The sequence below is a fragment of the Gammaproteobacteria bacterium genome, assembly GCA_016705365.1.
Classification (GTDB): domain Bacteria; phylum Pseudomonadota; class Gammaproteobacteria; order Pseudomonadales; family UBA5518; genus UBA5518.
The window spans coordinates 56,071-113,741 of the sequence record JADIYI010000008.1 but is presented as its reverse complement, the minus strand read 5'-3'; the positions used below and the strand labels follow the sequence as shown (position 1 = coordinate 113,741).

The window sequence follows — 57,671 nt, the reverse complement described above, 5'->3', positions numbered from 1 at the left end:
TTCTGCGGTTGCCTGCGGGTGATGAGTCGCTGCTGGAGTTCCCATATCTCACGCATCGGGGTGGCGAAGCGCCGTGGAATCGTGATGCTGCGAACCTGGCGCGAGATGACCTCGGGTATCGCCTCGTGCAGTGCCGCGAGAATCGGCAGCTGTTCGCGTTCGAGCAGCGCTTGCAGACGGTGACGCAGCGCGGGCCACAGCATCGCCGCGTACAGGAACGCCGGGGTGACCGGTTTGCCGACGGCGATGCGCTCATCGCTGTTGCGCAAGGCGTGCAGGAGCAGGCTGCGATCCTCGGGAACGCGCTCGAGCGCGGCGGCGGTATCCGGAAACAGCGGGGCAAACAAACCGTAGCGGTCGAGCAGCACGAAGGTCTCCTCGCCGCGTCCGCCCAGCAACAGTTTCAGTACTTCGTCAAACATGCGCGCGGCCGGGATCTGCACCAGCAGATTGCGGCACTTCAGGATCGCAGCGAGTGCGGTTTCCTCGATCGAGAAGCCGAGCTTGGCTGCGAAACGCACCGCGCGCAGCATGCGCACCGGATCTTCCTGGTAGCGCTTTTCCGGATCGCCGATCACGCGCAGCACGCGCGCCTGAAGGTCTTCCACGCCGGTGCAGAAATCCAGCACACAGTGGGTGTCCGGATCATAGTACAACCCGTTTACGCTGAAGTCGCGGCGCAATGCATCTTCTTCCACGGTGCCGAAAACGTTGTCGCGCAACAGCATGCCCGATTCGGCGCGCACTGCGCTGCCGGCATCGGTGTGCTCGTCGCCGTCGCCATCCTCGTCGAAATCGGGGCTGTGGTGGCCCCGGAAGGTGGACACTTCGATCACGTCGCGACCACTGCGCACATGCACGATCTGAAAGCGCCGTCCGACGATGCGCGAACGCCGGAATAGCGCATGCACCTGTGCCGGCAACGCATTGGTGGAAACGTCGAAGTCCTTGGGTTCGTGACCGAGCAGCAGGTCGCGGACGCAACCCCCTACCAGGTAGGCCTCGTAGCCGGCCTCGCGCAAGCTGCGCACTACCTGCAGGGCTTCGTTGCTTATGGCGCCTGGGGCAATGTTATGCGCGTCCGCGGCATAGCTGCGGCACCCGGAGAGGGTGCAGTCTCGGTCAGGATCGGTAAGCCGGGAGTTCAATGAAAATGCTTCCCTGCCAGGTTCAAATGGGGCGCGAGTGTAACATAGCGTGCAGCCGACTGGCGGGATGGGCAAGTATCGAGGTTGGGGGGGAAACAGTAGGGGGAAGTGCTAGGCCTTCCCCATACAGATCTCAATCCAGGTTAGTGTTATTGTTCAGTCGTTATTCTTATGCCATTAGAAAGGCATTTGCCGTGCCATAAAATTAAGTTCAATTAAATCAAAGAGTTGTATAATGTTGAGTTTGATTGATTTAGAGTTCTTGGTAACAGTCGTTACCGATTGACCCGCATGGAGTTACCCGGTACTGGTAGCGTAACAAAGTGTCAGGCGGAGTGCCGCCCGGCCGGGTTGTCGTCGGGCGCGGCCTTTTTGCGGGGAATCCCGAAGCGCTGGCGCCGCTCCCACAGGCATTTGCGGCTGACGCCCAGTTTGCGCGCGAGTTCGGTCTCGCTCATGTGATCCTGGTTCTGCAGTACGAATCGCTGGAAGTAATCCTCCAGCGACAGGTCTTCCGCGGGGTCGTCGGCGCAATGCTGGTTTTCGCGTCCGCGCGGTTCGCTTTCGTTGCTTCTCGGCTCCGGTGGCTCCAGTTCGATCGCCAGCGCCGCATGGGAGATTTCGTCACCATCGCTCAGGATCACGGCCCGTTCCACGGCATTTTCCAGTTCACGCACATTGCCTGGCCAGTGGTAACAGGTAATTGCCTGGATGGCCTCGGGTGAAAAATGTTTGGACTTCCTTTCATGACGTCGGCAGGCGTCCTCGAGCAGTGCCTCTGCGATTCCTAGCACGTCGCGCCCCCGTTCCCGCAATGGTGGCAGGAACAGTTCGACCACGTTGATACGGTAATAAAGATCCTGGCGAAATTTGCGTTCATCGCAAAGGGCCTTCAGGTCGCGGTGGGTTGCAGTGATCAATCTGACGTCGACGCGCCGCGACTGCACCGCGCCGATCGCGCGTATCTCTCCCTCCTGGATGAACCGCAACAGGCGCGCTTGCGCCTCGCAGGGCAGTTCGCCGATCTCGTCAAGGAAAAGCGTGCCGCCATCCGCGGCTTCTATCAGGCCGACGCGGTTGCTTGCGGCACCGGTAAATGCACCCTTTTCATAACCGAACAATTCCGATTCGATCAGCGTTTCCGGGATTGCGGCGCAGTTGACGCACACCAGCGGCTGCTGCGCGCGCTGGCTGGCGCGGTGCAGTGCGCGTGCAACGAGTTCCTTGCCAGTGCCGGTTTCGCCGCGTATCAGGACCGTGGCCGGCGTGGGCGCGACCTTGCGGATGCGCTCGTAGATGCCCTGCATCAACTGGCAGTCGCCGATCATGCCCTCGACGCTGTCGGCCAACTGGCGTTCGGGATCGCGGCCACGATTCAGGCGCGCTGTACTGTGCTCGCGCACGATGCGCTTGATCGCAACCAGCAGGTCTGCGTAATCAAAAGGTTTGGCGATATAGTCCACCGCACCCATGCGCATCGCGTCGACCGCCGAGCGCAGGCTGGCAAAACTGGTCATGATGAGTACGGGAACTTCTCCGGCGCGCGGGATCAGATCGGTGCCGGGCGCCCCGGGAAGACGCAGGTCACTGATGATCAGGCTGAATCGCTCGAGTTTGAAGCTGGTCTCGGCTTCGGCGACCGAAGCGGCTTCGAATACCCGATATTTGTGTCGCTCCAGAAACCGCTTCAGCGCGGAGCGTATTACCGATTCGTCTTCTACAACGAGAATATCCACCACTGATACTGCCTCGTGGTATAGATCGTGCCCAAGGTCAAACATAGCGCCAATTCCGGACTAATTCTAGGCCCATAGTAGCGCTCTGCCGCTGCCTCGCCCGGATCAACGGGAGGGAAGGCTGATACTTACACGAACGCCCCGCCCGGTCGAGATCTCCAGCGGGCTTTCGATTTCCATGCTTCCGTCCATGTCACGCACGATCGAATAAACCAGGGCCAGGCCGAGCCCAGTGCCCTCACCCGGCGCTTTGGTGGTGAAAAATGGCTCCAGCACCTGATCGAGGTGGGCGCGCGGGATGCCGCAGCCATTATCGGTGACGGTGATCACGGTGCGGTTGAGCTCGCGATGGTTTTCCACCGCGATCTCGCCACCGCTCTCCACCGCATCGCGGGCATTGCTCAGCAGATTGAGCAATACCTGCAGCAGGCGTTGTCCATCGGCCACTGCGGTGATTTCGCGCGCGCAAAGATTGCGGAAGTTGACCAGGCGTGCGTTGCGATCGAGACCGAGCAGGTAGATCGCTTCCTCCGCGCACTGGAATACGTCGAGCGGTTCCAGGGCGCCATGACTGTTTACGCCCGCGTGCGCGAAGTTCACCAGCGTCTGCACGATATTGCTGATGCGCAGGGTCTGGTTGAGAATCTGTTTTGCGCTCTCCCGGGTTGTCGCTTCATCGCCTTCTGCAAGCAGGTTCTGCGCCAGGCAGTCGATACCCGTAAGCGGATTGCCTATTTCATGTGCGACGCCGGCGGCGAGCCGACCGATAGATGCCAGGCGTTCGCTGTGCACCAGTTCTTCCTGCAGCAGTTGCATGTCGGTCACGTCCTCGAGCAACACGAAGCGGGCATCGGGACCGGGGCTGTTGGCGGTCTCCGACAGGCTCTTGTGCAGGTAAATGCTGCGCTCCTTTGTGCCGGCAGGGATGTGCCTGTTGTGCAGATGCGCACTGCCTGAATCGGCAAACTCCGCGATCATCTGTCCCCAGGGCTGTTTCAGCTCGGCCAGCGTCAACCCGAGCACCGCGGCGGATTCGATGCCGGTAATGCCTTCGAGTGCATGGTTCCACATCACGATTTCGTTGCTGTTGTTCATGCCGCACACGCCGATCGGAAGCTCCTGCAGGGTGTCACGGTAGAAACGGCGGAGTCCATCCAACTGGGCGGTGAACCCGGTGAGATGGCGCTGGTAACCCTCGAGGCGCGACTCGACAAAATAGATATCCTCGGTGGCGTCTGGATCCGCTTCGGGTACATAGGGCAGGCTTTTCCTTACCAGTTCCATCGCCACCGACGCGCCCATCAGGCGCGATAGATTGGCCTCGATGCGATCACGCAGGCGGCGAATGGCGTAGGGCCGCGCTTCGGTGCTCTGATAGCCGAGATCGCGCAGCGCACGCTCGACTTCGCGTTGCGCGCTGTCCTTGCCAAGCGCCCGCGCCAGGCCGTTGACGAATTCCCCGGTTGACCGGAATTGCATCTGGTGGCGGGTGCGCCCGCTCAGATTGTCGAGACTGCAGGCTGCGGCGGTTTCGCGCTCTTCGGTGCGCTGTTTGCTGAGCAGGGACAGCACGATCAGCACCAGCGCGTTGAGGCCGATACTGTTGATCGCGGTCGTCGCCCAGTGGTTTCCTTCAATCGTTATGGGCAGCCACTGCGCAACGCGGCCCAGCAACGAGCCCTCGGCAGGCGCGACGATCATCAGCAACCAGACCCCGAACCCTGCTGCGAGACCGCCGAGGAAGCCGGCGCGATTGGCCGCGGGCCAGTAGAGCAGCGCCAGTATTCCGGGAAAGAATTGTGCGGCAGCGATGTAGCCGGCGAAGCCGAGTTTCTCGAGTGACCCGCCAAGCGGGAGCGCCATCGAGAAAATCTGCGCGGCAAGGATGATGATTGCCGTAAGTATCGATCGGATCACGATCAGCCCGCGGTACAGGTCGGCCTCTGCGCCGAGTCGGTAGAACGGCAGGATCAGATTGTTCATGGTCATGGAGGCCAGCGCCAGCGTCATTACCACGATCGTGGAACTCGCTGCCGACAGCCCGCCTATGAAGACCAGCAACGCGACGGCGGGCGAGCCCATGCTCAACCCCACGCCGGCGGCGAAATATTCCACCGGCAAGCCCAGTTCGAGGCGCATTCCGGCCCACAGCACCGGCAGAATCGGCAGACAGAGCAGCAGCAGCAACAACGGAAAGCCCCAGGTGGCGCGAAACACCGCGCGCATGCGCGGGTTCTCGTAAAGGGCAATGTGAAACAGGTGCGGCAGTCCGATCGCCGCGGCAAGGAAGGTGATCGTCAGCATATGCGATGAACTCGAACGGGCGCTCGCGGCGAGCGGTTCCAGCAATTGCGGTTGGTCGCCGAGCCACCGTGACAATCCGTCCATGCCTCCGAATACCTGCTTCACGGCGAACACGCCGACGAACAGGAATGCCGCAAGTTTGACCAGTGACTCGAATGCCATCGCCACCACCAGCCCGTTGTGGCGCTCGCGATCGGAAATCGGACGTGCGCCGAAGAGTATCGCGAACACCGCAATTGCCATCGCGAATATCAGCCCGAGATGTCCATGCGCCTGCTGGTTCGTACCGTTCAGGATGGCGGCAAGATCCGAGACGATCTTGATTTCGGCCGCCACCAGTGGCAGCGCCGCTGCCAGCATGCCCATGGTACAAGCGGCACCGACCACCCTGCCCCGGTAACGGAACGCGAGCAGATCGGCGAGCGATGTCAATTGATGGCGCCTACAGATACGCAGCAAGGGCAACAACACCAGGGGCGCAAACAGGAACAGCGCGCCTATGCCCATGAAATATCCCATGTAGCCGTAGCCGTAATTGGCAGCTACCCCGCTTATGCCGAAAAAGGACCAGCCACCCGCAGTGACACCGAGTGACAGGGCGTAGGTGAGCGGGTGTGACACGACCGATTCCGCCACCAGTCCCTTGTCCGAGGCATAGGCGATCAGGAACAGCAGCGATAGATAGCCGACTCCGAGCAGGAACAGCGTGCCGAGATCAAGACTCATCGCGCGGGTACCGGTACATGGCTATCGATACCGATACGATCACCAGCAACCAGAGCAGGTGCGGGCGGTACCATTGCGCTGCGCCGTTCCCGATCCAATCTACCATCACGGGTGCGAACGCGTAGAGGATCACGAGCACCAGCAGCAGGATTCTGTTCAGGTACATAGGCTTCGGCAGGGTTGGGCGAGACTTGATGTTACTCAGCGCGAAGGCAATTTGCCAATGGGGCGGCGTGCGTGCCCGGTCCGTCATTCCTCGTGCTGCACGCTGTCCTGCGCCGGTATGCGTGCGCGGTCCCAATGCAGGGTGGCCCAATTCAGAATTGCCCCGCAATCTGTGCGGATCGTTGCCGGCGGCAACGGCTGTCCCAGCGCGGCCAGACAGCGCATCAGGTTGGCCGGAGCACGGGTATCGTCGAGCGGGCGCGCAAGATTCTGTTTGCTGAGCTTTTGGCCTTGCTCGTTCAGCAGTAGCGGCAGGTGTCCGTAGCGCGGCACGGGCAAGCCGAGCAACCGTTGAAGACGGATTTGACAGGGCGTGGACTCCAGCAGGTCACGCCCGCGGATCACATCACTTATCCGCTGGTAATCATCGTCGATGACAACAGCGAGTTGATAGGAGTACAGGCCGTCCTTGCGCAACAGCACGACATCGGCAGCGTCAGCATCGCTCGCGAGAGTTATGGGGCCGAGCATGCTGTCGTGAAAGCACGAGTGCTCCGACGCAATTCGCAGACGAATGGCGGCCGACTCATAGGGGCGCTGCTGCGATTGCGGGCAGTCGGCGGCATGGATACTTTTGCCTGCATCGAGCTGTTGGCGGCTGCAGATGCAATAGTAGGCGTGCCCGTGGCTCAGCAGGCAAGCCAAGGCCTGATCGTAGGCTGAACTGCGGTTGTGCTGGTACAGCGGCTCTTCATCCCAGCGCAAGCCGTGGGCGAGCAGGCTCTTGCATATCAGAATATCCGCACCTGGCCGTTCGCGCGGCGGATCGATATCTTCAATCCTGAGCAGCCACTCGCCGCCGTGGGCGCGGGCATCGAGGTAACTGCCGAGCGCGCTCAGCAGCGACCCCATGTGCAGCGGTCCGCTTGGCGAGGGCGCGAACCTGCCCCTGTATGGGCTGCTGCTTGGCACCAGCTGCATGCACCAGTGGAAGAGTCAATGCACGCCAGGCATATGGCTGACTGTTCAGCCGCGCTCCTGGCGTTCCTTGATTTCCTCGAGGGTTTTGCAGTCGATACACAGAGTTGCGGTTGGCCGCGCCTCGAGACGCTTGATGCCAATGTCCACCCCGCAGGCATCGCAATACCCGTAATCGTTTTGATCAATCAGATCAAGCGTACTCTCGATTTTCTTGATCAGCTTGCGTTCCCGGTCACGTGTTCGCAGTTCCAGGCTGAACTCCTCTTCCTGCGTGGCGCGGTCCGCGGGGTCCGGGAAATTCGCTGCTTCGTCTTTCATATGGCTTACGGTACGGTCCACTTCCGTCATCAGCTCGGAACGCCAGTTTCTGAGAATTACGCGGAAATGCTCTTTTTGGGCTTCGTTCATGTAGTCCTCGCCCTTTTTCAGCGTGTAAGGCGAGAAGTTCTTGAATTCGGACGTGGTTTTCGGGGGCATCTTGGGCTGAGTTGTCGAGAGGGTCGCGGTGGCGGCCGTTGTGGATCTTGCAGTCCTGACAGGTTTTACTGCCTTGACGGGCCTCGCAGCCTTGGCGGGTTTCGCGACCTTGACCGGCTTGGCGGTCCTGGCGGATTTTGCAGCTTTGACGGACTTCGCCGTCCCGGCAGGCTTCGTGGCCGGGATAGGTCTAGCCGCTTTGGCCGGTTTCGCGGTCCTTGCAGCTTTCGGTGCAGTGGCGGTTTTTGCTGGTTTGACGGGTTTGACTGTCTTGATTGGTTTTGCCGGTTTTTTCACGGGGTGGGCCTCGTCATGTCTTGCGACCCGGCGACTACGCCAGTTTGCCGCGTGAACAATGGTGTGCGTTTGCGAAGGCCGCGCATTCTACCGGATTTTTTCGCAGAAGTAAGGCATCGGCAGGTGCTGATCGATTACGTCCATATGGACATGCGTCAAGCTTCGTCGGTCGGGGATCCTGCCGGCTGCTTTGCGCTGTCCAGGCAACCCAGGGAGGCATGGGCAATCACTGCTACGGGGCTCAGTGATTGCCCTCGGAAAGGGCCGGCGATACAGACGCCGTCGTGGCACAGGCTTTCGCCTGTCGGCGAGTCCGCCAAGTCAAAAAGTGGCGCAAGAGCGGCGCTCACGTCGCACTGTGGCTGCTAGTTTGGTTGAAAGTTGGCACAGATCAATGACCCTCGATTGAACGGGTTTGGGGGGGATGGCTATACTCGCACCCCTTCTCGTATATAACTTTCTTGAGATCATCCATGCAAGAGTCGTGACCCGTCAGCAGCGGCGCTCCTGGTGCCGGGTCGTCGGGCGCGTCATGCACCTCATTTCTGAGTCCGGAGAGCGAACCGATGGCGAATCAGCAGCCGACCAAGCGAGCACGCAAAAAGGCCGTCGCTCCGAGCCGAAAGAAGTTGGCGGTGCAGTCTGTCGCATCGACGCGGCGCAAATCAACAGCAAAGGCATCCAAACCTGTTGCGTCGGTACGCGAACCTGGCGTGCCGTTGCAAAAAAAGGCGGCGCGTGACACGCGCAAGCCGGTTGCCGGCAAGCGCCGCAAGTCCGCGACGATTGCGGCAAGGCCGCCCTCGTTGCACCGTCCGGTGCTTGCTTCCGGACGCAGTGGCGCACCGGAGATCATGGTCACTCTCGACAATGAACATCGCTATATTGCCTCGTTGCTCGAAGCGCTGGCGGAGCAGGCGGACAATTTGTTGCCCGGGCGCTCGCCCGATTACGGGATGATCCATGACATCGTGCATTACATGGCGAGTTACCCGGATCAATACCACCATCCTCGCGAAGACCTGGTGTTCGACCGGCTACTCGAACGTGACGCCGAATCGAGGGATGTCGTCGAACAACTGCTGGAGGGGCACCGCGAGGTCAGCCGACTCAGCCGCGAGCTGCTGGACGAATTGAGCCGCGTGACGAGTGGCGATCATCCGGCGGACAAGCAGAAGATCAAGTTCCTGTGTGACCGGTATATCGGCTACAACTGGGATCATATGAACATGGAGGAGGGCAAGTTGTTCCCGCGCGCAACCGCCAAGTTGCGCCAGGACGACTGGTTTGCGGTCAACGCCGAGGCGCGTTATGTGGACGACCCGCTGTTCGGGACACGGGTGCGCAAGGAATATCAACGCCTGTCCGGGTATCTCTCGCAACGCGCGGAGCGTATCGCCGAGGATGTGGCGATCGCGGAGTTGTTTGGCATCGAAGCGCTGATCGAGACGGTAGCGGTGCTCAGTTCCGCCGTCGGTGAAATCCAGGATGTCGTGGACGCTCGCCTGAGGCAGTCGTTCAGTGCGCTCAGGCGCCGGGTGAGTGCCGAAGAACGTGGTAATTTGCTGGGGCGTCCGCGCGCCATCGGAGCCACGATCGTCGAGCAGGCACGTTCGGGGGCTGCGGATATCGGCGAAATAGCCAAGCGCACCCGCCGCGAGCTCTCCGAGCCGTTTGCGACACGTCTGAAATACCTGCGCAAGATGTTTCGCGAGGCCTAGCGGGACTCCGGCTCCGGGACCTCGTCTGCGAAGGACGCGCTGCCGGGAGTGCCCAGGCCGAGAGCATAGCGAATCTGCGGCGCGCAACGGCGCGCTGCTGCGCACCCCTCGTTGATGGCTTCGGCAGCGGTGTCGAAATCCAGCAGTCCGATATGGGCCAGGCGGGGTGTGATCATCACGTCTGCGGGCTCTCCGGCAAGACGGCTGCGCGTAATTCGATCCTGCATGATGTTGATCGCGTTGGTTACCACGCTGAATATGCCTGGCGTGTCGTCATCGGGGTGGCTTTTCTGATCGGCTTCGAGCCACTGCGTGAGGAGCGTAGGGCTTATTTCGCGGATGCCGGAGGCGAGCCGGTCGAACAGTCCGGGTTCCGGTCTTTGATCTCCCGGGGGATGCGTGATTTTTTGTGCGAGCCGCGCCTGTTGTCTGCCGTTCAGCTCATCATTCAGATTGACCGCAATGATCAGATTTGCCCCGAGCGCGCGGCATACGGATACCGGAACCGGGTTGACCAACCCCCCGTCTACCACCCACCGTTTGTTGATGCGCACCGGTGAGAGCAAGCCGGGGATGGCGATCGATCCGCGTACCGCATCCCACAGGTCGCCCTGCTGGATCCAAATTTCGCGCCCGGTGGCCAGGTCGGTGGCCACTGCCGCATAAGCATAGGGCAGGTCTTCAATGCGTGGACTGCCGAATAGTTCGCGCAGGTGGGAGATGAGCCGATCCGCGCGCCCGACTCCGCCGCGCGTGATCGGACGGATATCCATGTAACGGAAAACGTCACGGGTGCTCATGGCGGCAAACCAGCGGCCGAACTCGTCGAGGTTTCCCGAGCAGAATGCAGCGCCTACCAGCGAACCGATCGATGTGCCGCAGACGACGGCCGGTTGGATGCCAACCTCCAGCAACCCCTGCAGCACGCCGATATGCGATAGCCCGCGGGCGGATCCGCTGCCCAGAGCAAGCCCCACTTTGAGTGTTCCGGTTGCTTCTGCTACGTTCATGCGCGAGACCGATTGCCTATATCATGCAGTGTAGCGGTCGATCCTTGAAAATTGAAATCAGGAACAGAGTGTGCATTTTCGGCAGCAATCGACAGTCCCGTGCGGTTCGCAGCTGTTTGGCGTTGGCGAGACGCATGTGGTTCAGATGGACCCTGGCTGGAGTCTTGGTCCGGTGCTGCTTCATGCGTCTACGATAGCAGCCTTCGGCGCACTGCGCAGCGATGCGCTATGCGAGGGGTTCGATCTTCGCGTGGTCAGCGGTTTTCGCAGCTTCCAGCGACAACTGGCGATCTGGAATGCCAAGGCGCTGGGCCAGAGGCCGGTGTTCGATGAGCACGAGCAGCCACTCGATATCGGCTCACTTTGCAACCGCGAGCGGATTTTCGCCATCCTGCGCTGGACTGCGCTGCCAGGCACTTCGCGTCATCATTGGGGAAGTGATATCGATGTCATCGATGCCGCTTCAATGCCGGCAGACTACAAGGTGCGTCTTAGTGTCCAGGAGACCCGGGCCGGCGGACTCTTTGCTGCATTACATTCATGGCTGGATGAGCGCATTGCACGGGACCTCGCGCACGGTTTCTTCAGGCCGTATACCGGCGCCGGCTGCGCGGTTGCCGCCGAGCCATGGCATCTGAGTTTTGCGCCCCTGGCGTGGCAGTGTCAAACTGCTTTTGACGCGGACGCACTGGCCCGATTGCAGTACGAGGAGGGAATGGAACTGCAGTCCGAGGTGGCTCGATGCCGTGAAGAGATTCTGCGCCGCTTCTTCGAGGTGCCACTACAGATGTACCCGTCGCGGAGGCTGCCGTAGTGCTAGTAGAGGTGTTGCGCCGATGACGGAATCTGGTGCCCGGCTCTGGGCCATCGTTTGCGAAGAGGCATTGCTGCGCAGCCAGTCCGAGCCCGTGCTGGCCAGCTTTTATCATGCGAGCGTGCTGAATCACGCGTCGCTCGAGGAGGCGCTGGCTTGTGTGCTGGCGACCAAGCTCGAAGCCGGAATGGTTCCTGCCATGGTGCTGCGGGACGTACTCGGCGATGCGCTGTGCAGCGATCCGGAAATTGGCGAGGCGGTCTGTGCGGATCTGCATGCCTACCGTACCCGGGATCCGGCCTGCGACTCGTTTGTGACACCGTTTCTGAATTACAAGGGATTTCATGCCCTGCAGACCTACCGTGTGGCCCATTGGCTGTGGCAGGGCGGGCGTATGTGGCTCGCGCATTTGCTGCAGAGTCGCTGCTCGGTGCGCTTCGCGGTCGATATTCATCCCGGCGCGGTGCTTGGCCACGGCATCATGATCGATCATGGCACCGGCATAGTAATCGGCGAAACTGCCCACGTGGGGGACAATGTGTCGATGCTGCACGGCGTCTCGCTGGGTGGTTCAGGGTGTGTGCGGGGTGATCGTCACCCGAAGATCGGCCCCGGCGTTCTGCTCAGCGCGGGTGCAAAAATTCTCGGACCGGTACGGGTTGGCGAGGGTGCGAAAGTGGGCGCGGGAAGCCTCGTTCTGGGCGATGTGCCGGCACATGTGACAGTAGCGGGTGTCCCTGCGCGCGTGATTGGACGTCCTCTGAAGACCCAGCCGGCGCTGGATATGGACCAGAATTTCAGCGAAGCGTCTGAACCGTGATCCGGACCCGCTCAGCCGGCGCCATCCTCGCGCTGGAAGTTGGCAACCGCTTTGCGGATCTCGTCTCGGGCATCCTCTGCGGAGCCCCACCCTTCGACCTTGACCCATTTGCCTTCTTCAAGATCCTTGTAATGTTCGAAGAAATGACAGATCTGCAGCAGCAGCAAGCGGGGCAGGTCGGTGGATTCCCTGACATCGTTATACAGCGGCGTGAGCTTGCTGACCGGCACTGCGATCAGCTTGGCGTCGGCCCCGGCTTCGTCATGCATTTTCAGGATTCCGATCGGACGGCAACGGATGACGGTTCCGCTGATCACGGTGTGCGGTGTATGCACCAGAACATCCAGAGGATCGCCGTCTTCCGACAGCGTGTTCGGGATATAGCCGTAATTGCAGGGGTAGAACATCGTGGTTGACATGAAGCGGTCAACGCAAACCGCGCCGCTTTCCTTGTCCACTTCATATTTGACCGGGTCGCTGTGAGCGGGGATCTCGATGATTACGTTGATATCGTCGGGCACGTTGTGTCCGGTGGGAACTTTGTTCAAACTCATGGAAGCGGCTTCTCCGGATTGGCTAACTTGGGCGCGACAGTCAGGTCCGACGCAGGTTCAGCGCACAAGAAGGTGGCAAAGTGTAGCAGCGTTGTCCGTGGTGCTTAAGTGAACGAATACCGTTGACGATCCGGGGCCACTTGAGCATTGCTGCCCTGCTCGTCTACCATTCGGACGGGAATACCCGGTTTCCGCGTAATGCAGACGGTGCGCGGCAGGTATCTGCCCTGAAGGCGGCATGGTTCGCGTAGAACAAGAACAGCGCGAACCGTGATTCATTTTCCACGAATGCCAGGGGGTTTCATGTTTGATCTGCATTTGCTGCCACCGATGCTGGGAGTTTTCGGCCTGTTGTGCGCACTATTCGTGTTCTTGTTGCTGCTCCGCTATCCCGCTGGTGACGCCAAGGTCAAGAAGATCGGCGATGCCATACACCTCGGTGCGATGGTGTTCATGCAGCGCGAGTACAAGATGCTGGCCCTGTTCGCGTTGGTACTGATAGGGATTCTCTATTGGGCGCTCGGGCGCAATACCGCCATGGCGTTCCTGATGGGTGCAGTCTGTTCTGCCGCTGCGGGGTGGCTCGGCATGTTTGCCGCGACCAAGGCCAATGTGCGGACCACGACCGCGGCGCATACCAACGGCGCTGCCAGTGCTCTGACCGTGGCTTTCTTCGGCGGATCGATCATGGGGTTGTGCGTTGCATCGCTGGGCCTGGTCGGACTGGGATCGCTGTACCTGATCTTTGGCGGTGATCCCCAGACGGCGCACGCCATTCACGGATTTGGTATGGGTGCCTCGACCGTGGCATTGTTCTCCCGGGTTGGCGGCGGCATCTACACCAAGAGTGCCGATGTAGGTGCCGATCTGGTGGGAAAAGTCGAAGCTGGAATCCCGGAAGACGACCCGCGCAATCCCGGCGTGATTGCCGACAATGTCGGAGATAACGTTGGTGATGTCGCGGGCATGGGATCGGACATCTTCGAGTCCTATTGCGGTGCAATGATCGCGACCATTGCGATCGCCTCGACCCTTGGTTTGTCGCATCTGTCCGGTCTTGCTCCGGGTCTCGACGAGGGAGCCGCGCGGGCTGCGCTCATGTTTCTGCCGCTGGGTCTGGCAGCGACCGGCCTGGTTGCGTCGCTGATCGGTATTTGTGTCGTGCGCGCGATGTCAGGCAAACAGGCAGCGGTGGCGCTGCGTGGTGGCACCATTGCCGCACCGGTGTTGTTCATCGGGGCGGCGTATTTCGTCATCGAATCGGCGGGCGTGTCCGCGAACGTCTGGTGGTCGGTGGTGTGCGGCGCACTCGGCGGGATAGTCATTGGTCTGGTGACCGAGTATTACACCTCATCTAAACCCGTGGTGCGCATTGCCGAGGCAGGACAGACCGGACCGGCGACGGTGATGATCACGGGATTGGCGGTTGGCATGCAATCCGTAGTGGTGCCGGTGATGGCGATCTGCGCAATCATTTATATATCCACTTCGATAGCTGATCTGTACGGTGTTGGAATTGCGGCTGTCGGCATGCTCGCGACGGTGGGTATCACGATGGCAATCGATGCCTACGGTCCGGTCGCGGACAATGCCGGCGGCATTGCCGAAATGGCGGGCCTGGGCGAGGAAACCCGCAAGATTACCGACTCGCTCGATGAGCTTGGCAATACGACCGCCGCTATTGGCAAGGGGTTCGCGATCGGGGCAGCGGCGCTGGCGGCGCTCGCCATCATCGCGGCGTACGCCGAAACCGTGGGCTTGCACTGGGCGGCCCTCGGACGCGGTAGTTTCAACCTCTCGCTGAACAATCCTCACGTGCTGGTGGGCCTGTTCATCGGCGGCATGATCCCGTTCCTGATCGCCGCGATCACGATGACGGCCGTAGGCGACGCCGCGATGGAAATGATCGTGGAAATCCGCCGCCAATTCCGGGAAATCCCCGGGTTGATGGAAGGAACCGCGGAGCCCGATACGGCGAAATGCGTCGATATCGCAACCACCGCGGCGCTGCGTCGCATGCTGTTACCGGGCGTGATTGCCATTGGCGCCCCCCCGCTCGTTGGTTTTGGAATCGGTGCGGAAGCTCTGGGCGGAATGCTGGGAGGTGGCCTGCTCTCGTGCGTGCTGCTGGCTCTGATGATGTCAAATGCCGGTGGTGCGTGGGACAACGCCAAGAAATATGTCGAGAAAGGCAATCTTGGCGGCAAGCGCTCGCCGGTGCACGCGGCGGCGGTTGTCGGCGATACGGTCGGCGATCCTTTCAAGGACACTTCCGGACCCTCGATGAACATTCTTATCAACGTGATGGCTATTGTCAGCCTGGTCATTGCTCCCCTGCTGTGAAGGGGAGCCGTGCATCCGGAAATACGGCCAGGCAGATGAGTGAGCAGCGGCGATATCTGCGCACACGCTTTGACTCGAGGGTGCTGGTACAGCACCCGACAGCGGGTTCGGCCGTGTTTCGCACCGGTGATGTGTCGGACGGTGGAGTCTATCTGCAGAAAGGCGAGTTCAGCCTGGCTATCGGTGACCTCGTCATCGTGCAGATTCAGGATGTTCCGGTCGAGGCGCCGCGGATGCGGATGCAAGTGATGCGCGAAGACGCCGGCGGTTACGGACTGCAGTTCGCGGAATGAATCCCGCGATCCCGGTTCACCCGAGTTTCATACCTTGAAGCGGGTTTTCAGCTTCCGTTTGACAGACCGGAGCTCGAGCTTTGCGAACAACGGAATACCGTTGCGATACGGCGGGTAGTCTTCTCCCTCGATCAGCGGGGACAGGTAGACTCTCGCTTCGTCCGTGATTCCAAAGCCATCGCGGGTGATGAACGAGCGAGGAAGTTTTCTCTCCTTGTTGGCGACCTTGTCGAGCGGCGCCTCACCGATTGACCACGAATAGCGTTTGCCTGTTCCGCGCTCGATCGTGACCATGATCGCGTTCTTGCCGGCCAGCGCATATTCAACTGCCGCCTTGCCTGCGGCGTAGGCTTGCTCCACGTCCGTGCGCGAAGCAATGTGCCGCGCGGCGCGCTGCAGATAGTCCGCAAGCGCCCAGTGATACTTGTATCCGAGATCCTGCTTTACCATCGCCGCGAGCGTGGGAGCGGCACCGCCGAGTTGTTTGTGTCCAAATGCGTCGGTGGAGCCGCCATCGGCAAGAAAACTGCCGTCAGGATACTGTACGCCCTCGGAGGCCACGACGACACAGTAGCCTTGCCGCTTCACGGTCTGTTTCACGCGGCGTATGAATCGCTGGCGATTGAACGCGACCTCCGGGAACAGGATGATATGCGGCGGCTCGCCTGCATCTCTTGCAGCCAGCCCGCCGGCGGCAGCGATCCAGCCCGCGTGCCGCCCCATCACCTCCAGGATGAACACCTTGGTCGAGGTCTCGCACATCGACGCCACGTCGTGGCTCGCTTCGAGAGTGGAAACGGCAACGTACTTGGCGACTGAACCAAAGCCTGGACAGGTGTCCGTAAGCGGCAGGTCGTTGTCCACCGTTTTCGGAATGTGAATGGCCTGGATCGGATAGCCCATGCTTTCCGCGAGCTGTGAAATCTTCAGGCAGGTATCGGCCGAGTCGCCGCCGCCGTTGTAGAAGAAATAGCCGATATCGTGGGCGCGAAACACCTCGATCAAACGCAGATATTCCGCACGATTCTGTTCGAGACTCTTCAGCTTGTAACGGCAGGAGCCAAAAGCGCCGGAGGGAGTGTGGCGCAGGGCTGCGATCGCTGCCTGGGTTTCGAGGCTGGTATCGATCAGATCTTCCCTCAATGCACCGATGATCCCGTTGCGTCCGGCGAACACCTTGCCGATCCGGTCCTTGTTCATGCGCGCGCATTCCAGCAGTCCGCAAGCACTGGCGTTGATGACGGCAGTTACTCCGCCCGATTGTGCATAAAAAGCGTTTTTTCGTGCCATTCCCGAATCCTGCATCTGGTTTGTGAGGCTTGCAGCGCCACGCTATTGCCCTGAACAGCCCGTACTTCCCGTATTTGCAAAGCGCCGTCGAGGTTGAAGGACAAATGCTAAACTGCCCATGGGTTTCAGCAAACAGTTTTTTTTCCTACTGCGAACGAATCAATGCATCTATTCATCGCCGGTATCTGTGGCACATTCATGGCAGGATTGGCATTGCTCGCCCGGGAACGCGGATTTCGGGTGCGCGGCTGTGACGCGAACGTGTACCCGCCAATGAGCGATCAGTTGCGAGCGGCCGGAATCGAAGTTCTGCAGTCATATTCCCCAGTACATCTCGATGAGCGACCCGACGTGGTGATCATCGGCAATGCGCTGTCGCGGGGCAATCCGTTGGTGGAACATGTGCTCGATGCCGGTATTGCCTATACATCGGGTCCGCAATGGCTCTTCGAACATGTACTCGCCGACCGTCATGTGATTGCGGTTTCCGGAACACATGGCAAGACCACTACCTCCAGCATGCTGGCCTGGGCGCTTCAACATGGCGATTCCGGCGTGCCGGGTTTCCTGATCGGCGGAGTGCCCGCGGACTTCGGGGTTTCCGCGCGCCTCGGAGATTCAAGGTATTTTGTGATCGAGGCTGACGAATACGATACGGCGTTTTTTGACAAGCGCTCGAAGTTTGTTCACTACCGCCCACGAACCTTGATCATCAATAACATCGAATACGATCATGCCGATATATTTCCCGATCTCGAGTCGATTCAGCGCCAGTTTCATCATTTGGTACGCACCGTGCCTGCGAGTGGTCTGATCGTGTATCCGGCAACGGACCCGGCCGTGGCAACGGTATTGAAAATGGGTAGCTGGTCGCAAACCCGTTCGCTCGGTGTCTATCCGGACGCAGGCGACTGGCATGCGCGAGCGACACAACCTGATGGTTCCGAATTCGAGATCGGCGGCCGCAGTTGGGGTTTCACATTGCCTGTCAGCTGGCAGCATACCGGGCGTCACAATCTCGGCAATGCGCTGGCGGCAACGGCGGCTGCCAGCGCGCTGGGTGTGAAGCCTGAAGGTATCGTGGAAGCGCTGTCTACCTTTCGAGGTGTGAAGCGGCGACTCGAGCGTCTGGCGGAAATGCACGGCGTCACCGTTTATGATGATTTTGCCCATCACCCCACTGCGATCGAGACTACCTTGGCTGGGCTGCGCGCGGGGAGCAGGCCGGGGCGCATCATTGCCGTGATCGAGCCACGCTCCAACACCATGCGTCTCGGCTCGCACCTTGAGCGGCTCTCACAGTGTACCCGCGACGCCGATTTCGTATATTGGTATCAGCCGGCCGCGGTAAGCTGGAACATGCAAGCGGTGGCCGCGGAAAGCTCTGTCGCCTCGGTAGTGTGTGATTCCATCGAGGCGATCATCGAGGCGCTGCTTGCCGGGCGGCGCGAAGGTGATCGGATTGTGATCATGAGCAATGGTGGCTTTGAGGGAATACATCAACGTCTTCTCGCCGCCCTCCAGTCGCTCTGATGGAAATTACAGGCTGCGGAATACTTTGGTCGCTATGGCAATGGTCGAATCGATGACTTCATCCGTGTGAGCGGCGGACATGAAGCCCGCTTCATAGGCGGACGGTGCGATATACACACCGGCGTCCAGCATTCCGTGAAAGAAGCGCCGGAACCGTGCGATATTGCATGCAGTAGCCTGCGCGTAGGTGTGCACTGCCGTGGCGTCGGTAAAGAACAGGCCAAACATGCTTCCCGCCTGCGAAGTGGTAAAGGGAATGTCTGCGGCTGCGGCGGCTTTCCGCAAGCGGTCCAGCAGTGCTGCGGTTCTTGCGGTCAGGGCATCGTAGAATCCGGGCCGCGAAATCTGCTTCAAGGTTTCGATTCCGGCAGCCATCGCCAGCGGATTTCCCGACAGGGTGCCAGCCTGGTAGACGGGACCGCTCGGAGATAGACGTTCCATGATGTCGCGTCTGCCGCCGAACGCACCCACCGGCATGCCGCCACCAATGACCTTGCCCAGCGTCGTCAGATCGGGAGCGATCCCGAAGTGCCCCTGTGCGCCGCCGAGTCCGACACGAAAGCCGGTCATGACCTCGTCGAAGATCAGGACTGCACCGCTCGCGCTGCAAACTTCGCGCAGCGTCTGGAGAAAGCCGGTTGACGGGAGAATGCAATTCATGTTGCCTGCGACGGGTTCGACAATCACACAGGCTATCCGGGCTCCTTCGCGGGCGAATGCGTTACGTACGGCATCGCTGTCGTTGTAATCGAGAACTAGGGTCTGCTCCGTTACCTGTCTGGGGATGCCGGGAGAGTCGGGTTCTCCGAACGTCAGGGCGCCAGACCCTGCCTTGACCAGCAACGAGTCGACATGGCCGTGGTAGCAGCCTTCGAATTTGACGATCTTGTCGCGGCCGGTGTATCCGCGGGCCAGCCGTATGGCGCTCATGGTCGCCTCGGTGCCCGAGTTCACCATGCGTACCATGTCGAGCGAAGGTATCAGGCGACACAGCAACTCGCCCATTTCCACCTCGAGTTCGGTAGGCGCGCCATAACTCAGTCCGTGGCGCATCTGGGATTCGAGCGCGGCCAGTACGGCAGGGTGTGCATGACCGAGGATCAACGGTCCCCACGAACCTACGTAATCGATATATCGATTATCGTCCGCATCTACAAGGTATGGGCCCGCACCGTGCTTGAAAAACACAGGAATTCCGCCTACTCCGCGAAACGCCCGGACCGGTGAGTTGACCCCACCCGGTATCACCTTCAGGGCCCGCTCGAATAGGGTCTCTGAACGAGTCATATGCAACTACCTTCAGAAGGGTTTGACGACGACCAGAATTATCGAGCCAAACAGTATGAAAACCGGCAGTTCGTTGAACCACCGATAGAAAACGTGGCTGTGGGTATTGGCATTGCGTGCAAAAATCCTGACGAATCGTCCGCACTGGAGGTGATAAGCGGCCAGCAATGCAACCAGCAGCAGTTTGGCATGCATCCAGTGGGCGTGGCGATAGTATTCCCAGCCAGCGGCCAGCAACCATAGTCCCAATCCTGCAGTCAGCCACGCAAATGGCGTGATAAAGCGATACAGTTTGTGCTCCATGATGGCGAGGCGGGCCTTGACCGTATCATCTTCGGCCATTGCATGATTGACGAACAGGCGTGGGAGATAGAACACCCCTGCGAACCAGCACACCATCGCAATTATGTGGAAAGCCCGAACCCACAATAGCAAGGTGCTGTCTCTCATCTGGAGCCTCCGCAAGTATTCGCAGGTGGAGCGCAGTCGGCGGGACTCCTCCGCGAGTGCGCAATCTGGTTTGGCGGGCATTATAGAAGCGATCGATATCCCACAGCCAACGGGAAAGCGAATAGAATTCCCGATTCGTGATTTGCCGGGAACTGGATGGATGGATACTCCATTGCGGGTGGGAATCGTCGGTGCGACCGGATATACCGGTGTCGAGTTGTTGCGCTTGCTCGGAGCACATCCTCGTGCCGAGGTGTGTGCGATCACCTCGCGCGCCGAAGCGGGTACGCGAGTCGATACATTGTTTCCCAATCTGCGAGGGAAATGCGATCTCGTTTTCTGTATGCCCGAGGATGCTGGTTTGGAACGATGCGATGCGGTGTTTTTTGCAACGCCGCACGGAGTCGCACTGGAAGGTGCACCGGGATTGCTGGATGCGGGTGTAAAGGTGATCGATCTTTCCGCCGATTTCAGGATTCGTGACACCAGTGTGTGGGAGAAATGGTACGCGCTGCCTCACGGCAAACCTGAACTTGCTGCCGAGGCCGTCTACGGATTGCCCGAGGTCAATCGCAAGCAGATTGTCGGGGCTCGCCTGGTCGCGGTACCTGGTTGCTATCCGACGGCAGTCCAGCTTGGCTTGATACCGCTGGTGGAGGCCGGACTGGTGCACACGGATACCCTGGTCGCCAGCGCAGCATCCGGCGTAAGTGGTGCCGGGCGACAGGCCAAGGTGGACAATCTGCTGAGCGAGGTGCATGACAGCTTCAAGGCATATGGGGTTTCCGGGCATCGGCATCTTCCCGAGATTGAGCAAGGTCTGCAACGGCTCAGCAGGACACCTGTCCGTCTCACCTTCATTCCCCACCTGGCACCGATGATCCGCGGGATTCACGCCACTCTTGTGGCGCATTTGAGCGTTACTGCTGGCGTCGATCTACAGGCGCTGTTCGAAAAGCGCTACCAGAACGAGTCGAGCGTGGATGTCATGCCGGCCGGATCGCATCCGCAAACGCGCTCGGTACGCGCCTCCAATTTATGCCGAATTGCCGTGCACCGGCCGGCAGACCGGGATGTCGTTGTCGTTCTGAGTGTTATCGACAATCTCGTCAAGGGGGCCGCGGGTCAGGCGGTGCAGAACATGAACCTGATGTTCGGATTCCCGGAGCAGCTTGGCCTGGAAGCGACACCCTTGATGCCGTGATGTGAAGTTCACGGCAGGGTAGCTTTGCACATGATTGTTCGTAATCGCCGGGCCCAATCACTTCGCGCGAGAATATTGCGCGTGTTGTCGGTGCTCGCCATCCTGGTGTTGGCGCTTGTCGTCTCGTATCGCCTGGGTGTGAGCGCGGGTGGGAATCAGGAACGAATCGCGACGATGGAGTGCGAAGACGCACAGGCGTTGCTGGCAAAGCATCGCGACGAGTTGAACTCCCTGCACCAGCAGGTGATCACCTTGCGCAAGGGGGCCGAGATCGATGGTGCCGCAGCATCGGAAGTACGTTCGCAGGCGGCGATTGCTCAAGCAAAGATCGTGCGACTCGAGCAGGAGGTGGCGCTTTTCAAGAGCATTACCGATGCATCCATTCGCACCAAGGGAGTGGCGTTGCACAGTTTTGAGTTGTTCGCGGGTGCGGACGATCGTTCCTTCCGGTATCGGGCGGTCTTTCTTCAACGAGCGCAGAAGCATTCGACAATCAAAGGGCATCTGACGCTTGAAGTGTCCGGAACGGATAGTGGAGGGGCTCGGACTTTGGCGCTGAAGGCGCTCGCGCCGAATCCGGAGCCCGGGCCAACTGGCAGGCTGTCACTGGATTTTGTCTACTTTCAGATGGTCGAAGGCGATATTACACTGCCCTCCGGGTTTCTCCCCTCGCTGGTTCGCATTCGTGCGGAGGTTTCGGGCGCGAGGTCGCAACGGATTGATCGGTCATTCGAATGGCACCTATCGGAGGCTTGAGCACATGTGGAAATCGTTGATGTCATCGTCCGGGCGACAGAGCGACACTACGCTAATTTCGAATGAAACCGTCGTCGATGGCACCATAACGTTTGCAGGAATCCTGGAAGTCGAGGGCCGCGTCAATGGCAATATAGCAGCCAGGGATGATGAGCAGGCGGTGGTGCGGATACAACAGAACGGTCATGTCTTTGGGAATGTCGTGGCGCCTTTGGTGGTCGTGAACGGGACCGTCACCGGGAATGTCACTTCGAGTGACCATGTTGAACTGGCGAGTCATGCGGTCATCAACGGTGATGTCAAATACAATCTCATCGAGATGATGAAAGGCGCGCAGGTCAACGGGAGGCTGGTGTTCGCTGACCCGGCGTCAACGACTCCCATGGACGAAGATAGTAGAAGGGACCTCCGGGCTGAAGAGCTCCAGTAGTTGACTAATTTGCTTGGTTAAAAAATAATACAGTTCCGGAAACTTGGAAGCAGCCGTGAATGTCGCCCAGCAATTTATACCCTCTGCGCTCGTCCTGACTGACCGGGCGGCAGCGAAGGTCTGCGCCCTCAAGGAAGATGAAGGCAATCCCGAGTTGAAGCTTCGCGTATTTGTTACCGGTGGTGGTTGTTCCGGGTTTCAATACGGATTCAGCTTTGAAGAGACTCTTTCCGACGATGACACCCAGGTCGAGAAAAACGGGGCGACGGTCGTCGTCGACCCGTTGAGCTTTCAGTATCTCGTGGGCTCTGAAGTGGATTACACAGAGGGGCTTGAAGGCTCGAAGTTCGTTATCCGCAATCCTAACGCTGCCACGACTTGCGGTTGCGGCTCCTCGTTTTCGATTTGAAGGGGCTTGTTTCGGAGCGCCCCGGAATAGCGCACGCCTATTGATAACTGTGCTTGACGATAGCTGGAATTGGCGGATCGGATTGGAAGTTGATGCTTTTTTTCATCAAGCGAGTTCATTCGAAGACATTTGGCACAACGTCAGTTTGCACCGCTTGCCACGGCAAGTTCCCATGCCGCAGCATAACTGGCAAGTTGAGTTTGCTTGCTCGAAATGCTGCTTTTGAATTCGGGAATTTCTGCTGCGGCAAGCGTATTGGCGAGCGGCAACTTGTCCAGCACATCGCGTGGATTGCGGTGGACGCCGTCGACCAGGAATTCATAATGTAAATGGGGTCCGGTAGCAAGCCCGGTAGAACCGACGGTACCGATGGTTTGCCCCTGCTTCACGCGCTGACCCGATTGCACCGTTCGCTTGTGCAAATGCAGATAGCGGGTCATGAATCGACCGTCATGCTGTATGAAGACATAATTCCCGTTTGAGCGACTGTAGCCTGAGGCGGTCACCTTTCCATCTCCCGATGCATAGACCGGTGTTCCGGTTGATGCGGCATAATCCACGCCTCGATGCGGGCGGATTACTTTCGCAATCGGATGCAGGCGACGCATATTGAAGTTGGAGCTCACTCGCGTGAAATCCAGGGGGGCACGGAGGAAAGCCTTGCGCATGCTTACGCCGTCTTCGCTGAAATATCCCGAGTTTCCGTTAGCTGCCACATAATGGAAGGCGGAATAATGATGGCCGTCATTGACGAATTCAGCGGCAATAATGGATCCCTCTCCAATTTTTTCGCCGTTAAGATAGCGCTCTTCGAACAAGACGCTGAATGAGTCACCCGCTCGCGGGTCCAGAACAAAATCGATGACCCCGCCGAATATGTTCGCCAGTTCAAGGATCAGGCGCCCGGACAAGCCGGCGTCCTGTCCAGCGTTGAACAGTGAACTGCTGATGGTTGCATGACGGAATGCTCGATGGATCTCGGGGGTATGAACTTCCTTCGCGAATTCAAACTGCTGGTTCGCACGTGTAAACACAAAGGTTTCGAGCGGTGATTTCGCGTAGCGTAGCTCGAGCAGTTTGCCGCCCGGTTCCACTTTGAACGAAATGATCTGACCTGGGAAAATACTGCGCAAGGATCGACCGGTGTCCGGAGTATCGAGAATTGATTGCAGGTCAGTCGAGCTGGCGCCCGCTCTCGCGAAGATCAGAGACAGGTTATCTCCGCGACGTACTTCCAGGTCGAGCCAGTTCGAACCCGATTCACTCGTAACGCCCTTGGCATCGTGGAGCAATTCAGCGACAGGAGCTTCCGTGACAGCATCAACGCCGGCTATTTCGGGTTGAGTGCTGGGGAGCATTTCTATCGGGATGCTGATCCGGTTTGCTTCCACTGGATCGCTGCTTGTGAGTCCGAGCAAGACGAGGACGCCGCCGAGGAGCAGGGTGAAAATGGCAATTTGGCTATGTCCAAATGATATTCGCAAGACGGAATGCATTCTGGTCGTAGGTGGCATAGCTGATCTGCTCGGGGTTCTTCAACGTTGAAATTGTAGCGAAACAGAGCAAGGAATGTAATAAAAATTCACATAATCTAGAACCCGTGCGCAATCTGTTCGATTTTCGTACATTTGGTTTCTTTTGCGCGCCTCCAGCTTGATGTAACGTTCCTGATTCGCTGCGGGAAGATTGCAGCCTGCGGCTAACGGAACGCATTTGGGGACGAGTGAGGGAATCATGCCTGCCAAGACAGATTTATTGTTGGATTTGGACAGGCGAGGACTGATTGTGCAGTCTACGCCGCTGGACACGTTACGTACTCACCTGAACGAGCAATCGAGATCGGTTTATTGCGGGTTCGATCCCACTGCTGACAGCTTGCATATTGGCAGTTTGGTGCCGCTTCTTGCCTTGAGACGGTTCCAGCTTGCCGGTCACCGGCCAATTGCGCTCGTTGGTGGCGCTACGGGGCTGGTTGGTGACCCGAGTTTCAAGCTTGTCGAGCGAAATTTGAATGCCGCTGAGACTGTAAGCGCCTGGAGTGATTCAATAAAGGCACAAATTCTTCGGTTTTTGGACGGTTCCGGAGAGTTCGGGGCGCTGGTGGTGAACAATCTGGATTGGTTCTCGGGTATGAGCTTGCTTGATTTCCTGAGGCAGGTCGGCAAGCACTTTTCAATTAATGCCATGATCCAGAAAGATTCCGTCAAGCAAAGAATCGAGCGGGATGACGTTGGGATTTCATTTGCCGAATTTTCATATATGATTTTGCAAGCATTTGATTTTGCGGAATTAAACCGACGTTTTCAGTGCTCGCTGCAGATTGGGGGTAGCGATCAGTGGGGCAATATCACTGGCGGAATAGATTTGTGCAGGCGCCAGAACGGGATTCAGGTGCACGCCCTCACGTTTCCGTTGGTAACTCAGTCGGATGGCACCAAGTTCGGCAAAACGGAAAGTGGCACGGTCTGGCTGGATCCTGATCGGACCTCGCCTTACGCGTTCTACCAGTTCTGGATCAACTCGAGCGACGCGGACGTATATCGATTCATGAAACTGTTTACTATGCGCGGAGTGGATGAAATCGAAGAAATCGAGCGGGTGGACGCGCAGAGTGCGTCAAAGCCAGCCGCGCACGCTATCTTGGCGAGAGAAGTGACTGAGCTAGTGCACGGACGGGAAGGGTTGCTCGCCGCTGTTCGGATCAGTGATGCGCTGTTTGCGGGGGTGCATGAAGATCTGGCCGAAAATGATTTTGTGCAGCTGAGGCTTGACGGGCTCCCATCGAGCGATCTGAAGAACGCGGACTTGCAGCGACCGTTGACGTCGCTCATTACTGAATCGGGAGCGGGGTTTTCGGGCAAGCAAACGAAAGATGCCTTGGCGCGGCATGCGATTTCGATTAACGGGCGGGCCTGCGGCTTGGAGGACAACGAGTCGGCTTTAGCATTGTTCGCGCGCGACCGTGCAATGCACGGTCGGTTTTTCCTGGTGCGTCTTGGGAAAAAAAAGTATCACCTGTTCGAACTGGTCAATAAGGCATAGGAGCATGTAGGCGCGGAGTTTAATGCTGATTTTTCTTCGGCGGTGTTCCGGCGTTACTCAAACAATTTCAATGGATTGCATAATTCGGTATCGATTGGCGCCGGTGAGGCGGGAGTATGCAATCGAGTCAGCCCGAATCCTTTGCGTGGGCAGTGTGCCGAGAGTGTGACGGCTTGATCACAGACCAGGCTCAGAAAGCGGTTAGCCGTGTGAGTGTAGCGACACTGGACCTTGCAGTTGGTCTTCGTGCGCGTCACGAAGAAGAAGGCGTTGGTGGCATCGTGTTCAATGTAGAGACCAGAATTTGAGGCACAATTTCCTTGCACGATCAGATAATTACCGTTGGTCATCCGCTAAACGTTGGGACAGTAGTGATTTTTCTTTATTCCTTGCCAAGCGAAAATGCTTCTGTATAATGCGCGTTCCCTGACGACAGGTCAGGGATAAAGGTGGCTTCCGAGCGAGGCTGCGGTTGTTTAAGAAATCAACGATCAAGCAATTTGTGTGGGCGCTTGTGTTGGGGGGTTTCGGTGAAGAGACCATCGGCGCAAGTGACCTGTGTAGATTCATTTGTATACAGTTGTTCTTGTTGCTGAGCCGGGTTTTGAGTGATTGTCCGGGTTTTTGGATAAACGCTCCCTCTTGCTGAAAGGCAGAGGCTAAAGATTGAACTGAAGAGTTTGATCATGGCTCAGATTGAACGCTGGCGGCAGGCCTAACACATGCAAGTCGAACGCGAAAGTCACTTCGGTGGCGAGTAGAGTGGCGGACGGGTGAGTAACGCGTAGGAATCTGCCCTGTAGTGGGGGATAACCCGGGGAAACTCGGGCTAATACCGCATACGCCCCACGGGGGAAAGCGGGGGATCCTTCGGGACCTCGCGCTATAGGAAGAGCCTGCGTCGGATTAGCTAGTTGGTAGGGTAAAGGCCTACCAAGGCGACGATCCGTAGCTGGTCTGAGAGGATGATCAGCCACACCGGAACTGAGACACGGTCCGGACTCCTACGGGAGGCAGCAGTGGGGAATATTGCGCAATGGGCGAAAGCCTGACGCAGCCATGCCGCGTGTGTGAAGAAGGCCTTCGGGTTGTAAAGCACTTTCAGTGGGGAGGAAAGAGCCCAGGCTAATACCCTGGGTCGTTGACGCTACCCACAGAAGAAGCACCGGCTAATTCCGTGCCAGCAGCCGCGGTAATACGGAAGGTGCGAGCGTTAATCGGAATTACTGGGCGTAAAGCGCGCGTAGGCGGCTTGGTAAGTCGGATGTGAAAGCCCCGGGCTCAACCTGGGAACGGCATTCGATACTGCTGAGCTGGAGTACGAGAGAGGGGGGTGGAATTCCAGGTGTAGCGGTGAAATGCGTAGAGATCTGGAGGAACACCAGTGGCGAAGGCGGCCCCCTGGCTCGATACTGACGCTGAGGTGCGAAAGCGTGGGGAGCAAACAGGATTAGATACCCTGGTAGTCCACGCTGTAAACGATGTCTGCTAGCCGTTGGGATCCTTGAGGTCTCGGTGGCGCAGCTAACGCGATAAGCAGACCGCCTGGGGAGTACGGCCGCAAGGTTAAAACTCAAATGAATTGACGGGGGCCCGCACAAGCGGTGGAGCATGTGGTTTAATTCGATGCAACGCGAAGAACCTTACCAGGTCTTGACATCCAGAGAACTTTCCAGAGATGGATGGGTGCCTTCGGGAACTCTGAGACAGGTGCTGCATGGCTGTCGTCAGCTCGTGTCGTGAGATGTTGGGTTAAGTCCCGTAACGAGCGCAACCCTTGTCCTTAGTTGCTAGCGATTCGGTCGAGCACTCTAGGGAGACTGCCGGTGACAAACCGGAGGAAGGTGGGGACGACGTCAAGTCATCATGGCCCTTACGACCTGGGCTACACACGTGCTACAATGGCCGGTACAAAGGGCGGCGAAACCGCGAGGTGGAGCCAATCCCATAAAACCGGTCGTAGTCCGGATCGGAGTCTGCAACTCGACTCCGTGAAGTCGGAATCGCTAGTAATCGTGGATCAGCACGCCACGGTGAATACGTTCCCGGGCCTTGTACACACCGCCCGTCACACCATGGGAGTTGGCTGCACCAGAAGTAGGTAGCTTAACCGCAAGGAGAGCGCTTACCACGGTGTGGTCAATGACTGGGGTGAAGTCGTAACAAGGTAGCCGTAGGGGAACCTGCGGCTGGATCACCTCCTTAAACGCTGACCCGTGCCCGCTGGCGCAAGCGTCCACACCAATTGCTTGATCGATGAGACTACAGGGGTCTGTAGCTCAGGTGGTTAGAGCGCACCCCTGATAAGGGTGAGGTCGGTGGTTCGAGTCCACCCAGACCCACCAACTAGGGGCAAGAGGCAAGAGGCAAGAGGTTCTCTTCTTGATGCTTGCTCTTGATTCTGGCTTCTTGACGGGCTGTAGCTCAGCTGGGAGAGCGCCTGCCTTGCACGCAGGAGGTCAGCGGTTCGATCCCGCTTAGCTCCACCAACCAGAGGGTGGCGATGTGAATGCAGACCGAAGCGACCCGGCGCGGGTGGCTTCGGTCTGGGTTAACACCTGGAGAGTTCTTTAAAAAGGTGGAAGTGTGATAGCGAAGCTTGCGGAAGTGTGATGCTTCTGTAATCGGTAGTTGTATGTGTGTGGTACACACACGTACGGCGAGTCAAGCGTAATATCCGGTGAGAGGTGCTGCGAGCGTGGTCGCACGTGGCACCGAGAGAGTATTTGCAGCTGTATAGCGGACGATTGTTTCGGTATATGGTCAAGCGAATAAGCGCACACGGTGGATGCCTTGGCAGCTGGAGGCGATGAAGGACGTTGGAGCCTGCGAAAAGCTTCGGGGGAGTCGGCAACCAGACTTTGATCCGGAGATATCCGAATGGGGGAAACCCACTGGCATAAGCCAGTATTCCTGGACTGAATACATAGGACCAGGGAGGCGAACGCGGAGAACTGAAACATCTAAGTACCCGCAGGAAAAGAAATCAACCGAGATTCCCCTAGTAGCGGCGAGCGAACGGGGAAGAGCCCAGCACTTGTATCGCGACACGTCATAGGAGAAGGGCCTGGAAAGGCCGGCCATAGTGGGTGATAGCCCCGTATCCGAAATGGCGTGTCGAGTTGAGTGCGATGAGTAGGTCGGGGCACGTGGTATCTTGACTGAACATGGGGGACCATCCTCCAAGGCTAAATACTCCTGACTGACCGATAGTGAACCAGTACCGTGAGGGAAAGGCGAAAAGAACCCCGGAGAGGGGAGTGAAATAGATCCTGAAACCGTGTGCGTACAAGCAGTGGGAGCCCGCAAGGGTGACCGCGTACCTTTTGTATAATGGGTCAGCGACTTACTGTCAGTGGCGAGCTTAACCGTCTAGGGGAGGCGTAGGGAAACCGAGTCTTAATAGGGCGTTTCAGTCGCTGGTAGTAGACCCGAAACCGGGCGATCTAGCCATGGACAGGGTGAAGGTTCGGTAACACGGACTGGAGGCCCGAACCGGGATCTGTTGAAAAAGATTCGGATGATCTGTGGCTAGGAGTGAAAGGCTAATCAAGCCCGGAGATAGCTGGTTCTCCGCGAAAGCTATTTAGGTAGCGCGTCAGGTGATTACCCTCGGGGGTAGAGCACTGTTTCGGCTAGGGGGTCATCCCGACTTACCAAACCGATGCAAACTCCGAATACCGAGGAGTACAGCCTGGCAGACACACGGCGGGTGCTAACGTCCGTCGTGAAGAGGGAAACAACCCAGACCGCCAGCTAAGGTCCCCAATACTGGTTAAGTGGGAAACGATGTGGGAAGGCTCAGACAGCTAGGAGGTTGGCTTAGAAGCAGCCATCCTTTAAAGAAAGCGTAATAGCTCACTAGTCGAGTCCAAAAACCTCCCCGCCGGAAGACCAAGGGTTCCTGCGCAACGGTAATCGGCGCAGGGTGAGTCGGCCCCTAAGGCGAGGGCGAAAGCCGTAGTCGATGGGAAGTTGGTTAATATTCCAACACCTTTTGTTACTGCGATGGGGGGACGGAGAAGGCTAGGCCAGCGCGGCGTTGGTTGTCCGCGTTCAAGCGAGTAGGGAGATCTCTTAGGTAAATCCGGGGGGTCAATTCCGAGACGCGATAACGAGCTGTCAAGGCTTCGGTCTGACGGTGAAGTGGTTGATGCCATGCTTCCAGGAAAAGCCTCTAAGCTTCAGGTAACAAGGGACCGTACCCCAAACCGACACAGGTGGTCAGGTAGAGAATACCAAGGCGCTTGAGAGAACTCGGGTGAAGGAACTAGGCAAAATGGTACCGTAACTTCGGGAGAAGGTACGCCGCTTGGGGTGATCGGACTTGCGCCGTGAGCTCCGGGCGGTCGAAGTGACCAGGTGGCTGCGACTGTTTATTAAAAACACAGCACTCTGCAAACACGAAAGTGGACGTATAGGGTGTGACGCCTGCCCGGTGCCGGAAGGTTAATTGATGGGGTCAGCCGCAAGGCGAAGCTCTTGATCGAAGCCCCGGTAAACGGCGGCCGTAACTATAACGGTCCTAAGGTAGCGAAATTCCTTGTCGGGTAAGTTCCGACCTGCACGAATGGCGTAACGATGGCCACACTGTCTCCACCCGAGACTCAGTGAAATTGAACTCGCTGTGAAGATGCAGTGTACCCGCGGCTAGACGGAAAGACCCCGTGAACCTTTACTACAGCTTTGCACTGGACTCTGAATCTGTTTGTGTAGGATAGGTGGGAGACTATGAAGCTGGAACGCCAGTTCTGGTGGAGCCATCCTTGAAATACCACCCTGGTATGTTTGAGGTTCTAACCTAGGCCCGTTATCCGGGTCGGGGACAGTGTCTGGTGGGTAGTTTGACTGGGGCGGTCTCCTCCCAAAGAGTAACGGAGGAGCACGAAGGTACCCTCAGCGCGGTCGGAAATCGCGCATTGAGTGCAAAGGCATAAGGGTGCTTGACTGCGAGACAGACACGTCGAGCAGGTGCGAAAGCAGGTCTTAGTGATCCGGTGGTTCTGAATGGAAGGGCCATCGCTCAACGGATAAAAGGTACTCCGGGGATAACAGGCTGATACCGCCCAAGAGTTCATATCGACGGCGGTGTTTGGCACCTCGATGTCGGCTCATCACATCCTGGGGCTGAAGCCGGTCCCAAGGGTATGGCTGTTCGCCATTTAAAGTGGTACGCGAGCTGGGTTTAGAACGTCGTGAGACAGTTCGGTCCCTATCTGCCGTGGGCGTTGGAGATTTGAGGGAAGCTGCTCCTAGTACGAGAGGACCGGAGTGGACGAACCTCTGGTGTTCCGGTTGTCACGCCAGTGGCATTGCCGGGTAGCTACGTTCGGACGGGATAACCGCTGAAAGCATCTAAGCGGGAAGCCCCCTTCAAGATGAGATCTCCCCGGGGGCTCGATCCCCTGAAGGGTTGTTCAAGACCAGGACGTTGATAGGTGGGGTGTGTAAGCGCTGTGAGGCGTTGAGCTAACCCATACTAATTGCCCGTGCGGCTTGACCATATAACCCAAACGATCAACGACAACTGCGAATACACAACGGATATGAGCTCGACTCGACCGCGCTATCACCCTTCAACCGAATTTGCCGCAAGGCAATCCCGTTTGCCTGGCGACCATAGAGACGTGGAACCACCTGATCCCTTACCGAACTCAGAAGTGAAACGCGCATCGCCGATGGTAGTGTGGGGTCTCCCCATGTGAGAGTAGGTCATCGCCAGGCACTTAAACAAAAAAGGCTCACCCGTAACGGTGGGCCTTTTTTCATTGTGCGGCGGGCATGAGCCGGCATTACGTGGATTGGATGTCTACGTAATGAGGTGACAATCAGGAAAGCGGGGCAGGTGGGCATGAACGCAGAAAATTGCGACCAAAAGGTTGAGATGGTGCAATTGCTAGCAGGTCAAGGCTATCGTTCCGGCGAATCGATTGCCAGGCAGTTGGGGGTCTCGCGCGCAGCCGTGTGGAAAAGAATAGAGAAGCTTCGGGCGTCGGGCGTGCAAATAGAAAAGCTTCCGGGCAAGGGCTATCGTCTCGCCTCATCGATCGAACTGCTTGATGAATCAACTATTTTGAGCGCCCTGCCGGCAGAAGTCCGGATGCGTGTATCCAGGCTGGAGGTGCTATCGAGAATCGATTCCACTTCGGGGCTGCTACTAGGTCGGTTGCGATCGGGGGCTGAAATCCACGGAACATTTATATTTGCGGAGGAGCAAACCAAAGGCCGTGGGCGCCGTGGCCGGTGCTGGGTGAGCCCATTTGGACGGAACATATACGTTTCGTTTGGCTGGCGGTTCGATGGCGGGATATCCGAACTTGCCGGGTTGAGTCTTGTGATGGGAATCGCCGTCGCCAGAGCGCTGCGCCGAGTCGGAGTTGTCGGGATAGGGTTGAAATGGCCAAATGATCTTTTGATAAATGATGCAAAGCTGGCGGGAATTTTGATTGATATCGACGGTGATTGTGCCGGTCCCATCTCGGCTGTAATCGGCATAGGAATAAATTTTTCAATGCCGCCTGAATTCGGCAAGGACATAGATCAGGTATGGACCGATGTGCTTGCCAACTGCCCAGCCGAGGCGTCGAGAAACCTGCTTGCGGCGCAGCTGATTGAAAACTGTATAGGCGCTATCGAAGAGTTTCGCAGGTATCAATTCGGCTATTTTCGCGCGGAGTGGGACGAGTGTGACGCGCTGAGAGGGCGCGATGTCGAGATTGTTTACGCCAACGGCCCGCTAAAGGGAGTGGCATGCGGGGTAGATGACGACGGAGCCTTGCTTCTAAGGGAAGGCGATCGTGTCTTGTCAGTGAGCGGCGGAGAAGTGAGTGTGAGGCCTTGTCAGTGATTCTTGATCTGGATGCCGGAAACACCCGATGCAAATGGCGTATCGCTGATGACAAAAAGGATGTCAGGAAATCAGGCAACAGCACATTGGAGCAACTCTGTGCTGCACCTTTTGACGAGCCGGGAATCAGGCGGGTTCGCGTTTCGAGTGTGCGCGGGCCAGAAGCCGATGCGATGATCGCTCGTTGGGCTGCATCCAACCTGGGGTTGAACGCGGAATTTGCCAGCGCTACCCGCTGTTTGGGTCAGGTTGTGAACGGCTACACTGACCCGGAGCGACTCGGGGTGGACCGGTGGCTTGCAATCCTTGCCGGATTCGATGAGGTGCGGGGTGCGGTCGGCGTAGTCGATTGCGGAAGCGCTTTGACTGCGGACCTTGTCGACAAAGACGGACTTCACTGCGGGGGCTTTATAGCTCCCGGACTTGCAATGATGAGGCAGAGTCTGTTGAGCGGTACAGACAAGATACGATTCGCCCCGAACCAGCGGAACGCTGGATTTGTTCCGGGAAGAGACACGGGGGAGGCTGTTTGCAATGGTGCGCTGGTGGCGGCAACCGGATTTGTAGCACAGGCTATCGAGCGATTTCGAGAAATCTGTGGCGATCCCGTGATTCTTATGACCGGAGGCGATGCAGAGCTGATACAGCAACAGCTCCAGTTCTCGATAAATTTGCGGCCTTCGCTGGTTTTGGATGGCCTGGACGTGGCATTGCCGTGACTGGCCCCCTATCCGGGCGGCGCCCATGCGATTGATTTTCGTGTTGCTGATCACGCTGAACATGGCGTATGCGGTGTGGGAAGCGTTGTTCCAGACACCAGATGTACCCAAGGCTGGAAATACCGAGACTACCCGGTGGCCAGCGAGCCCAAAGCCACTGTTGCTTGGCAGCGAGGCGCGGGGTGCCGTGCAAGGCAGCCCAAGTGAATCCCTGATTCCCATAATTGCGCTCGGGCACATGGAATCCGGGCGTAATGACTCTCGTGCCTTGGTACGGCAGGCGCTTGCTTCGCTACTCAGGTCGCCGTATGGGGAGGCTGGCGGCCAGCATGCTTCCAGGTATGCCGACGGTACTCCGCTGATTTCAGATTATGCCGAGCAAGCGGGCAATGAAGCGGGGCCGCGCTGTATCGAGGCCGGCCCATTCGCCCGCAACGCGCTTGCCGAAAGCATGCTCGTGGAGATGAAAGAATACATATCCGAGGGGTTTGTGCGGACCGAAAAGCAGGCTGGTCGTTCGGTGTTCTGGGTGCATGTTCCCCCGAGATCCAATCGAGCCGATGCCAAGACCGTAGTTCGATCATTGGGCAAGCGGGGAATTGCCAGTTTCGTGATCGCTGATGAGGGGCCGCTGCGAAATGGCGTTTCTCTTGGTGTCTACCACGACGAAGCAAGTGCAAACAGGTTTGCGCGCAAAATCAGCAATATCGGGTTTCCAGTCATGGTGTACCGATCTGTGCAAGAGCGAACCGGATATTTTGCCCATGCTTCTGTTGTGGATGGCGCAGGCCCTGCGCTTGCAACGGCCTTGGTTGAGTTCGTCACGAAGAATGAGCCATCGGCGGTCATCGCGGAGACCCCGTGTCGCGGCGTTGCGGTGGAATGAGCGCTTCATTAGAATGCCGCGCGCTGATTGGCGTTGCAGGTGATATTGCTGGCGTAGCTCAATTGGTAGAGCAGCTGATTTGTAATCAGCCGGTTGGGGGTTCAATTCCTCTCGCCAGCTCCAAATCTCCCCGTAACGCAATGCGCCTGTGATTTGGAAGACCGCCTTGGCTGCCATGTGGATGCGCTCTGCGACTAAATACCGAACGGGGGCCCGTCGCCGTTGACATCGGCAGAGCTTGTCTACAGAATACCCGGCTCTTTTGGGAGGGGTTCCCGAGCGGTCAAAGGGATCAGACTGTAAATCTGACGCGCAAGCTTCGCTGGTTCGAATCCAGCCCTCTCCACCAATTGGCGGGCAACAAACCTCGGGAAGTCAGCATCGGGAAGGTGCTGGAAACGCAGGGAAAGGGTGTCCGGAAGGCGGGTATAGTTCAACGGTAGAACCTCAGCCTTCCAAGCTGATGGTGCGGGTTCGATTCCCGCTACCCGCTCCAGGGCGTGCAAGTGATTGAACGCTGCGCGCAGAGCAAGGGAAAAGGTTGGTGCTGGGTGCGCTCATATAGCTCAGTCGGTAGAGCACTTCCTTGGTAAGGAAGAGGTCACCGGTTCGAATCCGGTTATGAGCTCCACAATTTGAGTGGTCGTGCGGGCGTAGTGGCGCCGCGCAGGACTGGATATTCGTCACATTGTTGTCAATTACTGGAGTTGCACGCAATGGCCAAGGGAAAGTTTGAGCGCAAGAAGCCGCACGTCAATGTGGGCACGATCGGTCACGTTGATCATGGCAAGACGACGCTGACGGCGGCGTTGACGCGGGTATGCGCGGAGACGTGGGGTGGAGAGATGCGGGCGTTCGACCAGATCGACAACGCCCCGGAGGAGCGCGAGCGGGGGATCACGATTGCGACCTCGCACGTGGAGTACGAGAGCCAGTTGCGTCACTACGCGCACGTTGACTGCCCGGGTCACGCGGATTATGTGAAGAACATGATCACGGGAGCGGCGCAGATGGATGGAGCGATTCTGGTGTGCTCGGCGGCCGATGGCCCGATGCCGCAGACGCGCGAGCACATATTGTTGAGCCGGCAGGTGGGTGTGCCGTTCATCGTGGTGTTTCTGAACAAGGCGGACATGGTTGACGACGCCGAACTGCTGGAGCTGGTGGAGATGGAAGTCCGCGAGTTGCTGGACAAGTACGAGTTTCCGGGCGACGACACGCCGATCATCACGGGCTCGGCGCTGATGGCGCTGGAAGGCAAGATGACAACGGATGGGTACGAGCGCGGTGCGCAAGCTGGTGGAGACGCTGGATACGTACATTCCGGAGCCGCAGCGTGCGGTGGATTTGCCGTTTCTGATGCCGATCGAGGATGTGTTCTCGATATCGGGCCGGGGGACGGTGGTGACGGGTCGCGTGGAGCGCGGCGTGGTCAAGATTGGCGAGGAGATCGAGATCGTCGGCATGAAGGCGACGACGAAGACGACGTGCGGGTGTGGAGATGTTCCGCAAGCTGCTGGACGAGGGTCGCGCGGGGGAGAACGTGGGCGTGTTGCTGCGGGGCACGAAGCGCGATGATGTGGAGCGTGGCCAGGTGCTGGCGAAGCCGGGCTCCATCACGCCGCACACGAAGTTCCAGGCGGAAGTGTACGTGCTGAGCAAGGATGAGGGGGGGCGGCACACGCCGTTCTTCAAGGGATACCGTCCGCAGTTTTACTTCCGCACGACGGACGTGACGGGGGCCTGCGAGATGCCGGAAGGTGTCGAGATGGTGATGCCTGGTGACAATCTGCAGATGACGGTCACGCTGATCGTGCCGATTGCGATGGAGGAGGGCTTGCGCTTTGCGATCCGTGAGGGCGGGCGCACGGTAGGGGCCGGTGTAGTGGCAAAAATCATCGAGTGAGCGGGGCAGTCGCGCAAGTCGGTTGACCGGGAAATAGTCTGATAGGCCAGTAGCTCAATTGGCAGAGCGGCGGTCTCCAAAACCGCAGGTTGGGGGTTCGATTCCCTCCTGGCCTGCCAAATCAGACAGGTATTCCCGGCAACGCGAGACCGCTGTTTACCACTCGTTCAGCTGGAAATCATCGAATACTCACTGATGAAAGCAAACGTCCAGGAAAAGGGCAGCCGTCTTGATGGCCTCAAGTGGGTTGCAGTTGCAGTTGTTACCGGCGCGGCAGTGTGGGGGAACTTGCAGTATGCAAGCCAGCCGCTCCTGTACCGGGTAATGGCCTTGTTGGTGGTTGCGGCGGTGGCCGGGGCAGTGGCTTCGCAGACATCCCAGGGTGTTGCGTTCTGGGAGTTGGCGCGCGCGGCGCGAACGGAAATTCGCAAGGTTGTCTGGCCGACAAGGCAGGAGACGACGCAGACCACGCTGATCGTGGTAGCTGTCGTGTTGGTCATGGCCCTCATATTGTGGGGCCTCGACACCTTGCTCGGGTGGCTTGCATCGATGCTGATTGGATAGGGGTGGCTAATGGCGAAACGCTGGTACGTAGTACACGCCTATTCCGGCTTTGAGAAGAAAGTGGCGGCGGCATTGAAGGAGCGCACGATGCGCTTCAACATGCAGGAAAAATTCGGCGAAATTCTCGTTCCCACCGAGGAAGTCGTGGAAATGCGCGGGGGGCAGAAGCGCAAGAGCGAACGCAAGTTTTTCCCCGGCTACGTGCTGGTGGAGATGGAGCTCGACGAGGAAACCTGGCACCTGGTCAAGGAGACGCCGCGGGTAATGGGTTTCATCGGCGGCAAGGCGGACAAGCCGTCGCCAATCACGGATGCCGAGGCGCGCGCCATCCTGCAGCGCGTCGAGGAAGGGGCCGAAAAGCCGCGGCCGAAAACGATTTTCGAGCCCGGAGAGATGGTGCGGGTCGTCGAGGGGCCGTTCAATGACTTCAACGGCGTGGTCGAGCAGGTCGATTATGACAAGAACCGGCTCAAGGTCGCGGTGTTGATCTTCGGGCGATCGACGCCGGTAGAGCTGGATTTCGCACAGGTCGAAAAGGCCTGATTTGCGAAAAATTGCGTTGCGCGCATTCGTTTGAGCGCAACGTGGGGAGCCAACGACGAGTCGGCAGCGGTGCCGGTTCCGAGGCGTCAGTCACCCAGGTTGGAGAACGGTTATGGCAAAGAAAGTCGACGCGTATATCAAGCTGCAGGTGAAGGCTTGTCAAGCCAATCCCAGCCCTCCCGTCGGGCCGGCGTTGGGGCAGCGCGGCGTGAACATCATGGAATTCTGCAAGGCGTTCAACGCGGCTACCCAGGGCATGGAGCCCGGATTGCCGATCCCGGTTGTGATTACCGTGTACTCGGATCGCAGCTTCACGTTCATTACCAAGACGCCGCCGGCCGCGATCCTGCTCAAGAAGGCTGCGGGTGTGGCGTCCGGAAGCAGCACTCCGAACACGCAGAAGGTAGGTACCGTGACTCGCGCACAGGTCGAAGAGATAGCGCGCACCAAGATGCCTGACCTTACGGCAGCGGACATGGATGCGGCAGTTCGTACCATTTCCGGTAGCGCGCGCAGCGCAGGCATTGTCGTTGAGGGGGTCGAGTAATGGGCAGCATCAGCAAAAGACAGCGCGCCATTCGCGAAAGAGTCGCGCCAGGCAAGCAGTACGGCATAGACGAGGCGGTTTCGGTGCTTGCCGAACTCGCCACGCGCAAATTCGCCGAATCGATCGACGTGGCAATCAACCTGGGTGTTGATGCACGCAAATCCGACCAGCAGGTTCGTGGTGCGACCACCCTGCCTCATGGTGCCGGCAAGGTGGTGCGCGTTGCGGTGTTCACGCAAGGTGCCAGCGCCGAAGCGGCGCGTGCAGCGGGTGCGGACGTGGTGGGCATGGAAGATCTTGCCGAACAGGTCAAGGCGGGCAATCTGGATTTTGATGTGGTAGTTGCTTCCCCGGACGCAATGCGGGTCGTCGGGCAGCTCGGTCAGATTCTCGGGCCCCGCGGACTCATGCCGAATCCCAAGACCGGAACGGTAACGCCGGACGTTGCGACCGCAGTGCGCAATGCAAAGTCAGGCCAGGTGCGCTATCGCACCGACAAGAATGGCATCGTGCACGGTTCGATCGGCAAGGTCGGTTTCGAGGCGCGTGCAGTCAAGGAGAATCTCGAGGCCTTGCTGGCGGATCTCAAGCGAGGCAAGCCATCCAGTGCCAAGGGAACCTATGTCAAGAAAGTTACTCTTTCGACAACGATGGGGCCGGGGTTGGTGATCGACCAGTCCAGCCTGGAAGCCTGATGTACTCGGGTCAGACTGTGGGCCTTGCGCCGACTGTTTGACCCGACAGACTGTTTTGATTGGTGATCGCCGGAAATTCTGGCGATCGCTGGGAGGGCCGGATGCGCGACGCGACCCGCAGAGAACGGGTTGCAATCGCCGGCGCGTACCTCCCCGGGACTTTGGGGTCTTTGGACAACGTCTTTCGAGACAGGCCATGACCATCAAAGACCGTAGGCCCCAGAGCACACCGCGTCCGCCAGGGATGGTCCGGATGCCATCGCAAGGATCAGCGGCAGTCATCTCCCTGGTCGGGAGAGCGGCGGAGTGCAAGGGTTAATCGGCGCCTCCGCGCTGGCCTACGCAGATGGTGGAAACCCGATTGCTAACGCGGTTGGAGTGCTACACCGAAAGCGTGCTGCAGAACGGCCCCAGCCGATTTGCAGTGAAAGTAAACGCCGGCGTCCAGCCGGCTTCACAGGAGTAACTCCAGTGGCACTAGGACTCGAAGACAAGAAAGCGATCGTTGCTGAAGTCAAAGAGACCGCCACCAATGCTCTGTCCGTTGTGATTGCTGACGCACGTGGCGTCAGCGTGGCAAATCTCACAGAACTGCGCAAACAGGCGCGCGCAAACAGGGTCACGGTGCGGGTAGTCCGCAACACCCTTGCGAGGCGTGCGGTCGAAGGCTCTGACTTCGAATGTATTGTGCCGGCGCTGGTGGGACCCACGCTTCTCGCGTTCTCGATGGAGGACCCGGGTGCAGCGGCACGTCTTTTCAAGGATTTTGCCAAGCAGGTAGAAGCCTTTGAAATCAAGGCATTGGCGGTAAGTGGCCGGCTGATGGGACCTGGGCAGATCGACGCTCTGGCGTCGCTGCCGACGCGCGATCAGGCGATATCGATGCTCATGAGTGTCATGCAAGCACCGGTAGCCAAGCTCGTGCGGACGATCAACGAGGTGCCGGGCAAGTTTGTCCGTACCCTGGCTGCGGTCCGGGATCAGAAGCAAGCCGCATAGCGGATGGGATTTGGCTTTTTCGACATTTGACAATCAACCAGGAGTGACAAGTCATGGCACTGTCCAAAGATGACATTCTGAATGCAATTGCTGCGATGAGCGTGATGGACGTTGTTGAGCTCATTTCCGCAATGGAAGAGAAATTCGGCGTTTCCGCAGCGGCAGCCGTTGCCGCTGCGCCTGCCGCTGCGGCAGCAGCTGCAGCACCTGAAGAGGAGCAGACCGAATTCGATGTGGTCCTCAAGGAAACCGGCGAAAAGAAAGTCAACGTGATCAAGGTTGTTCGCGCACTGACCGGGCTCGGCCTGAAAGAAGCGAAGGATCTGGTCGATGGCGCGCCCTCAACCGTAAAGGAAGGCGTGAGCAAGGCAGACGCGGAAGATGCCAAGAAGCAACTGGAAGAAGCAGGCGCGACCGTCGAGCTCAAGTGAGTTTGAAAAGAGTGGCCTGCATTTCCACTTTGTGGCGATGCGTGCGGCCGGGGGTTCTGCCCCCGGCCTTTTCGCCGTTTCCGGCGGGTTGCTGAAAGGCACGATCGCCTTTCAAGAGCCTGTTGAATGCAACCGACGACTCGGGCAAATAGCTGAGGAAAACTGATGTCTTACTCCTACACCGAGAGAAAGCGGATCCGCAAGGATTTCGGAAAACTGAAACTGCCCGAGGGAATGGAGGTCCCGTTCCTGCTGGCCATCCAGCGCGATTCCTACAAGCAGTTCACGCAGACGGATGTGCATCCTTCCGCGCGCGAGGAGAGCGGGCTGCACGGGGCGTTCCGCTCCGTGTTTCCGATCGTCAGCTATTCCGGCAATGCCGCGCTCGAGTACGTGGATTACACGCTCGGCAACCCGGTCTTCGATGTGAAGGAGTGCCAGCTTCGCGGAGCCACGTATGCGGTTCCGCTGCGCGTGCGGGTGCGCCTCATCATATATGACCGGGAGTCCTCTGCCCGCAGTATCAAGGACATCAAGGAACAGGAAGTTTACATGGGAGAAATCCCGCTGATGACGGAGAACGGAACGTTCGTCATCAACGGCACCGAGCGGGTTGTCGTATCGCAGCTGCACCGTTCGCCGGGTGTGTTTTTCGATCATGACAAGGGCAAGACCCATTCGTCCGGCAAGCTGCTTTACTCCGCGCGCATCATCCCTTACCGCGGCTCGTGGCTGGACTTCGAGTTCGACCCGAAAGACCTGGTGTTTGTGCGAATTGACCGTCGCCGCAAGCTTCCGGCGACGATCCTGTTGCGCGCGCTTGGCTATGGGGCACAGGAAGTGCTCGAGATGTTCTATGACACGAACGTTTTCAACGCCGACAAGAACGGGAACTGGGTGCTTGAACTGGTGGCCGAAAGGCTGCGGGGCGAGGTTGCGGCATTCGATATCCTCGACGAAAAAGGCAATGTCATCGTCGAGCGCGGACGCCGTGTCACGGCCCGTCACATCCGGTTGATGGAAAAGGCGAAGCTCGATACGCTTCCGGTTCCCCCGGAGTATCTTGTCGGACGCTCCCTGGCCCGCGACATCGTGGACACTGAAACCGGCGAAGTGCTTGCCGACTGCAACAGCGAAATCACCGCGGATCTCATGGGCCGCCTGGCGGCGAAAGGCGTGGTTCGCATCGAGACGATCTATACGAACGAGCTGGATTGCGGGCCGTTTGTGTCCGAAACGCTTCGCTCTGACCCGACGCGTACTCCGCTCGAGGCGCTGGTGGAGATTTACCGCATGATGCGTCCGGGAGAGCCCCCGACCAAGGAGTCGGCGGAAAACCTGTTCAACAACCTGTTCTTCTCGGCGGATCGCTACGATCTGTCCGAGGTCGGGCGCATGAAGTTCAATCGGCGTCTCGGACGCGAAGAGGTCGAGGGCTCGGGTGTCTTGAGCCGCGAGGATATCGTGGAAGTCCTCAAGGCACTGATCGCGATCCGCAACGGCAAGGGTGTGGTAGATGACATCGATCACCTCGGTAACCGCCGCGTGCGCTCGGTTGGTGAGATGGCCGAAAACCAGTTCCGCGTGGGCTTGGTACGTGTGGAGCGAGCGGTCAAGGAGCGATTGAATCTCGCGGAATCGGAAGCCTTGATGCCTCAGGACCTGATCAATGCGAAGCCGGTGGCTGCGGCGATCAAGGAGTTTTTTGGCTCGAGCCAGTTGTCCCAGTTCATGGATCAGAACAACCCGTTGTCGGAGGTGACGCACAAGCGTCGCGTATCGGCGCTGGGACCGGGTGGTCTTACCCGCGAGCGCGCGGGGTTTGAAGTCCGTGACGTGCATCCGACGCATTATGGTCGCGTATGCCCGATCGAGACGCCGGAAGGCCCGAACATAGGGCTGATCAACTCGCTGGCGACATTTGCACGCACCAACCGCTACGGGTTTCTGGAGTCACCGTATCGCAAAGTGGTCGATTGCAAGGTAACGGATGAAATCGAGTATCTGTCGGCGATCAACGAGGCCGAGCACGTCATTGCGCAGGCGTCTGCAGCCGTCGACAGGAATCGCAAGCTGGTGGATGACCTGGTTGCGGTTCGTCACCAGAACGAATTCACTGTCATGCCCCCCGATCGTGTCGATTACATGGACGTATCGCCGAAGCAGGTGGTTTCGGTGGCCGCCTCGCTGATACCGTTCCTCGAGCACGATGACGCAAACCGTGCTCTGATGGGTTCGAACATGCAGCGCCAGGCGGTCCCGACCCTGCGGACGGAAAAGCCGCTGGTAGGCACGGGCATCGAGCGTCTCGTGGCGCGCGATTCCGGCGTTTGCGTGGTCGCGCGGCGCGGCGGCGAGATCGAGAGTGTGGATGCAGGCCGCATCGTGGTGCGGGTCAAGGAGTCTGAAATCGGCAGCGGCGAAGTGGGTGTGGATATCTACAACCTCACCAAGTACACGCGCTCCAACCAGAACACCTGCATCAACCAGCGTCCGGTGGTACGTCAGGGGGACATCGTTGCTCGCGACGATATCCTGGCGGACGGGCCATCGGTTGATCTGGGCGAACTGGCGCTCGGCCAGAACATGCGCATCGCGTTCATGCCGTGGAATGGCTACAACTTCGAGGATTCCATTCTCATCTCCGAGCGAGTGGTGCGCGAAGATCGCTTCACGACGATCCACATCCAGGAACTCAGCTGCGTTGCGCGCGATACCAAGCTGGGACCGGAGGAAATCACCGCCGATATACCCAACGTTGGTGAAGGCGCACTGGCGAAACTCGACGAATCGGGCATCGTCTATATCGGCGCCGAGGTCAATGCGGGCGACATCCTGGTAGGCAAGGTGACACCGAAGGGCGAAACGCAGCTGACACCGGAAGAGAAACTGCTGCGGGCTATCTTTGGCGAAAAAGCCTCCGATGTGAAAGACACCTCGCTGCGCGTGCCGTCCGGGACCAAGGGTACGGTCATCGATGTGCAGGTGTTCACGCGCGAAGGCCTGTCACGCGACCCGCGCGCGCTGCAGATCGAAAAATCGCAGCTCGACCAGTTCCGCAAGGATCTGAAAGACGAATACCGTATCGTGGAGAACGCAACGCTGGCACGTCTGCGCAACCAGCTGGCGGGCAACAAGGTTGTCAGCGGGCCGGGTCTGAAAAAGGATGCGGTGCTGACGGTCGAGCATCTCGATGCACTCGAGCACGAACAATGGTTCAAGCTGCGTATGGCCAGCGAGGAGCTCAATGCGCAGATCGAATCCGCGGAGAGCAATCTCGAGGAGCGTAGCCAGGATATCGAGCGTCGTTTCGACGAAAAGAAGCGCAAGCTCCAGAGTGGTGACGACCTTGCGCCCGGCGTGCTGAAAATCGTCAAGGTATATCTTGCAGTCAAGCGGCGCGTGCAGCCGGGTGACAAGATGGCGGGCCGTCACGGCAACAAAGGCGTGATCTCGGTGATCATGCCCGAGGAGGATATGCCGCATGACGAGTCGGGAGTGCCGGTGGACATCGTGCTGAACCCGCTCGGCGTACCTTCGCGGATGAACGTGGGCCAGATCCTCGAGGCACACCTCGGGCTCGCGGCCAAAGGGCTCGGGCAGAAGATCGACGAAATGCTCCGGGAGCAGCGCAAGGTAATCGAGATCCGACGTTTCCTTGACGAGATCTACAGTACGGGCGGCGGTCAGCAGGTTGATCTGAAGTCGCTGAGCGATCGTGAGGTTCTCGAGCTGGCGGAAAACCTGCGCGCGGGCGTTCCGATGGCGACCCCGGTATTCGACGGTGCTGCGGAAGATGAAATCAAGGCGCTGCTGACCCTCGCCGGGCAGCCCGAGACCGGGCAGATGTACCTGCACGATGGGCGTACCGGCGAGCGTTTCGAGCGTCCCGTGACGGTCGGTTATATGTACGTGCTCAAGCTCAATCACCTCGTTGATGACAAGATGCACGCGCGTTCCACCGGATCCTACAGCCTGGTGACGCAGCAACCCCTGGGCGGCAAGGCGCAGTTTGGCGGACAGCGTTTCGGAGAGATGGAAGTCTGGGCACTGGAGGCGTATGGCGCTGCGTATACGCTGCAGGAAATGCTCACCGTCAAGTCGGACGATGTGAACGGGCGCACGCGGATGTACAAGAATATCGTTGATGGCGACCATCGTATGGAGCCGGGAATGCCGGAATCCTTCAACGTGCTCGTCAAGGAAATCCGCTCGCTCGGCATCGATATCGAGCTAGAGACCGATTAACGCCGAAGCCAGACAGCAATACGCGGAGGAAGGGCCTTGAAAGACCTACTGAATCTTATGAAAGCGCAGGCGACGACCGAGGAATTCGATGCGATCCGCATCGGTCTCGCCTCGCCGGAAATGATCCGCTCCTGGTCCTATGGCGAGGTCAAGAAGCCGGAGACCATCAATTACCGCACGTTCAAGCCCGAGCGCGATGGCCTGTTCTGCGCCAAGATCTTCGGGCCGGTGAAGGACTATGAGTGCCTGTGCGGCAAGTACAAGCGACTCAAGCACCGCGGCGTGGTCTGCGAGAAGTGCGGCGTAGAGGTGGCGCTGGCGAAGGTGCGCCGCGAGCGCATGGCGCATATCGAGCTGGCCTCTCCGGTGGCGCATATCTGGTTTCTGAAATCTCTGCCTTCGCGAATTGGCCTGCTGCTCGACATGACGCTGCGCGATATCGAGCGCGTGCTCTATTTCGAATCGTATATGGTCATCGATCCCGGCATGACCACACTGGAGCGCGGTCAGCTGCTGAACGACGAGCAGTACTACGAGTCGCTGGAAGAGTTTGGCGACGAATTCACCGCCAAAATGGGTGCCGAGGCGATTCAGCAGTTCATCGCGGACATCGAGCTCGAATCGGAAATAGCCCGCTTGCGCGAAGAACTGCCGCAGACGACCTCCGAAACCAAGATCAAGAAGCTGTCCAAGCGGCTGAAACTGCTCGAGGCGTTCCACCAGTCGGGCAACAAGCCGCAGTGGATGGTGCTCAACGCACTGCCGGTGCTACCGCCCGATCTGCGCCCGCTGGTGCCGCTCGATGGCGGACGCTTTGCGACTTCGGATCTGAACGACCTGTACCGCCGCGTGATCAACCGCAATAACCGCCTCAAGCGCCTGCTCGATCTGAGCGCGCCGGATATCATCGTGCGCAACGAGAAGCGGATGCTGCAGGAAGCGGTGGATGCGTTGCTCGACAACGGTCGCCGCGGGCGCGCCATCACGGGTACCAACAAGCGGCCACTGAAGTCGCTGGCGGACATGATCAAGGGCAAGCAGGGCCGGTTCCGTCAGAACCTGCTCGGCAAGCGCGTGGATTATTCCGGGCGATCCGTCATCGTGGTGGGTCCGACGCTCAAGCTTCACCAGTGCGGTTTGCCGAAGAAGATGGCGCTCGAACTGTTCAAGCCGTTCATATTCGGCAAGCTCGAGGCGCGTGGCCTTGCCACTACGATCAAGGCGGCCAAGAAAATGGTCGAACGCGAGCCGGCAGAGGTATGGGATATTCTCGCGGAGGTCATCCGCGAGCATCCCGTGCTGCTGAACCGTGCCCCGACCCTGCACCGGCTTGGTATCCAGGCGTTCGAGCCGGTACTGATCGAAGGCAAGGCCATCCAGCTGCACCCGCTGGTGTGCGCCGCCTACAACGCGGACTTCGACGGCGATCAGATGGCCGTGCACATACCATTGACGATCGAGGCTCAGCTCGAGGCGCGTGCGCTGATGATGTCGAGCAACAACATCCTGTCACCGGCCAACGGCGAACCGATCATCGTGCCGTCGCAGGACGTTGTGCTGGGCCTTTATTACATGACCCGCGAACGCATAGGTGCCAAAGGCGAGCGGATCGGTCCGAACGGCGAGCGCCGCGCATTCGCGGACGTTGATGAGGTGTTGCGCGCCTATGGTTCCGGCCAGGTGGATCTGCACACACGAATTGCGGTTCGCGTGCGCGAGAAGCTGTTTGACGAGAGAGGAGCATTGCGACCGATACCGGCGCGGCGCGTCGACACCACGGTCGGGCGGGTGATGCTGTTTGAAATCGTGCCCGACGGGCTGGCCTTTGACCTGGTCAACAGGCCGATGACCAAGAAGTCGATTTCAAGACTGATCAACCATTGCTATCGCACCGTGGGTCTGAAGCAGACGGTTATTTTTGCCGATCAGCTGATGTACACCGGCTTCGAATATTCGACTCGCTCGGGCGCGTCCATTGGCGTCAATGATTTCGTGATCCCCGAGAAAAAGGCGGAGATCATCCGGGAAGCCGACGAGGAAGTAAAGGAAATCGAGTCGCAGTACGCCTCCGGCCTGGTTACCCAGGGCGAGAAATACAACAAGGTCATCGATATCTGGTCCAGGGCGAACGACCTGGTAGCCAAGGCGATGATGGAGGGCATCAGCAAGGAAGACGTCATCAACAGCCAGGGCAAGAAAGAGCAGCAGGACTCCTTCAACTCGGTGTTCATGTATGCGGATTCCGGCGCACGGGGCTCGCCCGCGCAGATCCGTCAGCTGGCCGGCATGCGTGGCCTGATGGCCAAGCCCGACGGCTCGATCATCGAGACCCCGATCACGGCAAACTTCCGCGAGGGACTGAACGTCCTGCAGTACTTCATTTCGACACACGGCGCACGCAAGGGCCTGGCGGATACGGCACTGAAGACCGCCAACTCGGGTTACCTCACCCGCCGTCTGGTGGACGTGGCGCAGGATCTGGTGATCACCGAAGTGGATTGCGGCACCTCCGAAGGGTTGCTCATGACGCCGGTAATCGAGGGCGGCGACGTTATCGAAGCGCTGGGAGACCGGGTGCTGGGGCGTGTCGTTGCCCGCGATGTACCTCGTCCGGGTGATGACGACGTGGCGGTTCCCGCCGGCACCATGCTTGATGAAAGCTGGATCGAGCGCCTGGAAAAGCTGGGTGTCGATGAGCTCACTGTACGTTCGCCGATCACCTGTGAAACGCGCTACGGCATATGTACCATGTGCTATGGCCGTGACCTGGCGCGTGGCCATCAGACCAACATCGGGGAAGCGATAGGGGTTGTAGCAGCCCAATCGATCGGCGAGCCAGGCACCCAGCTCACCATGCGGACGTTCCACATCGGTGGTGCGGCTTCGCGCGCCACGGCCGCGGACAATATCCAGGTCAAGTCCGACGGCAGCGTACGACTCCACAATCTGCGAACGGTCGAACAGAAGACCGGCAAGCTCGTGGCAGTCTCGCGTTCGGGCGAACTCTCGGTACTCGACGCGGGTGGCCGGGAGCGGGAACGCTACCGTCTGCCCTATGGTGCGGTGCTTACGGTACATGACGGCGATGCCGTCAAGGCTCGCCAGATCGTGGCATCCTGGGATCCGCATACGCACCCGATCATTACCGAAGTGGCGGGCAAGATCCGCTTCGAAGGCATGGAAGAAGGCATCAGTGTCAACCGTCAGACCGACGAACTGACCGGGTTGTCCAATATCTCGGTGCTGGACTCCTCCGAGCGCCCGGCGGCTGGCAAGGATATCCGGGCAGCGGTCGCGCTGGTGGATGCCAAGGGCAAGGAAATCTGTCTGCCGGGTACCAACATGCCGGCGCATTACTTCCTGCCTGCCAAGTCGCTGGTCAACCGCGAGGATGGGGAGAAGGTCGATGTCGGAGACGTGATTGCGCGTATTCCGCAGGAATCCGGCGGTACCAAGGACATCACCGGCGGTCTGCCGCGGGTGGCGGATCTGTTCGAGGCGCGCAAGCCCAAGGAGCCCGCGATACTTGCCGAGATTTCGGGCACGATCAGCTTTGGCAAGGAAACCAAAGGCAAGCGGCGCCTGGTGATCACGCCGACCGACGGCAAGGTGCTCGAGGACGGCAGCAGTCACTACGAAACCCTGATTCCGAAATGGCGCGTGCTGACGGTATTCGAAGGCGAAAACGTGGCCAAGGGCGAAGTCGTGTCGGAAGGGCCGCCGGCGCCGCACGATATCCTGCGTCTCAAGGGTGTCGAAGCGCTGGCGAAATATATCGTCACCGAAATCCAGGATGTCTATCGTCTGCAGGGCGTGCGCATCAATGACAAGCATATCGAAGTGATCGTGCGCCAGATGTTGCGCAAGGTCGAGATCACGGCAAACGGCGACTCCTCTTTCATCAAGGGTGAGCAGGCCGAATACAACCGTGTTCTCGAGGAGAACGAGATGCTTGCCGAGAACTCCCTGGTAGGGGCGACCTACGAGAGGGTTTTGCTCGGTATCACCAAGGCGTCCCTGGCTACGGAATCGTTTATATCGGCCGCGTCGTTCCAGGAGACGACCCGGGTGCTGACCGAGGCAGCTGTGACGGGCAAGCGTGACTTCCTGCGCGGCCTCAAGGAGAACGTCGTGGTCGGTCGCCTGATTCCGGCCGGAACGGGCTTCGCCTACCATGCCGAGCGCCGCCGTCGACGCGCCAAGGAAGCGCTTGGCGAGACCACGGCCACGGCAAGTGAAGTGGAAGCGGCACTGACGGAGGCGCTGAGCACCGAAGACAGGTGACGGTAATATTCAAGGCGCCGGGGTATCCCCCGGTTGCCTGTATTGACGCTCCCTCGAAGCATCTTTAGAATTCCGCCTCCGCAAAAACGGCTGGTGATGACGCGACATCGACATCAGCGAGCGGTGGTATGGAGACCACAATTATTCATGCGTCCCCCATAATCGGGGCGCAGACCTTTATCGGAGTATTAAATGGCGACGATCAATCAGCTGGTTCGCAAGCCGAGGCAGCGCAAGGTCGAGAAAAGCAACGTGCCGGCGCTGCAGGGCTGTCCGCAGCGACGCGGTGTGTGCACGCGCGTTTACACGACGACGCCGAAAAAGCCGAACTCCGCGCTGCGCAAGGTGTGCAGGGTGAGATTGACCAGCGGCTTCGAAGTGACTTCCTATATCGGCGGTGAAGGCCATAACCTTCAGGAGCACAGTGTTGTGCTGATTCGCGGTGGCCGGGTAAAGGATCTGCCGGGTGTGCGTTATCACACTGTCCGCGGAACCCTGGACACGGCTGGTGTGAGCGGTCGTCGCCAGCGCCGCTCGAAGTACGGAGCAAAACGGCCGAAGTCCTGATTTTCCGCTGCCCTTGCGGGCAGCTTTCCATAGTGAAGTAAGGTCGGGCCCACAGCGATGAAACGCTGAAGGCAGTCCCGGTAAGCCTGAAGAACCGAGAGGTGTGAAATGCCAAGAAGACGCGTAGCTGCAAAGCGTGACATCCTGCCCGATCCCAAATTCGGCAGTGTCACTCTCGCCAAATTCATGAATCACGTCATGATCAGCGGCAAGAAGTCGCTCGCCGAGCGGATCGTTTACGGCGCGCTCGAAATGGTCGAGGAGCGCATGAAGCGCGACCCGGTCAGCGTGTTCGAGGAGGCGCTGGCCAATGTCGCGCCGATGGTCGAGGTGAAGTCGCGACGCGTGGGTGGTGCGACCTACCAGGTTCCCGTTGAGGTCCGGGTATCGCGCCAGCAGGCGCTGGCTATGCGCTGGCTGGTCGATTACGCGCGTGCGCGTGGTGAGAAATCCATGCCGCAGCGGCTTGCGGGCGAATTGATCGATGCCTGTCAGGGCCGTGGCGCTGCGGTCAAGAAGCGGGAAGACACGCACCGGATGGCAGAGGCCAACAAGGCGTTCTCGCATTACCGCTTCTGACATTCAGCGGCATACATGAACTTGAGGTACTGACGTGGCTCGCAAGACACCTATCAAACGCTATCGCAATATCGGCATTGTCGCGCATATCGACGCGGGCAAGACCACCACAACCGAGCGCGTGCTGTTCTACACCGGCGTATCGCACAAACTCGGTGAGGTGCACGATGGCGCCGCCACCATGGACTGGATGGCGCAGGAACAGGAGCGCGGCATTACGATCACCTCGGCTGCCACCACTTGTTTCTGGTTTGGCATGAACCGTCAGTTCGACGAGCATCGGATCAATATCATCGACACACCCGGGCACGTCGATTTCACCATCGAGGTGGAGCGTTCGCTGCGGGTTCTCGATGCCGCGGTCGTTGTGCTGTGCGGGTGTTCGGGCGTACAGCCGCAAACCGAAACGGTCTGGCGCCAGGCCAACAAGTACGCGGTGCCGCGGGTGATTTTTGTCAACAAGATGGATCGCGCCGGCGCGGACTTCATGCGCGTGGTCAACCAGGTCAGGGACCGCCTGGGCGCCAATGCCGTGCCTATCCAGATGACGATCGGCGCGGAAGAAGGCTTCAGCGGCGTGGTCGACCTGGTGAAAATGAAGGCGATCATCTGGAATGAGGCAGACCAGGGCCTCAGCTTTGAGTATGGGTCCATCCCGGCGAGCATGGCCGATGAGTGTGCCAAGTTGCACGAGGGTCTGGTCGAGGCCGCGGCGGAAGCGTCGGATGAGTTGATGGAAAAATACCTTGAAGGTACGCCGCTCACCGAGGAAGAGATCAAGTGGGGCTTGCGCACGCGCACGATCCGCAGTGAAATCGTACCGGTGCTCGGTGGCTCGGCGTTCAAGAACAAGGGCGTCCAGGCGATGCTGGACGCGGTAATCGACTACCTGCCCGCGCCCACAGAGGTCAAGCCGATCGAGGGTATCCTCGAGGATGGCACGGCGGTCAATTGCCCGGCGGATGACAAGGCGCCGTTTGCCGCCCTGGCATTCAAGATCGCGACTGACCCGTTCGTGGGTACCCTGACGTTTTTCCGGGTCTATTCCGGCGTCCTGGAGAGTGGATCGGGCGTCTACAACACGGTGAAGGACCGCAAGGAGCGTGTCGGGCGGATGGTGCAGATGCACGCCAACCAGCGCAGCGAAATCAAGGAAGTGCTGGCCGGTGATATTGCGGCAGCTATCGGCCTGAAAGACGTGTCGACCGGCGACACGCTGTGTTCGATAGACAGGAAAATCACCCTGGAGCGCATGGAGTTCCCGGAGCCGGTGATCTCGGTCGCAGTGGAGCCAAAGACCAAGGTCGATCAGGAAAAAATGGGCATTGCACTCAGCAAGCTCGCGCAGGAAGATCCTTCTTTCCGGGTGCATACCGACGAGGAATCCAGCCAGACGATTATCTCCGGCATGGGCGAGTTGCATCTGGAGATCATCGTCGACCGGATGAGACGCGAATTCAACGTCGAAGCGAACGTGGGCAAGCCGCAGGTGGCCTACCGTGAAACCATCCGCAAGAGCGTTGAGGTGGAAGGCAAATTCGTGCGCCAGTCGGGCGGTCGCGGACAATACGGTCACGTTTGGCTGCGTCTCGAGCCACTGCCGGCGGATTCGGAATACGAATTTCACAACGAGGTTGTCGGGGGTACGGTACCCAAGGAATACATCCCCGCTGTCGACAAGGGCGTGCGTGAGCAGTTGAAGAACGGCGTGATTGCCGGTTATCCGCTGCTCGCGATGAAGGTGACCATTTTTGACGGCTCCTTCCACGAAGTCGACTCCAACGAAATGGCGTTCAAGATTGCCGGTTCGATGGCGGTAAAGGACGGCGCCAAGAAAGCCGATCCGGTACTGCTCGAACCCATCATGGCCGTTGAGGTGGTTACGCCGGAAGATTATATGGGCGATGTGATCGGCGATCTCAACCGTCGCCGTGGCATGATCCAGGGCATGGATGACAGCTCTTCCGGCAAGGTCATCACGGCCGAAGTTCCGTTGTCCGAGATGTTCGGTTACGCGACCGATCTGCGCTCGGCCACCCAGGGTCGTGCCACCTACACGATGGAGTTCAAGAAGTACGCGGAAACGCCGAACAACATCGCCGAAGGCATCATCGCCAAGAGCAAGACCTGAAGCATCCCGTTGAATCAAAAGTCGAGGTAGAGAGCAATGGCCAAGGGAAAGTTTGAGCGCAAGAAGCCGCACGTCAACGTGGGCACGATCGGTCACGTTGATCATGGTAAGACGACGCTGACGGCGGCGTTGACGCGGGTATGCGCGGAGACGTGGGGTGGAGAGATGCGGGCGTTCGACCAGATCGACAACGCCCCGGAGGAGCGCGAGCGGGGGATCACGATTGCGACCTCGCACGTGGAGTACGAGAGCCAGTTGCGTCACTACGCGCACGTTGACTGCCCGGGTCACGCGGATTATGTGAAGAACATGATCACGGGAGCGGCGCAGATGGATGGAGCGATTCTGGTGTGCTCGGCGGCCGATGGCCCGATGCCGCAGACGCGCGAGCACATATTGTTGAGCCGGCAGGTGGGTGTGCCGTTCATCGTGGTGTTTCTGAACAAGGCGGACATGGTTGACGACGCCGAACTGCTGGAGCTGGTGGAGATGGAAGTCCGCGAGTTGCTGGACAAGTACGAGTTTCCGGGCGACGACACGCCGATCATCACGGGCTCGGCGCTGATGGCGCTGGAAGGCAAGGATGACAACGGGATGGGTACGAGCGCGGTGCGCAAGCTGGTGGAGACGCTGGATACGTACATTCCGGAGCCGCAGCGTGCGGTGGATTTGCCGTTTCTGATGCCGATCGAGGATGTGTTCTCGATATCGGGCCGGGGGACGGTGGTGACGGGTCGCGTGGAGCGCGGCGTGGTCAAGATTGGCGAGGAGATCGAGATCGTCGGCATGAAGGCGACGACGAAGACGACGTGCACGGGTGTGGAGATGTTCCGCAAGCTGCTGGACGAGGGTCGCGCGGGGGAGAACGTGGGCGTGTTGCTGCGGGGCACGAAGCGCGATGATGTGGAGCGTGGCCAGGTGCTGGCGAAGCCGGGCTCCATCACGCCGCACACGAAGTTCCAGGCGGAAGTGTACGTGCTGAGCAAGGATGAGGGGGGGCGGCACACGCCGTTCTTCAAGGGATACCGTCCGCAGTTTTATTTTCGTACGACGGACGTGACGGGGGCCTGCGAGATGCCGGAAGGTGTCGAGATGGTGATGCCGGGTGACAATCTGCAGATGACGGTCACGCTGATCGTGCCGATTGCGATGGAGGAGGGGCTGCGCTTTGCGATCCGTGAGGGCGGACGCACGGTAGGGGCCGGTGTAGTGGCAAAAATCATCGAGTGAGCGGGGCAGTCGCGCCTTCCGGCTCGCTTGATGAGCGAGCTCGAAGGCTGGATCGGAAAAAGGGCCGGCGTCACCGGCCCTTTTGTTTCAAAGACCGGCAGTGCGACGTGAATAGTTGGAATTTCCAGTTGCCCCCGGGATGATTTGATTGACATGCGGATCGGGGAAAAATAGAATTCCGCTTCTTTTTCGCGGGCCTTTGAAATGAGGCCGGCAGACCTGAACCGGAGTGCAGTGGTCAGATGCAAAATCAACGGATACGGATTCGACTGAAAGCCTTTGACCATCGCCTGATCGATATTTCCGCACAGGAAATCGTCGAGACGGCAAAGCGCACGGGTGCCCAGGTACGCGGACCGATCCCGCTGCCCACGCGCAAGGAGAAGTTCACCATTTTGATTTCACCGCATGCCAACAAGGATGCGCGTGACCAGTACGAGATCCGCACTCACAAGCGAGTTCTCGACATTGTGGAGCCAACGGAAAAAACCGTTGATGCGCTGATGAAGCTTGATCTGGCTGCCGGAGTGGAAGTGCAGATCAGTCTCGGCTGAGATCGCCGGGACCACGGGAGGTTGTGACGGAATTTCCGCCGCAATTTCCCGGTGTAACGCACGCCAGCGTGCGGCCATAGAGGGTTCAGCCCCGTACACTGAGAGGATGACAAAATGACTATTGGCATTGTCGGTCGCAAGACCGGTATGACCCGTATATTCACCGCTGACGGCGTATCGATACCCGTCACGGTAGTCGAAGCCACGCCCAATCGCGTCACGCAAGTCAAAACTTCCGAGCTTGATGGCTACAGCGCGGTCCAGGTGACCGTGGGCGAGCGCAAGGCTTCGCGGATCAGCAAGCCCGAAGCGGGTCATTTCAGCAAGGCCGGTGTCGCCGCCGGGCGCGGACTGTGGGAGTTGCGCCTCGCTGACGGAACGGAGTCGCCGCTGGTTGGGTCCGAAATCACGGTCACCTCCTTCGAGGCAGGGCAGAAAGTCGACGTCACCGGGCGGTCCAGGGGCAAGGGATTCCAGGGCGTTATCAAGCGCTGGAATTTCAGCATGCAGGATGCTACCCATGGTAACTCGCGTTCGCATCGCGCGCCGGGTTCCATCGGCCAAAACCAGTCTCCTGGCCGTGTATTCAAAGGCAAGAAGATGGCAGGCCACATGGGCGACGAGCGGGTGACGATCCAGACGCTCGAAGTGGTGCGGGTCGATGCCGAGCGCAATTTGCTGCTCATCAAAGGGTCCATCCCCGGCGCGCCGGGAGCCGACGTCATTGTGCGTCCGGCCGAGAAAGCCTGAGGGTATAAGCATGGAATTGAGTATCACAGGTCCAGGGAATGCGTCGACGGGAACCGTGCAGGTTTCCGATGTGACCTTTGCCCGGGAGTTCAACGAAGACCTGGTGCATCAGGCGGTCGTGGCTTATATGGCTGGCGGGCGTCAGGGCACGCGTGCGCAGAAGACCCGGTCCGAGGTTCGTGGTGGCGGTCGCAAGCCTTTCAAACAGAAGGGTTCGGGTCGCGCACGGGCAGGCAGCATCCGCAGTCCGCTGTGGCGCTCCGGTGGCGTGACCTTTGCCGCGCAGCCGCAGGACCACTCGCAGAAGCTGAACCGCAAAATGTACCGCGCGGCGATGCGCTCGATTCTTTCGGAGCTGGCACGCCAGCAGCGCCTGGTGGTGGTCGAGTCCATGGGGCTCGAGCAGCCGAAAACGAAGCTGCTTGCACAGCGTCTCGCCGATTTCGCGTTTCAGAATGTGCTGATTGTCTCCGACGAGGTGGATCGCAACCTGTACCTGGCTGCACGCAATATCCCGCACGTGGATGTGCGGGATGTGGCGGGTGTGGATCCGGTCAGTCTCGTGACCTATGAGAAGGTCGTTGTCACGGTGCCGGCATTGCGCAAGTTCGAGGAGATGCTGGGATGAATCAGGAAAGAGTATTCAGCGTTCTGCTGGGGCCGCATGTCTCGGAAAAGACCGCGATTGCCACCGAGATGAACAACCAGTACACCTTCCGGGTGGCACCGGACGCGAGCAAGCTGGAGATCCGGCGCGCCGTCGAGAAGCTGTTCAAGGTCAAGGTGGCCAACGTCCAGGTGCTGAACGTCAAGGGCAAGGTCAAGATGAATCGGTTCGGCGCTGCGCGGCGCTCCGACTGGAAAAAGGCGTATGTCCGCCTCGAATCCGGTCATGATATCGATTTCACGGTTACGGATTAACGGGGGCAGGGACGATGGCAGTCGTAAAGAAAAAGCCGACTTCGCCAGGCAGGCGATTCGTCGTTCAGGTCGTCAACAAGGGCCTGCACAAGGGTGAGCCGCACAAGGCACTGCTTGAGCAGCAGTCCCGGCACGGTGGACGCAACAGTTCGGGGCGGATAACCACGCGTCACCAGGGTGGCGGGCATCGTCAGCATTACCGCATGGTGGATTTCAAGCGTGACAAGGACGGCATTCCGGCGACTGTCGAGCGGCTGGAATACGATCCGAACCGCACCGCGCACATTGCACTGATACTGTATCGCGATGGAGAGCGTCGCTATGTGATTGCCTCGCGCAATCTCAAGGCCGGTGATGAAGTGGTGTCCGGCGAGACTGCACCGATCAAGGAAGGCAACACCTTGCCGCTGCGCAACATCCCGCTGGGCTCCGTGGTGCATTGCATCGAAATGAAGCCTGGCAAAGGCGCGCAGCTCGCGCGCAGCGCCGGCGCCGGTGTGCAACTGGTTGCCCGTGAGGGTCAGTACGCGACGCTGCGCTTGCGCTCCGGCGAAATGCGCCGGGTCATGGTCGATTGTCGCGCCACGATCGGCGAGGTATCGAACTCCGAGCACAATCTGCGCTCGTTGGGCAAGGCCGGCGCGAAGCGCTGGCGCGGCATCCGGCCCACCGTTCGCGGTGTGGCGATGAACCCGGTGGATCACCCGCATGGTGGCGGCGAAGGCCGCACCAGCGGCGGACGTCATCCGGTAAGTCCCTGGGGTACGCCCACCAAGGGATACAAGACGCGATCGAACAAGCGCACCGACTCGATGATCGTGCGTCGTCGCGGCAAGAAATAAGGCAGGCCTTACAGCCGGAAACAGAGCAAGAGGATTCAGTCTGTGCCACGTTCGCTGAAAAAAGGACCGTTCATCGACCTTCACTTGATAAAGAAGGTCGAAACGGCAGTCGCCAAGAGCGACAAGAGGCCGATCAAGACCTGGTCGCGCCGTTCCATGATCGCACCGGATATGGTGGGGCTGACGATTGCGGTCCACAACGGGCGTCAGCACGTGCCAGTGCACGTGTCCGAGGAAATGGTCGGACACAAGCTGGGCGAATTCGCCGCGACGCGCACCTACAAGGGGCACGCCGGCGACAAGAAGGCCAAGAAGTAGGCGTAGGCAAGGGGCCAACGATGGAAGTAATGGCAAGACTCAAGGGCGCGCGGATTTCCGCGCAGAAAGCCCGATTGGTTGCGGATCAGATTCGCGGCAAGCCGGTTGAAGAGGCGCTGAATACGCTGGGTTTCAGCACCAAGAAAGCTGCGGCATTGGTGCGCAAGGTGTTGAATTCGGCGATTGCGAATGCCGAGCACAACGAAGGCGCGGATGTCGACGAGCTGAAAGTGAGCTCGGTATACGTGGACGAGGGCACCACGCTGAAGCGAATCATGCCGCGCGCCAAGGGCCGCGCAGATCGCATCAGCAAGCGTACTTGCCATATCACGGTCAAGGTTGCCGACAACTGAGGCACAACGGGAGACACGATGGGTCAGAAAGTTAACCCGACCGGCATCCGGCTCGGTATTGTTCGCAAGCACAATTCGGTTTGGTATGCGGACAGCAAGAGCTACGCCAAGAACCTGATCACGGATATCAGGGCGCGCGAATATATCGAGAAACGGCTGCAGAATGCATCGGTCAGCCGCGTGGTGATCGAGCGCCTGGCGCAGACCGCACGCATCATCGTGCATACCGCGCGTCCGGGCATCGTGATCGGCAAGAAAGGCGAGGATGTCGATCGCCTGCGCAAGGATCTGACCCAGCGCATGGGTGTGCCGGTGCAGATAAACATCGAGGAGGTGCGCAAGCCGGATCTCGATGCCAAGTTGCTGGCCCAGGGCGTGGCGCAGCAGCTGGAGCGGCGCATCATGTTCCGTCGCGCCATGAAGCGCGTGGTGCAGAGCGCGATGCGCGCCGGGGCCGAAGGCGTGAAGGTGCAGGTCAGCGGCCGCCTTGGCGGTACCGAGATCGCACGTACGGAGTGGTATCGCGAGGGGCGGGTGCCGTTGCACACCCTGCGCGCCGATATCGATTACGCGACCTTTGAGGCGCTCACGACCTATGGAATCATCGGCGTGAAAGTATGGGTTTTCAAGGGTGAAGTCATTGGCAAGGGTAGCGAAACCCAGGCAGCGGCCAAGTAAGAGCCACTGCGGACAAAAATCTGAGAGCAGGTAGCGATGTTACAGCCAAAGCGGACCAAATTTCGCAAACAGTTCAAGGGACGCAATCGCGGCCTTGCGCAGCGTGGCAGCAAAGTGAGCTTCGGCGAGTACGGGCTGAAGACCACGGAGCGTGGACGCCTGACGGCGCGGCAGATCGAGGCGGCGCGCCGAGCCATGACGCGCCACATCAAGCGCGGTGGCAAGATCTGGATTCGCGTTTTCCCCGACAAGCCGATATCCAAGAAGCCGCTGGAAGTGCGGATGGGAA

At 59.1% G+C, this 57,671-nt stretch carries 48 protein-coding genes, 6 tRNA genes, 3 rRNA genes and 1 pseudogene (2 of these 58 only partly in view); 46 read left to right on the top strand and 12 right to left on the bottom strand.

Features of this window, described 5'->3' with window-relative positions; genetic code table 11:
* The 6 genes from pcnB to dksA all read right to left on the bottom strand — a co-directional run.
* Positions 1-1,148 carry the 5' portion of a polynucleotide adenylyltransferase PcnB gene (gene pcnB, locus IPF49_07920; GenBank protein MBK6287541.1) on the bottom strand. The gene continues 196 nt to the left of window position 1, outside the view, so the window shows 1,148 of its 1,344 coding nt (coding positions 1-1,148); its start codon is at positions 1,146-1,148; its stop codon lies off the left edge, out of view.
* Positions 1,149-1,474: 326 nt separating this feature from the next.
* Positions 1,475-2,887: a sigma-54-dependent Fis family transcriptional regulator gene (locus tag IPF49_07915; GenBank protein ID MBK6287540.1), complete on the bottom strand. Its 1,413-nt coding sequence runs from the start codon at positions 2,885-2,887 to the stop codon at positions 1,475-1,477.
* A gap of 102 nt (positions 2,888-2,989) precedes the next feature.
* The gene (locus IPF49_07910; protein ID MBK6287539.1) at positions 2,990-5,914 is read right to left on the bottom strand and encodes an ATPase; all 2,925 of its coding nucleotides are present in this window, start codon (positions 5,912-5,914) and stop codon (positions 2,990-2,992) included.
* Positions 5,904-6,167 (bottom strand): hypothetical protein, encoded by a 264-nt coding sequence (locus IPF49_07905; GenBank protein MBK6287538.1) that lies wholly within the window; start codon positions 6,165-6,167, stop codon positions 5,904-5,906. Before IPF49_07905 ends, IPF49_07910 begins: the two co-directional genes overlap by 11 nt.
* Positions 6,164-7,060 carry a tRNA glutamyl-Q(34) synthetase GluQRS gene (gene gluQRS, locus IPF49_07900; protein MBK6287537.1) on the bottom strand — a complete coding sequence of 299 codons (897 nt, stop codon included), beginning with the start codon at positions 7,058-7,060 and terminating at the stop codon, positions 6,164-6,166. Before gluQRS ends, IPF49_07905 begins: the two co-directional genes overlap by 4 nt.
* 45 nt (positions 7,061-7,105) lie before the next feature.
* On the bottom strand, positions 7,106-7,537 hold the full coding sequence (gene dksA, locus IPF49_07895) for an RNA polymerase-binding protein DksA (GenBank protein MBK6287536.1): 432 nt from the start codon (positions 7,535-7,537) through the stop codon (positions 7,106-7,108).
* Positions 7,538-8,258: 721 nt separating this feature from the next.
* Between dksA and IPF49_07890 the strand changes: the two genes are divergently transcribed.
* Both IPF49_07890 and IPF49_07885 read left to right on the top strand, forming a co-directional pair.
* On the top strand, positions 8,259-8,576 hold the full coding sequence (locus IPF49_07890) for a hypothetical protein (protein ID MBK6287535.1): 318 nt from the start codon (positions 8,259-8,261) through the stop codon (positions 8,574-8,576).
* Positions 8,548-9,555 (top strand): hemerythrin domain-containing protein, encoded by a 1,008-nt coding sequence (locus IPF49_07885; protein ID MBK6287534.1) that lies wholly within the window; start codon positions 8,548-8,550, stop codon positions 9,553-9,555. The genes IPF49_07890 and IPF49_07885 overlap by 29 nt, the downstream gene beginning before the upstream one ends.
* Here IPF49_07885 and IPF49_07880 read toward each other — a convergent pair.
* Positions 9,552-10,565, bottom strand: coding sequence for a patatin-like phospholipase family protein (locus IPF49_07880; protein MBK6287533.1), 1,014 nt, complete (start codon positions 10,563-10,565; stop codon positions 9,552-9,554). The genes IPF49_07885 and IPF49_07880 overlap by 4 nt on opposite strands.
* Positions 10,566-10,710: 145 nt before the next feature.
* Between IPF49_07880 and IPF49_07875 the strand changes: the two genes are divergently transcribed.
* Both IPF49_07875 and cysE read left to right on the top strand, forming a co-directional pair.
* Positions 10,711-11,379: a M15 family metallopeptidase gene (locus tag IPF49_07875; protein MBK6287532.1), complete on the top strand. Its 669-nt coding sequence runs from the start codon at positions 10,711-10,713 to the stop codon at positions 11,377-11,379.
* Between the two features lie 22 nt (positions 11,380-11,401).
* On the top strand, positions 11,402-12,199 hold the full coding sequence (gene cysE, locus IPF49_07870) for a serine O-acetyltransferase (GenBank protein ID MBK6287531.1): 798 nt from the start codon (positions 11,402-11,404) through the stop codon (positions 12,197-12,199).
* Positions 12,200-12,210: 11 nt separating this feature from the next.
* On the opposite strand, the gene ppa is transcribed toward cysE, so the two are convergent.
* Positions 12,211-12,753, bottom strand: coding sequence for an inorganic diphosphatase (gene ppa, locus IPF49_07865; GenBank protein MBK6287530.1), 543 nt, complete (start codon positions 12,751-12,753; stop codon positions 12,211-12,213).
* Positions 12,754-13,056: 303 nt separating this feature from the next.
* Between ppa and IPF49_07860 the strand changes: the two genes are divergently transcribed.
* Positions 13,057-15,096, top strand: a complete 2,040-nt coding sequence (locus IPF49_07860; GenBank protein ID MBK6287529.1) for a sodium-translocating pyrophosphatase — start codon at positions 13,057-13,059, stop codon at positions 15,094-15,096.
* Between the two features lie 35 nt (positions 15,097-15,131).
* The gene (locus IPF49_07855) at positions 15,132-15,389 is read left to right on the top strand and encodes a PilZ domain-containing protein (protein MBK6287528.1); all 258 of its coding nucleotides are present in this window, start codon (positions 15,132-15,134) and stop codon (positions 15,387-15,389) included.
* Positions 15,390-15,416: 27 nt separating this feature from the next.
* On the opposite strand, the gene IPF49_07850 is transcribed toward IPF49_07855, so the two are convergent.
* Entirely contained in the window at positions 15,417-16,679 is a 1,263-nt protein-coding gene (locus IPF49_07850; protein ID MBK6287527.1) for a 6-phosphofructokinase, read from the bottom strand.
* Between the two features lie 162 nt (positions 16,680-16,841).
* Between IPF49_07850 and mpl the strand changes: the two genes are divergently transcribed.
* A complete protein-coding gene (gene mpl, locus IPF49_07845; protein MBK6287526.1) occupies positions 16,842-18,212 on the top strand; it encodes a UDP-N-acetylmuramate:L-alanyl-gamma-D-glutamyl-meso-diaminopimelate ligase in 1,371 nt (456 codons plus the stop codon).
* 6 nt (positions 18,213-18,218) lie between these two features.
* Here mpl and hemL read toward each other — a convergent pair whose 3' ends face one another.
* On the bottom strand, positions 18,219-19,499 hold the full coding sequence (gene hemL, locus IPF49_07840; protein MBK6287525.1) for a glutamate-1-semialdehyde 2,1-aminomutase: 1,281 nt from the start codon (positions 19,497-19,499) through the stop codon (positions 18,219-18,221).
* A gap of 12 nt (positions 19,500-19,511) precedes the next feature.
* On the bottom strand, positions 19,512-19,949 hold the full coding sequence (locus tag IPF49_07835) for a CopD family protein (GenBank protein ID MBK6287524.1): 438 nt from the start codon (positions 19,947-19,949) through the stop codon (positions 19,512-19,514).
* Positions 19,950-20,109: 160 nt separating this feature from the next.
* On the opposite strand from IPF49_07835, the gene IPF49_07830 reads away from it, so the two are divergent.
* From IPF49_07830 to erpA, 4 genes are read left to right on the top strand one after another with little or no spacing between them, the layout of a single operon-like run.
* Entirely contained in the window at positions 20,110-21,153 is a 1,044-nt protein-coding gene (locus IPF49_07830; GenBank protein MBK6287523.1) for an N-acetyl-gamma-glutamyl-phosphate reductase, read from the top strand.
* A 30-nt stretch (positions 21,154-21,183) separates the two neighbouring features.
* Positions 21,184-21,909 carry a hypothetical protein gene (locus tag IPF49_07825; GenBank protein ID MBK6287522.1) on the top strand — a complete coding sequence of 242 codons (726 nt, stop codon included), beginning with the start codon at positions 21,184-21,186 and terminating at the stop codon, positions 21,907-21,909.
* Between the two features lie 19 nt (positions 21,910-21,928).
* Positions 21,929-22,339: a polymer-forming cytoskeletal protein gene (locus tag IPF49_07820; GenBank protein ID MBK6287521.1), complete on the top strand. Its 411-nt coding sequence runs from the start codon at positions 21,929-21,931 to the stop codon at positions 22,337-22,339.
* 55 nt (positions 22,340-22,394) lie between these two features.
* Positions 22,395-22,748 (top strand): iron-sulfur cluster insertion protein ErpA, encoded by a 354-nt coding sequence (erpA, locus tag IPF49_07815; protein MBK6287520.1) that lies wholly within the window; start codon positions 22,395-22,397, stop codon positions 22,746-22,748.
* Between the two features lie 140 nt (positions 22,749-22,888).
* Here the strand turns inward: erpA and IPF49_07810 are convergent, their stop codons facing one another.
* Positions 22,889-24,232 (bottom strand): peptidoglycan DD-metalloendopeptidase family protein, encoded by a 1,344-nt coding sequence (locus IPF49_07810; protein ID MBK6287519.1) that lies wholly within the window; start codon positions 24,230-24,232, stop codon positions 22,889-22,891.
* A 250-nt stretch (positions 24,233-24,482) separates the two neighbouring features.
* Between IPF49_07810 and tyrS the strand changes: the two genes are divergently transcribed.
* From tyrS to rplP, 35 genes and pseudogenes are all read left to right on the top strand, one after another.
* A complete protein-coding gene (gene tyrS / locus IPF49_07805; GenBank protein MBK6287518.1) occupies positions 24,483-25,790 on the top strand; it encodes a tyrosine--tRNA ligase in 1,308 nt (435 codons plus the stop codon).
* Between the two features lie 668 nt (positions 25,791-26,458).
* Positions 26,459-27,995, top strand: a 16S ribosomal RNA gene (locus IPF49_07800).
* Positions 27,996-28,058: 63 nt separating this feature from the next.
* Positions 28,059-28,135, top strand: a tRNA-Ile gene (locus IPF49_07795).
* Positions 28,136-28,551: 416 nt separating this feature from the next.
* Positions 28,552-31,294 (top strand): 23S ribosomal RNA (locus IPF49_07790).
* Between the two features lie 105 nt (positions 31,295-31,399).
* Positions 31,400-31,514, top strand: a 5S ribosomal RNA gene (gene rrf, locus IPF49_07785).
* The 16S, 23S and 5S rRNA genes sit together here with 1 tRNA gene alongside, the layout of an rRNA operon.
* Before the next feature lie 121 nt (positions 31,515-31,635).
* Complete coding sequence (gene birA / locus IPF49_07780; protein ID MBK6287517.1) at positions 31,636-32,637, top strand: bifunctional biotin--[acetyl-CoA-carboxylase] ligase/biotin operon repressor BirA; 1,002 nt, start codon at positions 31,636-31,638, stop codon at positions 32,635-32,637.
* Entirely contained in the window at positions 32,634-33,356 is a 723-nt protein-coding gene (locus tag IPF49_07775) for a type III pantothenate kinase (GenBank protein ID MBK6287516.1), read from the top strand. Before birA ends, IPF49_07775 begins: the two co-directional genes overlap by 4 nt.
* 25 nt (positions 33,357-33,381) lie before the next feature.
* Positions 33,382-34,242 carry an SPOR domain-containing protein gene (locus IPF49_07770; GenBank protein ID MBK6287515.1) on the top strand — a complete coding sequence of 287 codons (861 nt, stop codon included), beginning with the start codon at positions 33,382-33,384 and terminating at the stop codon, positions 34,240-34,242.
* 47 nt (positions 34,243-34,289) lie between these two features.
* Positions 34,290-34,365 (top strand) — tRNA-Thr (locus tag IPF49_07765).
* A gap of 142 nt (positions 34,366-34,507) precedes the next feature.
* Positions 34,508-34,591: transfer RNA gene (locus tag IPF49_07760), tRNA-Tyr, on the top strand.
* A 73-nt stretch (positions 34,592-34,664) separates the two neighbouring features.
* Positions 34,665-34,738: transfer RNA gene (locus IPF49_07755), tRNA-Gly, on the top strand.
* 59 nt (positions 34,739-34,797) lie between these two features.
* Positions 34,798-34,873: transfer RNA gene (locus IPF49_07750), tRNA-Thr, on the top strand.
* 85 nt (positions 34,874-34,958) lie between these two features.
* Positions 34,959-36,148 (top strand): annotated as a pseudogene (gene tuf, locus IPF49_07745) (elongation factor Tu).
* 43 nt (positions 36,149-36,191) lie between these two features.
* Positions 36,192-36,267: transfer RNA gene (locus IPF49_07740), tRNA-Trp, on the top strand.
* 76 nt (positions 36,268-36,343) lie between these two features.
* Positions 36,344-36,712 (top strand): preprotein translocase subunit SecE, encoded by a 369-nt coding sequence (gene secE / locus IPF49_07735; protein MBK6287514.1) that lies wholly within the window; start codon positions 36,344-36,346, stop codon positions 36,710-36,712.
* 9 nt (positions 36,713-36,721) lie between these two features.
* Positions 36,722-37,255 carry a transcription termination/antitermination protein NusG gene (nusG, locus tag IPF49_07730; protein MBK6287513.1) on the top strand — a complete coding sequence of 178 codons (534 nt, stop codon included), beginning with the start codon at positions 36,722-36,724 and terminating at the stop codon, positions 37,253-37,255.
* Between the two features lie 112 nt (positions 37,256-37,367).
* A complete protein-coding gene (rplK, locus tag IPF49_07725; GenBank protein ID MBK6287512.1) occupies positions 37,368-37,802 on the top strand; it encodes a 50S ribosomal protein L11 in 435 nt (144 codons plus the stop codon).
* The gene (rplA, locus tag IPF49_07720; GenBank protein MBK6287511.1) at positions 37,802-38,497 is read left to right on the top strand and encodes a 50S ribosomal protein L1; all 696 of its coding nucleotides are present in this window, start codon (positions 37,802-37,804) and stop codon (positions 38,495-38,497) included. Before rplK ends, rplA begins: the two co-directional genes overlap by 1 nt.
* A 471-nt stretch (positions 38,498-38,968) precedes the next feature.
* The gene (gene rplJ, locus IPF49_07715; GenBank protein MBK6287510.1) at positions 38,969-39,496 is read left to right on the top strand and encodes a 50S ribosomal protein L10; all 528 of its coding nucleotides are present in this window, start codon (positions 38,969-38,971) and stop codon (positions 39,494-39,496) included.
* A 53-nt stretch (positions 39,497-39,549) separates the two neighbouring features.
* A complete protein-coding gene (gene rplL, locus IPF49_07710; protein ID MBK6287509.1) occupies positions 39,550-39,927 on the top strand; it encodes a 50S ribosomal protein L7/L12 in 378 nt (125 codons plus the stop codon).
* Positions 39,928-40,092: 165 nt separating this feature from the next.
* Positions 40,093-44,175, top strand: coding sequence for a DNA-directed RNA polymerase subunit beta (gene rpoB / locus IPF49_07705; protein MBK6287508.1), 4,083 nt, complete (start codon positions 40,093-40,095; stop codon positions 44,173-44,175).
* A 36-nt stretch (positions 44,176-44,211) separates the two neighbouring features.
* The gene (rpoC, locus tag IPF49_07700; GenBank protein ID MBK6287507.1) at positions 44,212-48,459 is read left to right on the top strand and encodes a DNA-directed RNA polymerase subunit beta'; all 4,248 of its coding nucleotides are present in this window, start codon (positions 44,212-44,214) and stop codon (positions 48,457-48,459) included.
* A 192-nt stretch (positions 48,460-48,651) separates the two neighbouring features.
* The gene (gene rpsL / locus IPF49_07695; GenBank protein ID MBK6287506.1) at positions 48,652-49,026 is read left to right on the top strand and encodes a 30S ribosomal protein S12; all 375 of its coding nucleotides are present in this window, start codon (positions 48,652-48,654) and stop codon (positions 49,024-49,026) included.
* A 108-nt stretch (positions 49,027-49,134) separates the two neighbouring features.
* Complete coding sequence (rpsG, locus tag IPF49_07690) at positions 49,135-49,605, top strand: 30S ribosomal protein S7 (protein MBK6287505.1); 471 nt, start codon at positions 49,135-49,137, stop codon at positions 49,603-49,605.
* A 34-nt stretch (positions 49,606-49,639) separates the two neighbouring features.
* Positions 49,640-51,736: an elongation factor G gene (fusA, locus tag IPF49_07685; GenBank protein ID MBK6287504.1), complete on the top strand. Its 2,097-nt coding sequence runs from the start codon at positions 49,640-49,642 to the stop codon at positions 51,734-51,736.
* A gap of 36 nt (positions 51,737-51,772) precedes the next feature.
* On the top strand, positions 51,773-52,966 hold the full coding sequence (gene tuf, locus IPF49_07680; protein ID MBK6287503.1) for an elongation factor Tu: 1,194 nt from the start codon (positions 51,773-51,775) through the stop codon (positions 52,964-52,966).
* A gap of 242 nt (positions 52,967-53,208) precedes the next feature.
* A complete protein-coding gene (gene rpsJ, locus IPF49_07675) occupies positions 53,209-53,520 on the top strand; it encodes a 30S ribosomal protein S10 (protein ID MBK6287502.1) in 312 nt (103 codons plus the stop codon).
* A 114-nt stretch (positions 53,521-53,634) separates the two neighbouring features.
* Positions 53,635-54,270 carry a 50S ribosomal protein L3 gene (rplC, locus tag IPF49_07670; GenBank protein MBK6287501.1) on the top strand — a complete coding sequence of 212 codons (636 nt, stop codon included), beginning with the start codon at positions 53,635-53,637 and terminating at the stop codon, positions 54,268-54,270.
* A gap of 10 nt (positions 54,271-54,280) precedes the next feature.
* Positions 54,281-54,898 (top strand): 50S ribosomal protein L4, encoded by a 618-nt coding sequence (gene rplD / locus IPF49_07665; protein ID MBK6287500.1) that lies wholly within the window; start codon positions 54,281-54,283, stop codon positions 54,896-54,898.
* Positions 54,895-55,191 (top strand): 50S ribosomal protein L23, encoded by a 297-nt coding sequence (gene rplW / locus IPF49_07660; protein ID MBK6287499.1) that lies wholly within the window; start codon positions 54,895-54,897, stop codon positions 55,189-55,191. Before rplD ends, rplW begins: the two co-directional genes overlap by 4 nt.
* A 14-nt stretch (positions 55,192-55,205) precedes the next feature.
* On the top strand, positions 55,206-56,033 hold the full coding sequence (rplB, locus tag IPF49_07655) for a 50S ribosomal protein L2 (GenBank protein MBK6287498.1): 828 nt from the start codon (positions 55,206-55,208) through the stop codon (positions 56,031-56,033).
* A 42-nt stretch (positions 56,034-56,075) separates the two neighbouring features.
* Complete coding sequence (rpsS, locus tag IPF49_07650; protein MBK6287497.1) at positions 56,076-56,351, top strand: 30S ribosomal protein S19; 276 nt, start codon at positions 56,076-56,078, stop codon at positions 56,349-56,351.
* Positions 56,352-56,371: 20 nt separating this feature from the next.
* A complete protein-coding gene (gene rplV / locus IPF49_07645) occupies positions 56,372-56,704 on the top strand; it encodes a 50S ribosomal protein L22 (protein ID MBK6287496.1) in 333 nt (110 codons plus the stop codon).
* Positions 56,705-56,722: 18 nt separating this feature from the next.
* Complete coding sequence (gene rpsC / locus IPF49_07640; GenBank protein MBK6287495.1) at positions 56,723-57,382, top strand: 30S ribosomal protein S3; 660 nt, start codon at positions 56,723-56,725, stop codon at positions 57,380-57,382.
* 36 nt (positions 57,383-57,418) lie between these two features.
* On the top strand, positions 57,419-57,671 hold the 5' portion of the coding sequence (rplP, locus tag IPF49_07635; GenBank protein MBK6287494.1) for a 50S ribosomal protein L16. The gene runs 161 nt beyond the window's last position; 253 of the gene's 414 nt are visible here — the first part of the coding sequence; it begins with the start codon at positions 57,419-57,421; the stop codon falls past the right edge of the window.

Coding starts and splice junctions, on each gene's coding strand:
- IPF49_07910 (MBK6287539.1), bottom strand. CDS start 5,914: ATGAGTCTTGATCTCGGCACGCTGTTCCTGCTCGGAGTCGGCTATCTA.
- IPF49_07905 (MBK6287538.1), bottom strand. CDS start 6,167: ATGACGGACCGGGCACGCACGCCGCCCCATTGGCAAATTGCCTTCGCG.
- gluQRS (MBK6287537.1), bottom strand. CDS start 7,060: ATGCAGCTGGTGCCAAGCAGCAGCCCATACAGGGGCAGGTTCGCGCCC.
- dksA (MBK6287536.1), bottom strand. CDS start 7,537: ATGCCCCCGAAAACCACGTCCGAATTCAAGAACTTCTCGCCTTACACG.
- IPF49_07890 (MBK6287535.1), top strand. CDS start 8,259: ATGGCTATACTCGCACCCCTTCTCGTATATAACTTTCTTGAGATCATC.
- IPF49_07880 (MBK6287533.1), bottom strand. CDS start 10,565: ATGAACGTAGCAGAAGCAACCGGAACACTCAAAGTGGGGCTTGCTCTG.
- IPF49_07875 (MBK6287532.1), top strand. CDS start 10,711: ATGGACCCTGGCTGGAGTCTTGGTCCGGTGCTGCTTCATGCGTCTACG.
- cysE (MBK6287531.1), top strand. CDS start 11,402: ATGACGGAATCTGGTGCCCGGCTCTGGGCCATCGTTTGCGAAGAGGCA.
- ppa (MBK6287530.1), bottom strand. CDS start 12,753: ATGAGTTTGAACAAAGTTCCCACCGGACACAACGTGCCCGACGATATC.
- IPF49_07860 (MBK6287529.1), top strand. CDS start 13,057: ATGTTTGATCTGCATTTGCTGCCACCGATGCTGGGAGTTTTCGGCCTG.
- IPF49_07855 (MBK6287528.1), top strand. CDS start 15,132: ATGAGTGAGCAGCGGCGATATCTGCGCACACGCTTTGACTCGAGGGTG.
- IPF49_07850 (MBK6287527.1), bottom strand. CDS start 16,679: ATGGCACGAAAAAACGCTTTTTATGCACAATCGGGCGGAGTAACTGCC.
- mpl (MBK6287526.1), top strand. CDS start 16,842: ATGCATCTATTCATCGCCGGTATCTGTGGCACATTCATGGCAGGATTG.
- hemL (MBK6287525.1), bottom strand. CDS start 19,499: ATGACTCGTTCAGAGACCCTATTCGAGCGGGCCCTGAAGGTGATACCG.
- IPF49_07835 (MBK6287524.1), bottom strand. CDS start 19,949: ATGAGAGACAGCACCTTGCTATTGTGGGTTCGGGCTTTCCACATAATT.
- IPF49_07830 (MBK6287523.1), top strand. CDS start 20,110: ATGGATACTCCATTGCGGGTGGGAATCGTCGGTGCGACCGGATATACC.
- IPF49_07825 (MBK6287522.1), top strand. CDS start 21,184: ATGATTGTTCGTAATCGCCGGGCCCAATCACTTCGCGCGAGAATATTG.
- IPF49_07820 (MBK6287521.1), top strand. CDS start 21,929: ATGTCATCGTCCGGGCGACAGAGCGACACTACGCTAATTTCGAATGAA.
- tyrS (MBK6287518.1), top strand. CDS start 24,483: ATGCCTGCCAAGACAGATTTATTGTTGGATTTGGACAGGCGAGGACTG.
- IPF49_07770 (MBK6287515.1), top strand. CDS start 33,382: ATGCGATTGATTTTCGTGTTGCTGATCACGCTGAACATGGCGTATGCG.
- secE (MBK6287514.1), top strand. CDS start 36,344: ATGAAAGCAAACGTCCAGGAAAAGGGCAGCCGTCTTGATGGCCTCAAG.
- nusG (MBK6287513.1), top strand. CDS start 36,722: ATGGCGAAACGCTGGTACGTAGTACACGCCTATTCCGGCTTTGAGAAG.
- rplK (MBK6287512.1), top strand. CDS start 37,368: ATGGCAAAGAAAGTCGACGCGTATATCAAGCTGCAGGTGAAGGCTTGT.
- rplA (MBK6287511.1), top strand. CDS start 37,802: ATGGGCAGCATCAGCAAAAGACAGCGCGCCATTCGCGAAAGAGTCGCG.
- rplL (MBK6287509.1), top strand. CDS start 39,550: ATGGCACTGTCCAAAGATGACATTCTGAATGCAATTGCTGCGATGAGC.
- rpoB (MBK6287508.1), top strand. CDS start 40,093: ATGTCTTACTCCTACACCGAGAGAAAGCGGATCCGCAAGGATTTCGGA.
- rpsL (MBK6287506.1), top strand. CDS start 48,652: ATGGCGACGATCAATCAGCTGGTTCGCAAGCCGAGGCAGCGCAAGGTC.
- rpsG (MBK6287505.1), top strand. CDS start 49,135: ATGCCAAGAAGACGCGTAGCTGCAAAGCGTGACATCCTGCCCGATCCC.
- tuf (MBK6287503.1), top strand. CDS start 51,773: ATGGCCAAGGGAAAGTTTGAGCGCAAGAAGCCGCACGTCAACGTGGGC.
- rpsJ (MBK6287502.1), top strand. CDS start 53,209: ATGCAAAATCAACGGATACGGATTCGACTGAAAGCCTTTGACCATCGC.
- rplC (MBK6287501.1), top strand. CDS start 53,635: ATGACTATTGGCATTGTCGGTCGCAAGACCGGTATGACCCGTATATTC.
- rplD (MBK6287500.1), top strand. CDS start 54,281: ATGGAATTGAGTATCACAGGTCCAGGGAATGCGTCGACGGGAACCGTG.
- rplW (MBK6287499.1), top strand. CDS start 54,895: ATGAATCAGGAAAGAGTATTCAGCGTTCTGCTGGGGCCGCATGTCTCG.
- rplB (MBK6287498.1), top strand. CDS start 55,206: ATGGCAGTCGTAAAGAAAAAGCCGACTTCGCCAGGCAGGCGATTCGTC.
- rplV (MBK6287496.1), top strand. CDS start 56,372: ATGGAAGTAATGGCAAGACTCAAGGGCGCGCGGATTTCCGCGCAGAAA.
- rpsC (MBK6287495.1), top strand. CDS start 56,723: ATGGGTCAGAAAGTTAACCCGACCGGCATCCGGCTCGGTATTGTTCGC.